Genomic DNA, 56,107 nt, shown 5'->3' on the forward strand with positions numbered 1-56,107 from the left:
CCGACCGGACGTTGTAATCTCATTCCTGACCAAGGTGAATGTTCAGACTCTTCTGGCCAGCGTTGGAACCGGGATTCCCGTTATCATTTCTGAACGCAACAATCCGCTGCGACAGGACGCACATCCCCTTTGGGCACCGCTTCAGGGGATTGCGGGGATAAAGGCAGCAAAGGTTGTCGGGCTGACACATCGCGGATTGGCGGATCTTCCCTTCACTTTGCGCAAGAAGGGGATGGTTATTCCGAACCCGATCCTCCCCTTTGAGCGAGTTGAATCCTCTGGCACGAGGCGGGGTGTGCAACTGGTCGCAGTTGGCCGCCTCGTTAGGCAAAAGGGGTTCGACATGCTGCTGCAGGCGATGCAGCGCATTCATTCCCAAGCTCCAGATACCAGGCTGATTATCTATGGTGAGGGCAGCGAGCGGGAAAATCTGCAGAAACTGCGCGATGATCTGGGGCTACAGTCGGTTGCTCGGCTGCCGGGCAATACGATCGAGGTCGGGGAATGGGCGCAGCGTGCGGACATTCTGGTAGCGACCTCGCGGTTCGAAGGGTTTCACAATGTCGTCGCTGAGGCGGCGGTCAGCGGGATACCGGTCGTGTCTTTCGATTGCGACTACGGTCCGTCAGAGTTTATTCAAAACGGACGGAACGGATATCTGGTTCCCGTCAACGATGTCAGTGGTTTGGAACAGGCAGTGCTGAAGCTGATCCATGAACCCGACCTCAGGGCGCAGATGTCCAAGGTGTCACCTACGCTAAAGGCCGATCTGTCCCCAGATCAGGTCTTTGCCCAATGGGACACGCTAATTCGCGACGTCACGAGCTGAGATTCAAAACGCTACTCCTGACAGCCGTTTTTTTTGACAGGCCCGGTTAGGGCAATCAGGTTTTTTGACCTTCAGTCTCTGCAGTTTCGTCTTCCGATTTTTCTGTTTCAGCACCTTTCAGCGACAAAGGCGGCTCTTTGGCCTGTTCTGCAATGGGGGCCGGGGCCTGAACGGTATCGGGACCAGGAACAGGTTGAGCAAGAGCAACGCCATCCTTCGTTTCGGTCGGGCCAGGTGTCGGGGCAACAGGCACATCAATTTCACGGCGAAATATCAGCACATTGCGCCAGTTCACGGTGCTGCCGGTCAGGCCGGAGCGTTCCTCGCTGGGCAACAACTCGGCGCGTTGATATTCCCAGCCATCCTGCCCCATCTGGTTTAGCACTTGTTCAATAGAAGCAGCGAAACGTCTCTCGGCTGACTTTTCACCCTTGGTCTTGGCAGACTTTTGGGGGGAAGGGACAACTTTGTATTCGTAGCGGGGCATCGGAATTCCTACCTGTAAGTTCCGGGTAATCTAGCAGGTTGATCACAATGGGAAAGTCATCATAGCGCGGCGGGCGAATTCCGGCACATCTGCTGGTGCGGGCCTGGTGCCACAAATGACAAGCGGCGGGACTTTGCGCAAAGGCTAAAGTCCCGCCGCCGAAATCAGTAAAATCGAAAGATCTACGATCCCAGTTTCTTGGCAATCAGCTCGTTGACGGCCTTGGGATTGGCCTTGCCACCAGTCGCCTTCATCACTTGACCAACGAACCAGCCGGCCAGTTTCGGGTTTACCTTGGCCTTCTCGACCTGTGCCGGATTGGCGGCGATGATCTCGTCCAAAGCGGCCTCGATCGCGCCCGTGTCCGTCACCTGCTTCATGCCGCGGTCTTCGACGATCTGCGCCGGATCTCCGCCTTCGGTATAGACGATTTCGAACAGGTCCTTGGCGATCTTGCCCGAGATCGCGTCCGAGGAAATCAGGTCGATGATGCCGCCAAGCTGTGCAGGTGAAACCGGCGAGTCGGTGATCTCGTGATCTTCCTTTTTCAGGCGGCCAAACAGTTCGTTAATGACCCAGTTTGCAGCCAGTTTGCCATTGCGACCCTGCGCGACCTCTTCGAAATAGGCAGCCGATTCAACATCAGCTGTCAGCACCGATGCGTCATAGTCCGTCAGTCCGAACGTGCTGATAAAACGCGCTTTTTTATCGTCAGGCAGCTCGGGCAGGTTGGCGGCGATGTCGTCAACCCAGGCCTGCTCGATCTCTAGCGGCAGCAGGTCAGGGTCAGGGAAGTAGCGATAGTCATGCGCTTCTTCCTTGGACCGCATCGAACGCGTCTCGCCCTTGTCCGGGTCATACAGGCGGGTTTCCTGATCGACCTTGCCACCACCTTCGACGATGGCGATCTGGCGGCGGGCCTCGACCTCAATGGCTTGCTGGATGAAGCGCATCGAGTTCATGTTCTTGATCTCACAACGGGTGCCCAGATGCGAGAAATCCTGTGTTTCCTGATACTTTTCATAGGCCCCCGGCAAACAGATCGAGACGTTCACGTCTGCCCGCAAATTGCCGTTCTGCATGTTGCCATCACAGGTGCCCAGATAGCGCAGGATCTGACGCAACTTGGCGATATAGGCGGCGGCCTCTTCCGGGCCGCGAATGTCGGGGCGGCTGACGATCTCCATCAGGCAAACACCGGTTCGGTTCAGGTCGACGAAGGACATATGCGGGTCCATGTCGTGGATCGACTTGCCCGCGTCCTGTTCCATGTGGATGCGTTCGATCCGCACCATGCGCGCGGTGCCGTCGCCCATCTCGACCAAAACTTCACCTTCGCCGACAATAGGCTGATAAAGCTGGGAAATCTGATAACCCTGCGGAAGGTCGGGGTAGAAATAATTCTTGCGGTCAAAAGCCGATTTCAGGTTGATATCGGCTTTCAGGCCCAACCCAGTGCGCACGGCCTGTTCGACGCAATATTCGTTGATCACCGGCAGCATCCCCGGCATTGCCGCGTCCACAAAGGCCACGTTCGAGTTCGGCTCGGCCCCGAATTGGGTCGACGCGCCAGAGAACAGCTTGGCATTGGACGAGACCTGCGCATGCACCTCCATCCCGATTACCAGTTCCCAATCGTGCTTGGCCCCGGCAATGGTTTTGGGCTTAGGCATTTCGTATGTCAGGTCGAGCATGGCGCGCCTCATTTCCGCAGAAGTCTAAGCCTGCGTATTAGGCCCGGCGCGCCAAAGGGGCAAGGGGGAATCAGTGTCCGGACAGGTGCAACCCTGTCGGAGTAAAGGTCACATCCATGCCGCTGCGCAGTTCCTCGCGAAACAGGTCGCCGATTGCCCGCAACGCATCGCGGTGCCCGCGGGCTGCAAACCGTTCGGGCGAGTTGATGCGGACCGAGTTATTGAACCCTTGTGCCGCATGGGCCCAGATCAGCGGATGCAGTTCGGTCAGGTGATCACGGATCAGCCAGTTGGCCGCGTCGTGGATCTGAGCGCGCACCGCGTCGGCCTTTTCATTCCCCCCAAGGCCGTTCTGGATGGTTATCGCACAATAGGCAGCCAGCATATTGACCATCTGCTGGTCGGGGCGGTTGCGCAGTATATCGTGCAAACCCTGCAGGAAGTATTCGATATCCAGCCGTGCGCAGGCTTCGTCGTCTAGGGCGATGGCATCAAACTGGACCCAAGTGTAGCCACCGGCGCCCCAAAGGTCATGGGTACGGGCTGCATTGCGCAGGGCCTGAACCTCAAGCTCTTCATAGCTGCCGAACCAGCGTGGCAGCAGATGAGTGCCCATTGCACGCATATGGCGTTGGTTATGCGGGTCCAACGTAATCAACTGTTCATACTGATCAGCCACGCGCAGATTGGACTTGCGCTGACCTGCCAGCAGAGCACAGCCAACAGCCGCAACCAGCGCATTGTTGGGCGCGGCTTCGCGGCATTTTGGCAGGATATCGGCCGCGCGGTCGAAATGGGCGGTGCAGCGAGACCGGTGCAAGGGGGGAAGAACTGCGTTTGTCGCAGTGCCGCGCCACGCCCAGGCCAGGTCAATATGCGCCATAGCCACAACAAGGGCGATCATCGGATCATCCTCATGCGCCCGCATTTCATCCTCTAGCTCAGAAATTCCGCCAAGAAGATCATAGTCTGACAATGCCCGATAATCGGACAGAGCGTGTTCGACCGCCAGCACTACATCGGACCGAGCGCCGAATGCCAGCAAATCCGCGATTGGCATCCCATCGGGCGCAGTTTCGCGCGCTTCATCGGCGGCACGCATCTTTGCAGAAAGGTCTGCCCACCGATCCTGGCGGGCCAGATCGCGGCCAAGTTCGATGACGTCCTGACCGATCAGTTCATTGGCCGAGACATTTGCGACGGGGATATTTACCGAACCCTGATCTGGCAAAGCAGCGGCCAGCACTGCATCGGCGGCGTCGAAATCTGACGCAACTTTCAAGGATGGATGTGGAACGCGGGCCTTTTGGGCCATCAGAAACCGGAACATGCTTACACTCGAAACAAAAAAAATCGTAACCTAGCTTTAAAGACTGGCCTCTATTTGGCTCAAATTCAAGCTACAACCGTCTTATTGTCGCTTTGTTCCGGTCAATGCGCCCTGAGGCTCGGGATCGTTTCAAAATGGGCCGAAATGATGCCGTTCAACCTTTAGACCAGCCTCTTTCAGGCGGGACTCGAGTTCCTTATGCGGAGGGGTCGACTCATCGGGCAGGCGAATCCGCTTTTCCGAGGTCAGCACCAGCGACATGCGCACCGAGAAATCCCAGCGTGTATCCAGACGCACATGGTCGATTTCGCTCAATCTTACGCCAGCCTCGCGCTGCCCCGAGAACCACCGCAGCCCATCCTGATCCAGCCGGAGCCCCGAACGGGTGTTTTGTGCAAAGTCCCATAATGCGGGCAGGGTGAACAGGGCCAGCAGGCCAATCAGCCACCAGACGGCATCAAAGGCGATGAACAACACCGCCAGCGCGGAATAGACCGACAGCAGAATGGCGATGACCTGCGGTGACCTGTTATGCCGTGTATAGGAATAGGGGGTCATGCGTTCAGGATGCGCGTCACCATTTCGGTCGTGTCCCGTGAAAGGTCTGGCGTTTCGGCGATGCGGGTCAGCTGGTTGCGGATAAGGGCTTGGCGATCTGCGTCATACCGCTTCCACGTCTGGAATGCCGAACACATCCGCGCCGTGGTCTGCGGATTGACCGGATCCAGTTTGATCAGCCAGTCCGCCAGCAGAGAATAACCAGCTCCATCAGCACGGTGGAAACCGGCGTGATTCGTCGCCAATGCCCCTAGAACAGCCCGGAAACGGTTCGGGTTCTTCCAGTTGAAATCCGGATGCCCGGTCAGGTGGCTTACGATATCTGCAGTCTCTGCCGGGGCTGACATCGCCACCTGCAGGCCGAACCATTTGTCCATCACCAGCCGGTCATCTTGCCACCGGTCATAAAACGCGTTCAGTTCCTGTTCCCCTTTGCCCGCACGCAACAGGCAGGACAAAGCCGAAAGCTGAAGGGTCATGTTATCGGCGCGCTGATAATCCTCGGCCGCTTTTGCACCCCCGTCCAGCCGTGAGGTCAACGCCAGTGCGGCCCCACCCAGAGCCCGCTGGCCGGCTTGTTCTGCGTCCGGGCTAAAGGCGGCTTCGATGCTGGTTTCGCTGTGCAGGCGGGGCAGCAGATCCTGAACGTGCTGGGCCGTTACCTGCCGCAGCGTTTCAACAGCGGTCCAAATGGCCACCGGGTCGGGCGTGACACCCTGTTCATGCATCATCGCAGCAAGTTCAGATTGGGACGGCAACCCCAGCATCAAGGCACGATAAGACGGGTCAAGATCGCTGTCGCGCAATACGGCGAGGATGCCATCGAGGTAATCCGTTTCCGGTGCCGCATCCGTCAAGATCATCTTGATCAGCGTGTCTTCGGCTAAAGATCGCCCCGCCTGCCAGCGGTTGAACGGGTCGCTGTCATGAGCCAGCAAAAAGGCCCGCTCAGCGCTGCTCTGGTCATGTTCCAGAATCACAGGGGCCGAGAAATCGCGCAGGATTGAGGCCGTGGGTTTGGGCGGATTGGCACCGGACACGCGTTCCGGTCCTTCGCAACCCTGCAAGCGCCAGCCTTCTACTGTGTATACGAAAGCAAAGCTTTGGGTTTCCTGCGTGAACTCCAGAATGGTTGTGGGCATGGTTTCATCCCCGTTCGCGCCGATCAGCCCGACCGCAACGGGGATAACCTGCGGCAGTTTTTCTGACTGTCCGGGGGTCGGGTCGGTGCGCTGTCTCAGCGTCAAGGTGTAGATGCCATCAGTCCATTCTTCGGTCACCGATACGCGCGGGGTGCCAGACTGGCTGTACCAGCGTTTGAACTGGGTCAGGTCGCGACCTGTGGTGTCTTCAAACACCTTGATCCAGTCCTCGATGGTGCAGGCCTGACCGTCATGCCGATCAAAATACAGCTCCAGCGCCTGCGCATAGGCCTCGTCACCTACCAGACGTTTCAGCATGCCGATCACCTCGGCGCCTTTTTCGTAGACCGTCGCGGTGTAGAAGTTGTTGATCTCCTGAAAGCTCTCTGGCCTTACCGGATGTGAAAGCGGGCCGTTATCCTCGGCGAATTGGCGCGCCCGCAGGTCGATGGCATCGTGGATACGTTTGACCGGGGCCGAGCGCATGTCCGAGGTGAACTGCGCATCGCGGTACACCGTCAGACCTTCTTTCAAGCACAGCTGAAACCAGTCGCGGCAGGTGATGCGGTTGCCAGTCCAGTTGTGGAAATACTCATGCGCGATGATCGCCTCGATCCGTTCGAAATTCATATCGGTGGATGTCTCAGGGCTGGCCAGCACGGCGGACGAGTTGAAAATGTTCAGACCCTTGTTTTCCATCGCCCCCATGTTGAAATCATCGACGGCGACGATGTTAAAGACATCCAGGTCATATTCGCGGCCATAGACGTCCTCGTCCCATTTCATCGACTTCTTCAGCGCCTCCATACCGAAGGCGCATTTTCCCTCATCGCCCGGGCGCACCCACAGGTTCAGTTCAACCTCGCGGCCCGATTTGGTTGTGAACTGACCGGGATGTGTAATCAGGTCGCCTGCGACAAGGGCGAACAGATAGGCGGGTTTGGGCCAGGGGTCATTCCATTCGGCCCAGCCATCCCCCTTGCCGGTCGGGTTGCCGTTCGACAGCAGAACCGGCAACGCGCCGTTAATGCGTACGGTGAAGATCGACATCACGTCGGGCCGGTCGGGATAGAAGGTGATCTTGCGAAACCCCTCGGCCTCGCATTGGGTGCAATACATGCCGTTCGACATGTAGAGCCCCTCAAGCGCAGTGTTGTTGCCTGGGTCGATTTCGACTTCGGCTTCCCAGACAAATGCCGCGTCGGGGACAACCGCTGTCAGGCCGGTCTCTGTGACGTCTGGAGTGATCTCAACCCCGTCAACAGTAGCACGGATCAGTTTCAGTTGCTCACCATGCAGGAAAAACTGACGGTCTAAGGCATCAGGATTGGGCCGGAAGGCGATGCGCGAAGTCACTCGGGTCGCATTTGGGGCCAGATCAAAGGTCAGATGTACGCTGTCCACCAGATAACCAAACGGTGTGTAGTCTTTCAGATAGATCGTCGTGGGGGCTGCGTCGCGCATCGGTGGCCTCGAATGGGTTGGTATCAGGCGCGACGTTATGGGTTGCTGCGATGGGCTGCAAGCGGTGCAAGTAAGCTTGCTCAATAGGCGATAAGCATCTGTCGATGTCGAAGTGGCCTGACGACCAAAGACCCAAACTGACCAAGACATGTTGCCTATCGGAAATATCCGCCCTAATTGGGGCCTGTATACAACGGCGTACATACGAGGGAATGTGGCATGAGCAGCAGACAGATGCGGAGCGGACTCAAGGTCGACGGGATTCTGACCGAATTCATAGAAGGGCATGCTCTGTTTGGAACAGGCGTTGCGGCTGACACCTTCTGGAACGGGCTTGCGCAAATGGTTCACGAGTTGGGTCCAAAGAACCGTACACTTTTGGCAAAGCGGGCCGATATCCAAGCGCGCATCGATGCCTGGCATCTGGAAAACAATGGCCAGCCGCATAATGCTGTCGCCTATCAGGATTTCCTGCGCGAGATCGGCTACTTGGTGGCTGAAGGCGGGGATTTTCAGATCGAAACCGACAATGTCGATCCCGAGATCGCGTTGATTCCCGGTCCTCAGCTGGTGGTTCCTATTACCAATGCGCGTTTTGCACTGAACGCTGCCAATGCGCGCTGGGGCAGCTTGTATGACGCGCTTTATGGCACCGATGCGATGGGCGATCTTCCCGTCGGTGGTAGTTATGATGATGCGCGCGGAGCACGTGTGATTGCTTGGGCCAAAGCGTTTCTGGACGATGCCGCCCCGCTGGCCAGCGGATCGTGGGCTGAAATGTCAGAACTGCGCGTTGAAAATGGGGTTCTGGTGCCTGCGCTGGCAGATGCAGCGCAGTTTGTGGGTTTTGGCGGTGCCGCTGAAAACCCGGACTTTGTTCTGCTGAAGAACAACGGTTTGCATGTCAAAATCGTGATTGACGCTTCCAGCACCATTGGCGCCACCGACCTGGCCGGTATTGCTGACGTGCATCTTGAATCGGCGCTGTCGACGATCATGGACTGCGAAGATTCAGTCGCCTGTGTGGATGCCGAGGACAAGGTGGTTGCCTATGGCAACTGGCTGGGCCTGATGAAGGGTGATCTGACCGAAGAGGTCAGCAAAGGCGGCACGACTTTTACACGCAAACTGTCCGATGACCTGACCTTTACCGCGGCGGACGGTGGCGCTGGTGTTCTTAAGGGCCGGTCGCTGATGCTGGTCCGCAATGTGGGGCACCTGATGACCAACCCCGCCGTTCTGGATGCCGAAGGGCGCGAGATCGGCGAAGGTCTGATGGACGCGCTGTGCACCACTCTGATTGCGATGCACGACCTGCAGCGCGATGGCGGCAACTCGGTCACTGGTTCGGTCTACGTGGTAAAGCCCAAGATGCACGGACCTGAAGAGGTTGCCTTTGCCGTCGAAATTTTCGATATGGTTGAGGACATCCTCGGCCTGCCGCGCAACACCGTTAAGCTCGGTATTATGGATGAAGAGCGCCGCACCTCGGCGAACCTTAAGGAATGTATCCGCGCCGCCAAATCGCGCGTGGCCTTCATCAACACCGGCTTTCTGGACCGGACCGGGGATGAGATCCACACCTCGATGGAGGCAGGACCAATGCTGCCCAAGGGCGACATCAAGAACACGCCGTGGATTGCGTCTTATGAAGATCGCAATGTTGATATCGGTCTGGCATGTGGCTTGAAGGGCAAGGCACAGATTGGCAAAGGCATGTGGGCGATGCCCGACCGTATGGGTGACATGCTGGACGCCAAGATCGGTCACCCGAAATCGGGTGCAACTTGCGCCTGGGTGCCGTCGCCGACTGCCGCGACACTGCACGCAACACATTATCATAAGGTCAACGTCCTAGAGCGCCAGGACGAATTGGCTGCCGGTGGCGCACGTGGTACGCTGGATGATCTGCTGACCGTGCCTTTGCTGGGCGGCCGAAACCTCAGCGATGATGAGATTGCGCGTGAGATCGAAAACAACGCGCAAGGCATCCTGGGCTATGTGGTTCGCTGGGTCGATCAAGGCGTTGGCTGTTCGAAAGTGCCGGACATCAATGATGTTGGCCTGATGGAAGACCGTGCCACCTGCCGGATTTCGTCTCAGGCCTTGGCCAACTGGCTGCATCATGGCACTGTCGATGAGGCGCAAGTCATGGCCGCGATGCGGAAAATGGCCGTAGTGGTCGATCGGCAGAATGATAGCGATCCGGCGTATCGCCCAATGGCTCCCGGTTTCGACGGGATCGCCTTCCAGGCGGCCTGTGATTTGGTTTTCAAAGGCCGTGTTCAGCCTTCGGGTTATACCGAACCTGTCCTGCACGCCCGCCGACTGGAGATGAAAGCCAGCCTTTAACCCAACAGAAATGACTGGATCGAATATGGTAATTTCTTTGCGCAAAGCCCGTACCCTTATCCGCAAAGCCCTTGAAAAAGGGCGCGAGTTGGGGCTGAAACCCCTCTCGGTCATCGTTCTTGATGCTGGTGGCCACGTCATCGCGTTTGAGCGTGAAGACGGTGCTGCCCCTGGTCGTTTTGCGATTGCGCAGGGCAAGGCCTACGGCTCGGTCATGCTGGGGATGGCGGGCACAGCCCAGATGCAACGCGCCGAGGCGCAGGCCTATTTCATGGCCGCCGTAAACGGTGTTTATGGCGGTCAGGTCGTGCCGGTTCCGGGCGGTGTTCTGCTGCGTGACCGAAAAGGTGCCGTAATCGGCGCAGTCGGTGTGACCGGCGACACGTCGGATAACGACGCCATCGCTGCCATGGCCGGGATCGAAGCGGCCGGGCTGACTGGCGAAGTTTGACCTTTGGTGAACTCGGAGAGCCGGCAAAGGCTCTCCGATCTTTACGAGGGACAAGCGGCGCGCAAAGCGAATAGGGCCTATTCGGCGGTGGTCCGATCAGGCCCCTTGTTGTGCAGGGGTGAACAGAGACTTGCGCTGACACACAGGCTATGTGCTATTGCGCGCCTGTGACCCTGTCGATACCTTTCCCAGAACGTGCGGAAAGAACTAGGAAAGAATAATGGCTCGACCTGTCGTCGGTATCATCGGCAATTCATATTTGATGAACGATCAATATCCGACTCATGCCGGCGGCACGATGAACTCGGACGCCGTGGCCAATGTCTCGGGTTGCTTGCCGATGCTGATCCCTGCCGACCCGCGGTATGTCTGTGTCGAGGAACTGCTTGAGGTCTGTGATGGTTTCCTGCTGACAGGGGGGCGTCCCAATGTTCACCCCGAGGAATATGGCGAACCCGCAACCGAAGCGCACGGTGATTTCGACCGGGCTCGCGATGCGATCACGTTACCCTTGGTGCGGGCCTGTGTCGAAAGAGGGCAGCCCTTTTTCGGCATCTGCCGCGGCTTTCAGGAGGTCAACGTGGCCATGGGCGGAACACTTTATCCAGAAATCCGGAATTTGCCGGGGCGAATGAACCACCGGATGCCACCCGACGGCACGTTGGAAGAAAAATTTGCCCTGCGCCATGTGGTCAGCCTGACCGAGGGCGGCGTGTTTCATCGGTTGATGGGCGCTGCCGAGGTGATGACCAACACGCTGCACGGGCAGGGGATCAAAACGGTTGGACATCGCATTGTGATTGACGGCGCTGCACCAGACGGCACGCCCGAGGCGATTTATGTGCAGGACGCGCCCGGTTTCACGCTGTCGGTGCAATGGCACCCGGAATGGGACGCGGTCAATGACCCTGTCTCGCGGCCGCTCTTTGAGGCGTTTGGCGATGCGGCACGCGACTGGTCCGCAGGAGTGCGATCGGGATTGGTTAAACAAACCGCCTGAGTCCCTGCGCCGGCCCTGATTGAAGGGACCGGCGCTTTGCTATCAAACCAGCAGATCGAATTGGTTGATCAACGGCAAGCTGCGGGCGCGCTTGCCGGTAAGGTCGAATAGGGCGTTGCCAAGTGCTGGCATCGACGGAGGCGTGCCCGGTTCACCCACACCACCCAGATGGCGATTGGTTTCCAGAATGCGGACCTCGGTCACCGGGGCATTATGCATCCGCAGTGCGTCATAGTCGGGGAAGTTAAATTGCTCGACCTCACCGTCGGCGAAGGTGATCTCACCCATCACGGCTGCTGACAGGCCATAGATCATGCCACCGAACATCTGCGCTTCGACCGTTCCCGGATCCAAAGCAAGACCCACATCACAGGCAATCCACGCTTTTGCGATGCGAATGGTGCCGTCCTCATCGACCACCTCGATCACTTGCGCTACCGGGGTGCCAAAGCTGTAGGACATTGCTACGCCACGACCAACACCGGCAGGCGTATCACCCGTCCAACCTGACATTTCCTTGACGGCTTGCAGGACAGCTGCCGAAGGCGCGTGCTCGTTTTGGGCCAACTCAAGACGGAACTTCAGCGGGTCGCGACCGGCGACCAGGGCCAGCTCGTCCATGAATGTCTCGTGGAAGAACCCGTTATGGCTATTGCCGACCGAGCGCCAGAACCCCACAGGTACATCCAGATCGGCGATGTGGCCGCTGACGCGGTAGTTCGGCACGGCATAGGGCTGGTTAAAAAGACCTTCGACCAGGGCCTTGTCGGGGCCAGCGCCGGGCAGGCCCGATATGCGTTCCACGGCCTGCTGTGTGCAGGATTGCGATGCAACCTTGGCGTCGATCAGAACTGCCTTGCCGTCTTTGACCGCGCCGCGCATCCGCGCCAGCGCGCCGGGGCGGTAGAAATCGTGGCGCATGTCCTCTTCACGGCTCCAGGTGGTCTGGACCGGAGTATTGGGCATGGCCATGGCGACCTTGGTTGCGATTTCGATGAAATCCAGCTCTCCGCGACGACCAAATCCGCCACCAAGATAGGTGGTGTGAATCTCGACCACTTCTTTATCCAGATTCGCCGTGTTTGCAGCGCGGGTCAGAAGGAAGGTCGGCGCCTGGTTGCCACACCACAGCTCGAGCTTGGAACCAGTGAACAGCGCGGTGGCGTTCATCGGTTCCATCGTGGAATGCGCCAGATAGGGCACCTGATATTCAGCGGTAATTTCGGTGGCCCCTTCGGGCAAGGTTTCAACATCGCCATCGTCGCGCATTGTCGAATTTGGCGAGTCGTCAAACGCCTCGGCAATTTTTGCGAATATACCGTCAGTATCCGGCGGGTAGGGAGCGTCGGCCCAATCGACGTCTATGGCCTCAACCGCTTGAATGGCCAGCCAGGTGTTATTGGCAATAACGGCCACGCCGTTGCCCAGATCGACCACCTTTTCCACGCCGGGCATGGATTCCGCGGTGCTGGCGTCAAAGCCGTTCATCGCACCGCCCAGTTTCGGGTTCATCCGAACAGAGGCGAATTTCAGTCCCTCGGGGCGCACGTCAATGCCGAACTCAGCCGTGCCCGTAGATTTTCCAACCATGTCGACTCGTGGCAGATTCTGTCCCAGCAAACGCCAGTCTGAGGGATCGCGCAGCTCGACCTGCATGGGTTCGATCTGCCCGGCGGCCTCAGCCAGTTCGGTATAGGGAATGCGCGTCCCGTCCGGCGCGATCACGGCGCCGTTTTCGGTCTTCAACTGGTCACGCTCCAGGCCCAGACGATCAGCCGCTGCTTGTTTCAGCGTTTCCCGGGCTGTGGCCCCGGCTTCGCGCAAGCGTTCGAACCCATCGCGCATCGAGGTCGAGCCGCCTGTGACCTGCAGACTGACAACCTTGCCCAGAACGCCCAACGACTGTGCCAGATTGTGCTGGAAATTCGAGATGTCATATCCCTTGTTCGGCAGGCTCTCACCCAAAATGGCCGAGTTGTAATAGGCGGCTGCCGCAGGCCCGTGAAGGACCCGGATATCGTCCAATTCGACGTCCAGTTCTTCGGCAATTAGGGCTGCCCAAGTGGTCATTACGCCCTGTCCCATCTCGGCACGTGGCGCGAACAGGGTTACGCCCTGCTGATCAATCAGGATGAACGGGCTAAGCGCGGTTTCCCCATCGCCAGGCTTCAGCGGGTTGGCTGCCGGGCGGCTGACATAATAGGCGCCAAACGCGACGCCGCCAACAATGGCGGCTGAGCCGATGAGAAACGTGCGGCGAAGAATTTTTCCTACGGAGGCCATCGCTTATGCCTCCTTCAGTCTGGAGGCTGCGTCATGGATCGCGGCACGGATACGGGGATAGGTGCCGCAGCGGCACAGATTGCCCTGCATCGCATCGTCTATGTCCTGATCCGTGGGGCTGGGGTTCTCGGCCAATAGCGCGGCGGCTTGCATGACCTGACCCGATTGGCAATAACCGCATTGCGCAACCTGATGGTCAATCCAGGCCTGCTGTATCTTGGCCATCGCGTCCGGGCTGCCCAGACCTTCGATTGTGGTGACGTCACCCCAGACATCGGACAAGGCAACCTGGCAAGAGCGCACGGCTTCTCCGTCTATATGAACAGTACAGGCGCCGCATGCCGCAACCCCGCAGCCAAACTTGGTGCCGGTCAGTCCGATCTCGTCGCGCAGAACCCATAAAAGGGGGACATCCTCGGGTAGATCGACCTCATATGACGTCCCATTTATCTTTAAGCTGGCCGTCATAGCTGCGTCTCCCTCTTGGCATTTAGTGACGTTCTGACATAAATGGGTGTGAGTGTCAGAGTGTCAACTGACAAATTGAGTGAAAAGTGTCAAAAGGTTCAGATGAGAGATTTCGTGCTAGACGCAAAGTGCCTTGCCATACTGGATTCGGCGCGTAAGGCATTCGCGGCTTACGGATTTAAAAAGACGTCGATGGATGAAATCGCAAAGGGCGTGGGGATCTCGCGCCCGGCATTGTATCTGTATTTCGACAACAAAGAGGCGATCCTGCGCAGACTCACCGAGTTGCACTATGAGGAGAAGATCGAAGCCGTTACGAAAGCCTTGCAGGCAGATGGCTCGGTTTCGCAGATCATCGGCCAGGCAATCCACGTGCAGACCGATGGTATGGCTCAGATCATGTCCTCTCCACACGGGATGGAACTGTTGGATGCAGGAAAGTCGCTGGCCTCGGATATCATCACGCAGGGCGAGGCCCGGCTGCAATCTTTATATACCGGGTGGCTACAGAAAGAAGCGTCGAATGATCGTGTCCGTTTGTTTGATGGCGCAAGAGAGACTGCGGAGACCATTGCCTCTGCGCTGCGGGGAAACAAAATCAGCGCGACGGATTTTCAAGAATTTGACCGGATGAACTCGAACCTTGCCGCCATGATTGGTGCAGCGTTGGAAATCAGGTAACCCGCTGTCTGACTTTGTATTCCGGTGCGTCCCATAACCGGTTGGTCATGATGTCGGCCAGAATGTCCACCGCGCCGTTTACATCCTGCTCGTCGATATAAAGCGGGGTGAACCCAAAGCGCATGATGTCCGGAGCGCGGAAATCACCGATCACGCCGCGCGCGATCAAGGCCTGCATTGCGGCATAGCCATCGGCGAAACGGAATGAAACCTGACTGCCACGCTGCGCAGGGTCGCGGGGGCTGGCCAGTTTCAGGTCAGGGCAGGTGGCCTCGACGCCCGAAATAAACAGCTCGGTCAGTTCGATTGACTTGGCGCGCACGTCCATGATGTTGGCCATGTCCCAGATGTCCATCGCCGCAGACAGCGCGGTCATCTGGATGATCGGAGGTGTGCCGACACGCATCCGCTCGATACCCTGTCCGGGGCGGTAATCCAGATCGAACGTGAACGGGGCTTCATGGCCCAGCCACCCGGATAATGCAGGGCGCACGCGATCCGCATGGCGGGGCGCCACATAGATGAACGCCGGCGCGCCGGGGCCTCCGTTCAGATACTTATAGCTGCAGCCAACGGCAAAATCCGCTTTGCAACTGGACAGCTCAACCGGGATCGCCCCTGCGGAATGGGCCAAATCCCAAACGGTTATTGTGCCGTTCGCATGAGCCTGTTCCGTCAGCGCCTTCATGTCATGGATCCGGCCAGACCGGTAATCGACCTCGGTCAGCATCAGAACCGCGACGTCTTTGGTGATGTTTTCGGCAACATCCTCGGGTGCGACCACCCGTAATTCGTATTCCGATCCGAGTGAACGCAGCAGACCGTCGACCATATAAAGGTCCGAAGGGAAATTGCCGCTATCAGACAGCACAACCTTGCGGTCGGGGCAAAGCTCCAGCGCCGAGGCAACAGCCTGATAGACCTTGATCGACAGGGTATCGCCGGTCACGATGGTACCCGGTTCCGCACCGATCAACCGTCCGATACGGTCGCCAAGCCCGGTCGGAAGCCCCATCCACCCGGCCTTGTTCCAACCGGTGATCAGCATTTGACCCCATTCGTGTGTCATCATTCCACTCACCCGCTCGGCGGCAGCACGTGGCAATGGGCCAAGCGAGTTGCCGTCCAGATAAATGGTTCCATTCGGCAGATCGAACATGGCTTTGGTTGCAGCGAAATCAGTCATGGAGGTCCTGTGCAGAATTCTGACAAATGTCTGACTAAAGGGCTATCTGATCAGTTCTGCCGTGTCTACGCGTTCGGCCGAAAATGCACAGATGCGACCAACTGTGGTTTTGCTTTCGTGGATGCAAAGCGGTACATACCCCGACAAATGCGACATCCATACCGCAGGATCAGAGGAACAAGCATGAAGCGCAAACTCGACATTCCGCCCGCTTGGTTGGTGGCCTTTGCTGTTCTCGCCTGGCTGCAGGCGAACTATGCGTCCTTCGGCCTGTCGCTGGCCAGCGGGTTTACCGACCTGCTCAGCGGCCTTCTGATCGGGGGCGGCGTCGTTCTTGTCGTGCTGGCGATTGCCGAGTTTCGTCGACATCGAACAACTGTCCTGCCGCATGAAACTCCATCGAGTCTGGTTCAAACAGGTATCTTCAAGCGCAGCCGCAATCCGATCTACGTTGGCGATGTACTTATTCTGGCCGGCTTGATTCTGCGTTTCGACGCGGTGCTGTCCTTGGTGTTGATGCCTGTTTTTGTCTGGATTTTGGAACGCAGGTTTATTGTGCCGGAAGAAAACCGTATGCGCCGTGCCTTTCGCACGGATTTCGCCAGATATGAAAGGCAAACCCGCCGCTGGATCTGATGTGGACGGGATTTTACACGACGTAACAATGCTGCGCTTGCGAAATAATCTTGCGCAGTTAAAACTGGTTCTTCAGATAGAATGCCAACTATCCTTGCGAACTGACCGAAAATTAGGGGGACGCGCCGTTGAAGATTGGAACGCCAAAGGAAACATTTGACGGTGAGAACCGGGTCGCGATGACTCCGGATTCAGCCCGTCAACTGCAAAAGCTCGGGTATGAGTGCCTGATCGAGAAAGGGGCCGGCGCTGCGGCCGGGTTCTCGGACGCCACATATAAAGAGGCGGGTGTCGAGGTTATCGGAACCGCGGCGGCGCTGTGGAAAGCCGCCGACATCGTCGCCAAGGTACGTCAGCCAAATGAAACCGAGCTGAAGCGTCTTGCCAAGGGCAAGACATTGATCTCGTTCTTCAACCCCGCAGGGAATGAAAAGGGCATGGAGGCCGCCAAGTCCAAGGGCGCCAACGTGATCGCCATGGAAATGGTGCCGCGTATCAGTCGTGCCCAGAAGATGGACGCTCTGTCGTCGATGGCCAACATAGCGGGCTACCGCGCGGTGATCGAAGCGGGTAACAACTTTGGCCGGTTCTTCACCGGTCAGGTGACGGCTGCTGGTAAAGTACCGCCTGCCAAGGTTCTGATCGTAGGTGCCGGTGTGGCCGGTCTGGCCGCCATTGGCACCTCGACCTCTCTGGGTGCGATCACCTATGCGTTCGACGTACGCCCCGAAGTGGCGGAGCAGGTTGAATCCATGGGCGCCGAATTCGTCTATCTGGACTTCGAAGAAGACCAGCAGGACGGCGCGGCAACCGGCGGTTACGCGAGTGTTCAGTCCGATGAATTCCGCGAGGCACAGCTGGCCAAGTTCCGCGAGCTTGCTCCGGAAATGGACATCGTGATCACCACCGCGTTGATCCCCAACCGCGAAGCGCCCGAGCTTTGGACCAAGGACATGGTCGAAGCGATGAAACCGGGTTCGGTGATCGTGGACCTTGCGGCGGAAAAAGGCGGCAACTGCAAGCTGACCGTTGCTGACGAGAAGATCGTGACCGATAATGGCGTGACCATCATCGGCTATACCGATTTCCCAAGCCGGATGGCGGCACAGTCTTCGTCGCTTTACGCAACCAACATCCGTCACATGATGACAGACCTGACGCCTGAAAAGGACGGTCAGATCAACCATGACATGGAAGACGACGTGATCCGCGGCGCAACCGTGACGCATGAAGGTGAAATCACCTTCCCGCCACCGCCGCCGAAAGTTCAGGCGATTGCCGCTCAGAAAAAGCCTGAGGTCAGGGAGCTGACCCCGGAGGAGAAAAAGGCGCAGGAAGTTGCGGCCTTCAAGGCGCAAACCAAACAGCAGTTCACCTTGCTGGGTATCGGCGGTGCGCTAATGCTGTTGATCGGTCTGATTGCTCCGGCCAGCTTCATGCAGCACTTCATCGTCTTTGCGCTGGCGATCTTCGTGGGATTCCAGGTGATCTGGGGCGTCGCGCACAGCCTGCACACACCGCTTATGGCGATTACCAACGCGATCTCGTCGATCATCATCGTTGGCGCAGTGATGCAGATCGGATCCGGGTCGTTCCTGGTTATTCTGCTGGCGGCTCTGTCCGTTTTCATGGCCGGGATCAACATCTTCGGTGGCTTCCTCGTAACTCGGCGCATGCTTGCCATGTTCCAGAAATCTTAAGGAGGCCGGGCACATGGATTATGGCTTCACCACTGCCGCCTACGTTGTTGCGGCTGTTCTGTTCATCCTCTCGCTTGGCGGCCTGTCGAACCAGGAAAGCGCCAAGCGCGCTGTCTGGTATGGCATCGTCGGTATGGCGCTGGCGGTTTTCGCTACGCTGGTCGGCCCCGGTTCGGGCTTGTGGCTGCTGTCATTGCTGCTGATCATAGGTGGTGGTCTGATCGGTCAATATGTGGCGCAGCGCGTCCAGATGACCGAGATGCCACAGCTTGTGGCTGCGATGCATTCGCTGGTTGGTTTGGCGGCTGTGTTCGTGGGTTTCAACGCGCATTTTGAAATCAAGAATGTCGCCGAAGTTTTTGCGGTTGTTGATGCCGCCAAAGACGTCGACCTTTCCGACCTGGGCGCGTTTGCCAAGCTGATCGCCAAGAAGACAGCGGCAGAGCTGGCAATCCTGCACGTGGAACTGTTCCTGGGCATCTTCATCGGCGCGATCACCTTTACCGGTTCGGTCGTGGCTTATGGCAAGCTGGCTGGCAAGGTTACATCGACGGCAACCAAACTGCCCGGTGGTCACGCGCTGAATGCGTCTGCGGCGGGGCTCTCGCTGATCTGTCTGGTTTGGTACACGTCCACGGGCGGATTCCTGCCCCTGTTCCTGATGACGCTGGCCGCCTTGTTTATTGGTTATCACCTGATCATGGGCATCGGCGGTGCCGACATGCCGGTGGTTGTGTCGATGCTGAACAGCTATTCAGGCTGGGCGGCTGCGGCCATCGGCTTTTCGCTGGGCAACGACCTGCTGATCGTGGTCGGTGCGCTTGTGGGCTCGTCCGGTGCGATCCTCTCCTACATCATGTGTAAGGCGATGAACCGGCACTTTGTCAGTGTGATCCTGGGTGGCTTTGGTGGTCCGCAAGGTGAGCAGATGGCTGTCGAAGGCGAGCAGATTGCAATCGAGGCCGACGGTGTTGCCGCAGCCCTGAATGACGCCGACAGCGTGGTGATCATTCCGGGCTATGGCATGGCGGTGGCGCAGGCGCAGCAATCGGTTTCCGAGCTGGTGCGCAAGCTGCGCGCGCAAGGCAAGAACGTACGCTTTGCGATCCACCCCGTTGCCGGTCGTCTGCCGGGTCATATGAACGTGCTGCTGGCGGAAGCCAAAGTGCCCTATGACATCGTTCTGGAAATGGATGAGATCAACGACGACTTCCCGGATACGGATGTTGCCATTGTGATCGGCTCCAACGACATCGTGAACCCTGCGGCGCAAGAAGATCCCAACAGCCCCATTGCCGGCATGCCGGTTCTGGAATGCTGGAAGGCCAAGCAGGTGTTTGTATCCAAGCGTGGTCAGGGCACCGGCTATTCGGGCATCGAAAACCCGCTGTTCTTCAAAGAGAACACCCGCATGTTCTATGGCGACGCGAAACAATCGCTGGACAAGCTGCTGCCAATGATCGATTGATCTAAAGCCTTAACCAAAATGCAAAGGGCGCCTTCGGGCGCCCTTTTCTTGTTTGTCATGTTGGGGGCTTTGCCTCCAAGCCCCCAAGATTTTTCTGGCCAGATGAGGCGGGCGGAATGTGGTATCCTTGGGCTATTATAGAGAGACAAGGAGGTGCCCTATGGAAAAGGTCAACGGCATAGGTGGTGTGTTTTTTCGCGCCAGAGATCCGGAAGCGCAGCGGCATTGGTACGAGACCCATCTTGGCGTTCATCATTACGATCCCGTCCCCTGGAAACAGCGCGAAGGCTATACGGTCTTTGCCCCGTTTGCGCAGGACACCGATTATTTTGGCCGCGCCGAGCAGCAGTGGATGATCAATTTTCGGGTTGATGATCTGTCTGCCATGACGACCCAGTTGCAAGCCGCAGGCATTGCCGTCGAGACCAATCCGGAATGGGATAGCGAGGTTGGAAAATTCGCACGTATTCACGACCCTGAGGGCAACCCAATCGAACTGTGGCAGCCAAATCAATGACATAAGGGGTTTGTATACCGTAGTATCCATGTAAGCTATTGAAATAAAAAGATAATTGATGTATTTTTGAACTGTCGTATAGTGCGCCGGACAACGCCGGAGCATTCAATGACGCCGATCGACGATCATCCATTGCGCTATTCGCTGGCCAACGAGCTGCATGCGCGCCCGTTTCCCGTGGCCTCGACGCCATGCACCGTTGCGTTTTTGGCCATCAAGAAACCCGTGGCGGCGGTTGCGCGGGACCGGAGCGAAGACATTGCCCATCTGGTCAATCTTCTGGACCGTCACGGTGCGCAGCACCCGCAGCCGGACGCGACGCATTACGCGGGTCAGATCGGGCGTCACTGGCTCAAGTGGGAGCAGCACACGGAATTTGTGACCTATACGGCGATCACCCGGAATGTCAGTGACCGGGCCTTCAACCCCGCTGATTTTGAGGCTTTCCCACCTGATTGGCTGATGGCCAGCCCGGGCCAGAGGATAACCTCGGCCATGGTTCGGGTGACCGAAAGACCAGATGATGAGGCGGTAAAAGCCGCGCTGGCCGAATGGTTCGAACCCGAAAGCCTTGCGGTTGCGCGCGTGCTGGATGATGCTGCGATTTGTGCCAGTGACTTTCGGATTGATCCGGCTGGGCATATGCGGTTCGCGCTCTTCGTGACCAAGGGAACAGGACAGCGCCGAACCGGACGCATCATCCAGCGCCTGTGCGAGATCGAAACCTACAAGGCCATGTCCATGTTGGGCTTTGCTCGCATCAAGCAACTGATGCCGAAAATCGGAGAGCTGGATGGAAAGCTGACCCGGCTTATGGGGCAGATGACAGATAACTCGGCGCATCCTGACGAACTACTGCCGGATCTGCTGTCTACATCCATCGAATTGGAAACGCTTTCTGCCCGATGCGCATTTCGCTTTGGGGCTACCGGGGCCTATGAGGCCATCGTGAACCAACGGATCGAGGTATTGCGCGAGGAAAGGTTCGAGGGCCGTCAGTCCTTTGCCGATTTCATGATGCGCAGGTATGAGCCCGCAATTCGGACTGTGAAAGCCACGGAAAGTCGGCTGCAGACCTTGTCCGACCGGGCGATCCGGGGGGGTGAGTTGCTGCGGACCCGGGTAGATGTGGAACGCAGCGCCCAGAATCAGGCATTGCTGGAAAGTATGGACCGCCGTGCTGATCTGGCCCTGAGGTTGCAGCACACAGTCGAGGGGCTTTCCGTGGTGGCGATTAGCTATTATGCGGTCTCACTGGCCAGCTATCTGTTGTACCCGTTGACCGCCACCGGGATCAGCAAGGGGATGCTGACCGCGGCGGCAACCTTGCCGGTTGTCCTGTGTGTCTGGCTGGGTATCAGGCATATACGAAAGCGGTTGGCCTAATCCGCGTTTGCTAAACCTTCCCAAGGCTGTAGAACTGACAGGGGCGGGCGCGGAGCAAAGGAAAATACGTGATCGGAATTATGGCCGCTTGGCGGGCCGTGGCGGCCATGTTCATTTTGAACGGCGCTTTGTTCGGGATCTGGGCCTCGCGTATTCCCGCAGTCAGGGATCACCTGGACCTGTCGCACGAAGCGCTTGGCTACGGCTTGCTGTTCATGGCGGCTGGGGCTGTGTGTTCGTTCCCGGTTACCGGACGTCTGACAGATCGGTTCGGGGCTGTGGTGATCACACGGATCATCGCCATTCTTTATACCGCATCCCTTATCTTGCTGGCCTTTGCCGGAAGCTTTTGGGCGCTGGCGTTTTTCCTGTTCGTATTCGGGGCCTTCCACGGCTCGATGGATGTGGCGATGAACGCCTGGGCCGCCGAGGTTGAGCGCGCCTATGACAGGCCCGTCATGTCGTCGTTCCACGCCATGTGGAGCTTGGGGGCGGGTTTGGGCGCGTTGAGCGGATTTGGCGCGGTGCAAGCGGACCTGACGGTGATGCAGCACTTTTTGCTGGCCGGTGGCCTCGTGGTTGGGCTGACATTGGCCCTGTCCCGGGTGCAGTGGAATTCGCGCCGTGTTGCGCCCTCGGGCGGGGCGGTTTTTGCCCTCCCGTCGGGTGGGTTGATACTTGTCGGGTTCTTTGCCCTGTGCGGGGCGTTGGGTGAAGGGGCCGTCGCAGATTGGAGCGCGATCTTCCTGCGGGATGTGACCGGTGCGCCCGAAAGTGTCGCGGCGCTGGGATTTGCGGTGTTTTCGGTCACGATGGTCGCCTTCCGTCTTGCAGGCGGCGTCGTGATCGCGCGGTTCGGACCAACCGCAACGGCCCGTTTCGGAGGGGTATGCGCCGCCTTGGGGGTGCTGGCTGTGGTCTCGGCCGATGGCCCCGGGATTGCTCTGGTTGGGTTTGGACTGATGGGGCTTGGATATGCAGTGATCATGCCGGTTGCGTTCAGCAGGGCGGCAAATGATCCGCATGTCCCGCCTGGTCAAGCCATCGCCAGCGTGGCCACATTAGGGTATGGCGGGTTGTTGATTGGCCCGCCCCTTATTGGGTTTCTGGCAGAGATGCTTACATTGCGTGTTGCATTCATGGCCTTGCTGCCGCTGGCTGTTTTCATTGTCCTGTTGTCAGGCGCGTTGCGTCCCGGTGACAGCGACGAACGATGATTTTGGGAGATACACATGCCGATCAAAAACCGGTTCGCAGAACTGCAGAGTGAAATCACGGAATGGCGGCGTGATATCCACCAAAATCCAGAGATCCTGTTTGAAACCCATCGCACCAGTGCGCTGGTGGCGGAAAAGCTGAAAGAGTTCGGTTGCGATGAGGTGGTCACCGGAATTGGCCGAACGGGCGTGGTGGGTATGATCAAGGGCAAGGCGGACACGGGCGGCAAGGTTATCGGTTTGCGTGCCGATATGGATGCGCTGCCGATCCATGAGGCGACCGGATTGGACTATGCCTCGAATACCGATGGGGCGATGCACGCCTGTGGCCATGATGGTCATACTGCGATGTTGTTGGGGGCGGCGAAATACCTTTCGGAAACGCGGAATTTTGACGGGACAGTGGTGGTCATTTTCCAACCTGCCGAAGAAGGTGGCGGCGGTGGTCGTGAGATGTGTGAAGACGGGATGATGGATCGCTGGGGCATTCAGGAAGTATACGGAATGCATAACTGGCCCGGCCGTCCGGTGGGCAGTTTCGCCATCCGTCCTGGCGCATTTTTCGCAGCTACTGATCAGTTCGACATCGTTTTTGAAGGCAAAGGCGGCCACGCAGCCAAGCCGCATGAAACCGTGGATACAACGGTGATGGCGGCGCAGGCGGTTCTGGCGCTCCAGACCATCGCGGCGCGAAACGCTGACCCGGTGGATCAGGTGGTTGTTTCGGTGACCTCGTTCGAAACCTCTTCAACCGCATTCAACGTGATCCCTCAGACTGTAAAGCTGCGCGGTACGGTCCGTACAATGAGCCGGGACATGCGAGACATGGCTGAAAAGCGCGTGACCGAGATCTGCACCGGAGTGGCCGCCACATTCGGAGGAGCTGTTGAGGTGACCTATTACCGGGGATATCCGGTAATGGTGAACAGCGATGATCAAACCGATTTCGCAGCCCAGGTGGCGCGGTCTGTCTCGGGCGATTGTGACCAGGCTCCGCTGATCATGGGCGGCGAGGATTTCGCCTTTATGCTCGAAGAACGCCCCGGCGCTTATATTCTGGTGGGCAATGGGGACACCGCTGCAGTGCATCACCCTGAATACAACTTCAATGATGAGGCCATCCCTGCAGGATGCAGTTGGTGGGCCGAAATCGTTGAACAAAGGATGCCAGCGGCGTGATCCCAAGGGGCAGGCAGATGCTCTGCCCCTAAACGCCGGTGGTCTTCAGATTTAGCCGGTCGCACAGGGTCTCGACAATGGAATCGAGCGCGGATTTCTGCGTGTTGACGCAGGATTTTGCGGCATCGCGCGCAGTATCCAGCGCGTCCTGATCGCTGAGCCAAACCGTGACCGCGTCTGCCAGCGCCTGCGCCGAGTTCACCTCAATCGCGCCGCCGGCCTCGATGAGCGGCGCAAAGGTTTCGGCAAAGTTGAAGTATCCGGGACCGGTTATTACTGCCGCCCCGGCCTGAGCGGGTTCGAACGGGTTATGTCCGCCGATCTCATGCAGCGAACCGCCCAGAAATACGATCGGGCAAAGCGCGTACCACGTGCCAGTCTCGCCCAGTGTGTCGGCAACATAGACCTGTGTTTCGGTGTCGATACGCCCTTCGGATGTTCGGAATACGGCAGTTTGAACAGCCTGTTTCAACAGCGCAGCCACATCCTGCCTGCGTTCGGGGTGGCGCGGGATCAACAGCAGCAGAAGGTTGGGCCAGCGCTCCAACAATTTCGCATGGGCGGCCAGAACAATCTCTTCTTCTCCGGCATGGGTCGAGCTGGCGATCCACACAGGACGCCCTGCAATCTGGGTCTGAATATCTTCCAACACAAAATTATCGACCGGAAGCGGATCGGACATCGCTTTGAGGTTGGTTCCCGGTTGCACGCGGTCCGCCACAGCCCCCATGTCCACCAGATTAGCGGCGGTTTTGCCATTCTGGGTCAGGAACAGGCTGAAATTGTCCAAAATGAATCGTGCGGTTTGTGGACGTTTTTTCCAACCTTCGACGGATTTCTCTGACAGGCGCGCATTCAACAGGGCCAGAGGGATTCCCCGTCCAGCCGCGTCAACGATCAGGCGTGGCCAGATTTCGCTTTCGACAAATACTCCGGCTTCGGGGCGCCAGTGATCCAGAAATCGCCTGACCGGCCCTGCGGTGTCCAGCGGCGGATACTGGTGTCGCGTACGGGGTGGCATCCGTTTTTCGATCAGCGCCGCCGAAGTTGGGGTGCCCGAGGTCACCAGGAACTGGGCATCCGGCAGGCGTTCACCCAGCCGTTTGATCAGGCTGATGACCGACAGGGTTTCCCCCACACTTGCAGCGTGGAACCAGATCAATCGGCCCTTGGGGCGTGGTAGGCTGGCATGGCCGAGCCTTTCATGCTGGCGAATTGTCGGGACATCTGCCGCCAGGAGTTTCTTGCGCACGGTGCGCCAAGCCAAAGGTGCAGCAACGGCGGTCAGGCTGCAATACAAACGGTAAAGCAGCGTCGGCTGGCCAGAGGGGGCGGTCATGTCAGCCGCCCGTATGGCTCATGTGGCGGCTCATCTTGCCGTCGACCGCCTGGCGGGAATAGTCGAAGTCGTGGCCTTTGGGCTTAAGATTTATCGCCGCGCGGATGGCCTGTTCCAGCGGCGCCTCGGTATCGAGATGATCTCGCAGGGGGGCACGTAGATCGGCCATGTCTTCTTGGCCCAGACACATGTACAATTCACCCGTACAGGTCAGGCGGACGCGATTGCAGCTTTCGCAGAAATTATGCGACAGCGGTGTGATAAAGCCGATCTTCTGGCCCGTTTCTTCAAGCCGCGCATATCGCGCCGGGCCACCGGTGCGTTCTGCCAGATCGGAGACGGTATAGTGGCTTTCATATTCCTTGCGGACATCCTTGAGCGACCAGTACTGACCCAGACGGTTCTCGTTCCCGATATCGCCCATCGGCATCACCTCGATCCAGGTCAGATCCATGTCGCGCTCAGCACACCATTGGGTGATTGTTGGAAGTTCGGCCTCGTTGAAACCCTTCAGGGCCACAGCGTTGATCTTGACCCGCAGGCCAGCCTTTTGGGCAGTATCAATTCCGTTCAGAACCTGTTTCAACCGGCCCCAACGGGTGATCTGGCTGAATTTCTCATCATCCAACGTGTCCAGCGACACATTCACCCGGCGCACGCCCGCCGCATAGAGATCGTCAGCAAAGCGGTGCAGTTGCGAGCCATTGGTTGTCAGCGTCAGCTCTTTCAACGCGCCGCTGTCCAGATGCCGGGTCATGGCATTGAAGAATGACATGATGTTTCGGCGGACCAGCGGCTCGCCCCCGGTGATGCGCAGCTTTTCCACGCCCATCTTCACGAAGGTCGTGCACATACGGTCCAGCTCTTCCAGCGTCAGCAGGTCCTTTTTCGGCAGGAACTTCATGTCTTCGGACATGCAGTAAACACAGCGAAAATCACAGCGATCCGTAACGGAGACGCGGAGATAGGTGATGGCACGTGCGAACGGGTCGATAAGCGGAGCTGTCATGAGTCATACGTAAAGCGGCGACTGGCCTGCGACAAGCCTGAACTGTGCTTTGTGCTGGCACAGCCCTGTGAGGGGGGCTAAGTTCAGGCCATGAAATACACTCTGCTGACCATTTGTATCCTTGTTGCGGGCTGTGACACTGTCCGTTCGACAACTGATCGGGTTTTCGGTCGCGACAAACTTGCGGCTGAACCAGAGGTCGCCGCGGAAGCTGACGTCACCGAATCCGTTCCGGTCCCCGCAACCGCCGCTGGTTGGGTTGGCGCCAAGACCACCATTGCCAGCTTGGGTGATCCGACAACGCCGGGACGCTGGATGGAAACGCCTTTGGTCGAGACAGAGTTCACAGGACGTGTTGTTGTGCCCAGAACAGGGGCGCAGGCCTATATCACGCTGGTCCCGGCCCGTGGGCCCGAAAGCGGCGGCAGCAGGCTGTCGCTGGATGCAATGCGGGCGCTGCTTTTGCCTTATGACGAACTTGTCGAGCTGGAAGTTTATTCCAACTGACCTTTCAGATATTTGCCAGCTTCACGCCGGGCAAAGGGCTTCATGGCCGCACTATGGTCGCGCAGAAAGTTAACCACTCGGTCCGCGTCATGTTTCGACAGCTCGCGCAGCCACCATGCGATTGCTTTCTGGATGAACCAGTCACGGTCGGGCACATAGCCCGCTGCCCAGCCAAGAATACGGTCGCGCCGGTTTAGGTCTTCTGGCTTGGGGTGGTTCTGCTTGGTCCAGGGCAGGGTGGCGACCAGCGCGGCGCGCCGTGTCCACATATGGTCTGATGCTGTCCAGCTTTCGACCTGTTCCAACCGCGCCGGGTCCGCAGACAAGCGTTTCTGCATCGCCATACAGGCGTGATCTGCCACCGCCCAGGCATCGAAATCTGGCAACCAGCTTTGCAGCAGGTCCCAAGCAGCCTCATCGGGGCGGATACGGGCTTGGGTCAGCAACTTGGCTGCGGCAAGACGGCCCTCGTGGATATCGGTCTGCCAGAGGGCGTCAGCCAGATCCACCCGCGCAGCAACGTCCAGTTCCTGTCGCCATAGTTTGGTCAGGTCGTTCAGAACCGGATTTGCAACGCCCAGATAGAGGCGTTCGACCTTGTGATAAGCCGCCACCTGCACGGCGCGCTCGGGGTCGGCATGGGCCCGGATCTGGTCAAGATAGGTGACGGGGGTCATTGGTCCGCAGCGCGTGTTGGCTTGCCGTCGATCGTCTGATGGTTCCGCTCAACCCAATAATCTCGGATATCGTCATCGGACTTACCGTCGACCCATTTCTGCATCGTGTCCCGTTCGGACTGGTATTCCATGAACGGTACGGCATACCCGCAAGAGGTCTGAACCATGTCAATCGCAAGGTCATAGATCTGGCGGGCGCTGCGGTGGTCGGGAAACAGCCCGGCCAATGCGTCCCAGCCCTCGTCCCCGGCATGCAATGTACGCGCGGTGCCATAGGTCCGCAGGATCAGCGGGCGTGTGGTGAAGGAACACCACATCAGGGTCATGCGATTGACCTCAAGCAAATGCCCGGCGGTTTCGTTGCCACTGCCGGTCAGGTTCATCCAGATAATCCGATTGGGCCCCAGTACCCGCAGCGAGTCCATCCCTTTGGGAGAGATGTTGACCCGTCCTTCAGGTCCGGCGGTGCCGACGAAGAACAGATGCTGATCCTCGATAAACTTGCGATGGGCGTTATCCAGCGCCGGAAATTGCTTGGACATGCGTCACTCCACCGTTACGGATTTCGCCAGATTGCGCGGCTGGTCCACATCCGTGCCCTTGGCCACCGCCGTATGATAGGCCAGCAACTGAGCGGGCACCGAATAGAGGATCGGCGCAAGGCTGGGGTGCACATGCGGCATGCGGATCGTGCTCCAGACCCCGTCTTCCGCCTCGGCGATGCCGTCATCATCGGACACCAGGATGACTTTACCCTTGCGTGCCATGACCTCTTGCATATTCGACACGGTTTTGTCGAACACCGTGTCTCGCGGGGCCAGAACCACCACGGGCATGTGTTTGTCGATCAGGGCAATGGGGCCGTGCTTTAGCTCACCCGAAGCATAACCTTCGGCATGGATATAGCTGATTTCCTTGAGTTTCAGCGCCCCTTCCATCGCCAGCGGGTACATCAGGCCGCGTCCCAGAAACAGAACATCGCGCGCCTCGGACAAGCGCTGGGCGGATTTCCTGATGGCCCGGTTCTGATCCAACGCGGTGTTCAGCACCGAAGGCAGCCCGCGCAACGCGGCGGCGTGATCGGCAAGTTCCTCGTCGCTCAACGTGCCACGGTCCGCGGCAGCCTTGAGCGCCAGCATCAGCAACACGCTCAGCTGACAGGTGAAGGCTTTGGTCGAGGCGACGCCAATCTCGACCCCGGCATGGATCGGCAGGGCGATGTCACTTTCACGTGCGATCGAGCTTTCTGGAACATTGACGACTGAGACGACCTTGTCCGCTTTGCCGTCGCAATACCGCAGGGCGGCCAGCGTGTCGGCGGTTTCACCCGATTGGCTGACAAACAGCGCCATAGTGCGTTCCGGGATCGGAGGTTCACGATAGCGAAATTCGCTGGCGATATCGACTTCAACCGGTATTCTGGCAAGTTGCTCGAACCAGTATTTGGCGGTCAAACAGGCGTAGAAAGCAGTCCCGCAAGCGACCATCGTCAGACGGTCCAGCTTGGTGAAATCCAGATCCCCCGGCAGTACGACCTGATCCCCGGCAGAGGGCAGGTAGGACCGGATCGCCTCGGCAACCACAGTCGGCTGTTCCGCGATTTCCTTGGCCATGAAATGCTTGTGCCCGGCCTTGTCGGCGCGGCTGTGATCCACTTTGATCTTGCGGGTTTCGCGATTGGCAAGCTCACCTGCTTCGTTGCGGATTTCCAGCGATGTGCGGGTCACAACCGCACGGTCACCTTCTTCCAGATAGGTGATGCGATCCGTCAGCGGCGCTAGCGCGATGGCGTCCGAGCCGACAAACATCTCTCCGTCCCCGTGCCCGATTGCCAGTGGCGAGCCTTTGCGCGCGGCCACGATCAGGTCATCTTCGCCGTCAAACAGAAAGGCCAAGGCAAATGCGCCGACCAGCCGGTCGATGGTTTTATAGGCGGCTTCAACCGGGGGCAGCCCTGATTTGAGGTAATGTTCAGCCATCAAGGCGACGGTTTCCGTATCGGTTTCGGTTTCGAACCCGATCCCGTGTTCCGCCAGCTCTGTCCGCAGCTCTCGATAGTTTTCAACGATGCCGTTGTGAACAACGGCAACCGGCCCGGCCCGGTGGGGATGCGCATTCGAAACTGTCGGCGCGCCATGGGTGGCCCAGCGGGTATGGCCGATACCGGATTTACCGGGAAGCGGGTCATGCACCAGCAGGTCGCTGAGGTTTACCAGCTTGCCTACAGCCCGACGCCGACCCAGGGATCCGCCATTGACCGTAGCAATGCCTGCACTGTCATACCCCCTGTATTCCAGCCGTTTTAGGGCCTCGACCAGGATGGGGGCAGCTTCGTGCTTGCCCAATACGCCTACAATCCCACACATCTGTCAGGCTCCTTTGTCGCGACGAGCCTTCTTCGCCGTCAACATGTCAAACAATTTACGCGCATAACCGGGCTTGTTGTCCTGCTTGGCGCGCGCAACGGCCAAAGCATCCGCTTCCACATCGCGCGTCACCACGGTTCCGGTGGCCGTCATCGCGCCGTCACCAATGGTGACAGGTGCCACCAACATGGTGTTCGATCCGACAAAGACGTTCTGGCCGATGGTTGTTTGGTGCTTCATTACGCCATCGTAATTGCAAGTGATCGTACCCGCGCCGATATTCGTCGCCGCCCCAACCGTTGCGTCCCCGATATAGCTGAGATGGTTGACCTTCGCGCCTTCGGCGATCTCAGCATTCTTGATCTCGACAAAATTGCCGACGCGGGTGTTTTCTGCCAGCTCAGCGCCGGGGCGCAGGCGGGCATAGGGGCCGACGATGGCGCCGCGGCTGACATGGCAGCCCTCAAGATGAGAAAATGCCCGGATCGTCGCGCCGCTTTCCACCGTGACACCGGGGCCAAAGACCACATTGGGTTCTATCACCGTGTCGCGGCCAATGACGGTGTCGGCGGCCAGATAAACGGTTTCCGGCGCCATCAGCGTGACCCCCAGATCCAGCAGATCGGCGCGGGCACGGGCCTGAAAAACCGCATCCGCAGCGGCCAGGTCAACGCGTGAGTTCACACCCAGCGTCTGTGCCTCGTCACAGGCGACTGCGGTGACATTCAGGCCACGGGATCGGGCGATTGCCACGACATCCGGCAGGTAATATTCACCGGCGGCATTGTCATTTCCCACGCTGTCGATCAGCGAAAACAGCAATTTTGCGTCACAGGCCAAAAGACCAGAATTACAAAGTGTTATATCGCGCTCTTTATCCGAGGCGTCTTTGTATTCGACGATGCGTTCAAGGGTCTGTCCGTTCATGACCAACCGGCCATAGCGTGCAGGATCTGCGGCCTCAAAACCCAGAATGACCAGATCGTTCTTGGCCCGTGCTTCGATCATACGTTCCAACGTCTCGGGTTGCAAAAAGGGCGTGTCCCCGTACAGAACAACCACGTCGCCGTTGAAACCCTGCAGCGCTTCGCGCGCCTGTGCGACAGCATGGGCGGTGCCCAGCTGTTCGGCCTGAATGGCGATTTGTGCGGTCTCGTCCTCGGCCAGGGTTGCCTTGGCAACGGCTTCGGACCCGTGCCCGGTGACAATGACGGTCCGCTCGGGCGACAGAACAGCACCAGCGCGCATGGCATGGACCAGCATAGGCGCCTGAGCAATCGGGTGCAGGACTTTCGGGATATCCGAATTCATCCTGGTGCCTTTACCGGCAGCAAGGATGACAAGGGCGATACTCATGAAATCGTTTTCTCTTTGTGTTTTGTTGCAGTCCGTTTTATCCGCTGAGGGTAAAGTCGCAAGCGGTTCAGCCATCAAACTAGATTGCCGTTTGCAACAAGACGTGGCGAAAACCCGCCGAGGCAGGAGGCGTAATGCGAACAGTCATCTTTGATCTGGACGGGACACTGGCGGATACTTCCGGGGATTTGCTGGAGGCCGCAAACCATTGTTTTCGCGATATGGGGCACGGCGATGTGCTGGTCCACGGGCAGGATGCTGGTATCGCTTTGCGTGGTGGGCGGATGATGCTGACCCACGGTTTGAAGCGGGTTGGGGCCTATGACGAACAGGCTGTTCACGCTTATTACCCTATGCTTTTAGAGGCGTACTCGGAGGCGATTGACACCCATACCCGGTTTTACCCAGGCGCGCTGGACGCGGTTGGAAAGTTGAAAGAGGCCGGCTATGGCGTTGGTATCTGCACCAATAAACCCGAGGCTCTGGCACATCAGTTGCTGACCCAAATGGGTGTGCGCGACCGGTTCGGCTCACTCGTCGGTGCGGATACTTTGCCGGTTCGCAAACCCGATCCGGAGCCCCTGCGTGAAGCTGCCCGCCGGGCAGGTGGGCACCCGGATCTGTGCGTTCTGATCGGGGATTCCGACACCGACCGGAATACGGCGCGTGCTGCAGGTGTACCTTCGGTGCTTGTAACATTCGGGCCATCTGGCGACGACATGGCTGCGCTGAAACCCGAAGCGCTGTTACATCATTTTGATGACCTGCCGAAACTTGTTTTTGATTTGGTCGGAGCTGCAGCCTGACCCCTTGACCCCGGCCCATCGCGGCCTCAAGAGCGAAAAGATGACTGAGAAGTTTACTGGCAATTTCACCCAGCAGGAACCAATCCCGGATGAGGCGATCGAGGCGGCTCTGGCCGTTTTGCGTCATGGCCGGTTGCACAGATATAACGTGTCGCCCGGCGAACTGGCCGAGACCGCCCTGTTAGAACAGGAATTTGCCGCGCAGACCGGTGCAAAATACTGTCTGGCGGTCTCCTCGGGCGGCTATGCACTGGCGACAGCATTGCGCGCGATAGGGGTGCAGCCCGGAGATACGGTTCTGACCAACGCTTTCACCCTGGCGCCGGTGCCGGGGGCGATTGCCTCGATCGGAGCCAAGCCGGTATTTGTCGGTGTGACCGAAGCGCTGACGATTGATCTGGATGATCTCGAAAGCAAACTGGATCAGTCTGATGTGCTGATGCTCAGCCATATGCGCGGGCATCTGTGCGACATGGATCGGTTGATGCAAATCTGCGATGCCGCCGGTGTGGCCGTGATCGAAGATTGCGCGCACACGATGGGCGCCGCATGGCGCGGGCAAAAATCCGGACGGCAGGGCGTTATCGGGTGTTATTCCTGCCAGACCTACAAGCACATAAATTCCGGTGAAGGCGGGTTGTTGATTACCGATGACGAGGAACTGGCTGCCAAGGCGACGGTCCTTTCAGGATCCTACATGCTGTATGAGCGCCACCTTGCAGCGCCGGGCCCAGAGGTGTTCGAGCGGATCAAGTACACCACGCCCAATGTCTCAGGGCGCATGGACAATTTGAGGGCCGCGATCCTCAGGCCGCAGCTTCGCAATCTGGAACAACAGATTGACCGGTGGAATGAGCGCTATGTCGAGATCGAAAAAGGGCTGCGCGGCACGCCGGGACTTACCATTGTCGAACGGCCCGAGGCGGAAACTTATGTGGGCTCGTCGATTCAGTTCTTGCTGCTGGACTGGTCACCCGAACGGATTGCTCTTGTGATGCAGCGCTGCGCGGCGCGTGGTGTGGATCTGAAATGGTTCGGCGGAGCAGAGCCCACCGGGTTTACTTCGCGCTATGACAGTTGGCGATATGTGGAAAGCGCGCCTCTGCCTGCGAGTGACCGCATTTTGAGCGGGATCATGGATATGCGGGTGCCATTGACTTTTTCACTGGATGATTGCCGGTTGATCGCACGGATCATTCGCTCCGAGGTCGGCGCGGTGTTCCAATCCTGATCACATTACCTGTGATTCGAGCGGGGATTTTTGGTTCTTCCGCAGCCGCTCGACCAGTCGTTTTTGCAGCCGATTTTCAGGGATCGGATAAGACGGCACTGTATTCTGGGCTTCCAGCAGATTTGGAAGGATCATTTGGATTTCTTCGCGGGCCTGCGCCGTAACGGATGCCAGCGACGTGTCGGTCAGCAACAGGCTTTCGCTCGGGGCGCCATTTGCAAAAACGATTTCGTGATTGTCGAACAGCAGGTGGTAATACACAACCTGATCAAGGCTGTTGTCTATCTCGATTCCCGGCAATTCCGACAGCTTGATGGCCGCGACCAGCACATCCGGCGATCCGAACATGCGCTGCGCCACCGCCGAAGAGATTTGCATTCTGTGCTGCCGGGAAACCAGAAGATCCTGTTTCGGCAAACCGTCCCCTAATGCGGATTTCGCGATTCGAACCGGTTTCAGGTTTGGATTGATTGCCAGATCGGTTGCCGAAAGATGCCGCTGTCCGATCCATCTGACAGGTTTCAGCCCCGATCGGGTCAGCACAAGATCACCTTCACGCAAGGTTTCAACGGGACGTTCCCCGAGTTCCGTCTCGATCAGGGTGCCCTGACAAAAACACACCAGTAACTCGATGTTATCGACAATGGCGCCAAGGCTATCATTAAGGCCAAGTTCGGTAAGGCGCAGGGTATAGTCACCGGCGGAAGGGAAATCGACCTGCATGGTGAATGTGGAAAAGCTGTTCGCAGTCGGCAGAACGGTCATCGAGGCGATAACGACGCCGTTGCTGTCCAGAATCTCGACTGTAAATCCTTCGCTGCCTGCATTTGAGTTAGATGCCGTCCTAAGTGCGGAATCCAGGCTAAGCTCGCCGGATTTGGGGTCATCCAGCGTAAACGTTTGCTCCATCACCGTGACTTGGCTTGCGTTGCCATCCATTTCGGCCACACGATTCGATGAACCATTCCCGAGATAGGCACCCTCAGTGTGGTCAGCTTCGATATCCGTACCAGACCAATTTGCGGAACCGCTATTAAAAGTACCATTTACGATGACATTGGTTGGGGCCATTCGCAGAATCCTTGAAGCAAAAAAACTTAACGGCTTAGGCGATCTAATCGTCGAGTATGGTGAATTTGTGACGCTCCGGATCGGCTCGCGGGTGAACCTTTTTCGGTCAGCGCTTGACCCGGGTTCATGGTCATGGCAGATTATTTGAACAATCGTTCATTTACTGGGAGAGTTCGATGTTCACGGCGGCCATGCAATTCGATCTGGGTGAAGATGTGAACGCACTGCGTGAAATGGTGCATCGCTGGGCGCAAGAGCGGGTGAAGCCGATGGCCGCGAAGGTCGATGCCTCGAACGCGTTTCCCAATGAACTTTGGCGCGAGATGGGTGAGTTGGGCCTGCTAGGAATTACAGTGCCCGAGGAATATGGTGGCGCGGCCATGTCCTATCTGGCCCATACCGTCGCGGTTGAAGAAGTGGCGCGGGCCTCTGCCTCAATCTCATTGTCATACGGGGCGCATTCAAACCTGTGCGTCAATCAGATCAAGCTGAACGGCAGCCCCGAGCAAAAGGCGAAATATCTGCCTCGGTTGATTTCCGGCGAACATGTGGGCGCGCTGGCCATGTCTGAGGCGTCCGCCGGATCAGACGTCGTTTCGATGAAGCTGAAGGCGGAAAAGCGCAATGATCACTACCGGCTGAACGGAAGCAAATACTGGATCACGAACGGGCCGGACGCGGATACTCTGGTCGTTTACGCCAAGACGGATCCTGATGCTGGATCCAAAGGGATCACCGCCTTTCTGGTCGAAAAAGAGATGACGGGCTTTTCGACCTCGCCCCATTTCGACAAGCTGGGCATGCGCGGATCAAACACGGCGGAATTGATTTTTGATGACGTCGAGGTGCCCTTTGAAAATGTTCTGGGCGAAGAGGGTAAGGGTGTCGCGGTTCTGATGTCAGGGCTGGATTACGAACGCGTTGTGCTCGCCGGGATCGGAACTGGAATCATGGCCGCCTGTCTGGACGAAGTCATGCCGTATTTGGCCGAGCGCAAGCAGTTCGGCAAACCGATTGGCAGCTTTCAGCTGATGCAAGGCAAGATTGCTGACATGTACACGGCCATGAATTCAGCCCGGGCTTATGTCTACGAGGTCGCCAAGGCCTGTGACCGCGGGGATGTGACCCGGCGGGATGCGGCAGCGTGCTGTCTGTATGCTTCGGAACAGGCCATGACGCAGGCCCATCAGGCAGTTCAGGCAATGGGCGGCGCGGGGTTCCTGTCGGATTCGCCGGTCAGCCGCATATTCCGTGACGCCAAGCTGATGGAAATCGGCGCCGGCACCAGCGAAATCCGCCGGATGCTGATCGGACGGGAACTGATGAACGAAATGCTCTGAGCAAAAAAACGCCCCGCCGACGAGGTAACGGCAGGGCGTTCTGTGTAAAGGATCAGAAGCGGTGAACGTAGGATACGCCGACCAGCCAAGGATCGATTTCAGCGGTGCCGATATCGGCACCGTTCAGTGTGACATCCGAGTCGATATCGAACCAGCGAACGTTCAGACGAACAGCGCCTTTTTCGGTGACCATATAGTCCAGACCGGCCTGCAGTGCGAGGCCGACCGAGTTGTCGAGCTCGAGATCACCCAGGGCCGATTTTTCGTCGAAGAAGATGGTATAGTTGATGCCCGCGCCGACATAGGGTTTCCAGACCGAGTTGGTCGGGAAGTGATAGTTCAGCGACAATGTGGGCGGCAGGTGTTTGACGGTCCCTGCGTCGAGGCTGCCACCCAGTGTGACCTCATGGCTGAACGGTGTGGCGGCCAGCAGCTCGATACCCAGATTATCCCGAACGAAATACTCGGCAGTAAAGATCGGGCGTGTGTCGGAATCGACATCTGCATCCAGCCCGGCGAGGGATCCATTGTCGGACTTCGGGTCGAGATAGCCGACACCGACACCAACGGTCCAGTCGCCCTGATTTTGGGCGAAAACGGGCGCAGCAAACGCGACGAGCGCGGTCGAAAGGGTCAAAGCGGCGAGTTTCTTGGTCATTTTACGGCCTTTGGATTTGTTGATGACCGGGTTTTGTATGAAGCAGAGCCCGCCGACTCTGATCTGCATCAAATTCCCGTGACCGTCTTTGGTGGCTCGATTCAGAAAAGACCTAGAAAAACAAAGGGTTTCGGCAATGTGTCCCGCTGAAGGCATACCTGGTTTGCATCAGGGTGGGGGCTGGGACCTGCCGGACCGGTTGAACATGGCGCGGCAATGCTTGGAACAGCCCCCAGAGCAGACGGCGATCATCGATCTGACCGGGGGTGAGGGCAAGGTCGTCACGTTTGCACAACTCGGACGCTTGGCCGATGACATCGCACTCGCCTTGCTCGATCGGGTGCGGCCTGGGGATCGCGTTGGAGTACTGCTCAGCCAGTCACCCGGCTGCGCGGCGGCGCATCTTGCGATCTGGAAGATCGGCGCGATTTCGGTGCCTTTGTTTAAATTGTTCAAACATGACGCGCTGGCCTCGCGTGTCGCGGATGCAGGGGCGCAACTGGTGTTGACAGACGCAGAGGGTGCTGCACTGCTGGGGGATCTTGCCGTACCGGTTCTGGTCGATCAGATAGCTCCGTCTGATGATCCGGTGCCCTTTGCGGATACCGGCCCCGAGGATCCGGCAGTTCTGATCTATACTTCCGGCACAACCGGCAGCCCCAAAGGCGCGCTGCATGGGCATCGGGTTTTGACCGGCCATTTGCCGGGGGTCTCGATCAGCCACAGCCATCTGCGCGAAGTTGACTGTCTGTGGACGCCCGCCGACTGGGCATGGATTGGCGGGTTGTTCGATGTGTTGATGCCAGGGCTGGCGCTGGGCATTCCGGTGGTCGCGGCCCGGCTCGAGAAATTCACCCCCGAGGCCTGTGCGGATGTGATCGCGCGCGGCGGGGTACGGAACGTGTTCTTTCCGCCTACCGCATTGCGGATGCTCAAGGCCACGGATCAGGCGATCCCCGGTCTGCGCTCGGTCGCTTCCGGAGGGGAGCCGCTAGGTGCCGAGATGTTGGAATGGGGGAAGCAGGCGTTCGGCCTGACGATCAACGAATTCTACGGCCAGACCGAATGCAACATGGTGGTGTCTTCCTGCGCTCAGGATTTTCCCGTGCGCCCGGGTTGCATCGGTAAACCGGTTCCGGGGCATGAAGTTGCAGTGATCGACCAGGATGGCCAGCCCACAGATCAAGAGGGCGACGTGGCCATCCGCCGAGGCTCGGCCTCGATGCTGCTGGAATACTGGAATCGACCTGAGGCCACGGCCGAGAAGTTCCGAGGCGACTGGCTGATCACTGGGGATCGCGGCGTGTGGGAGGGGGATTATCTGCGCTTCGTCGGTCGCGACGATGACGTGATCACCTCGGCCGGTTACCGCATCGGTCCGGCCGAGATCGAAGATTGCCTACTGACCCACCCGGCGGTGGCGACAGTGGGCGTGGTCGGCAAGCCCGATCCGTTGCGGACCGAGATCGTGAAGGCGTATGTGGTGTTGAAACCGGGAGCCACGGTTGCGGAGCGAGAGTTGCAGGATTGGGTCAAAGACCGTCTGGCGCAGTATTCCTATCCGCGCGAGGTGGCGTTTCTGGAGGAACTGCCGATGACTGTGACGGGGAAAGTGATCCGGAAGGAATTGAAGGCGCGGGCGGCGGGGGAAACTGAAACGCAGAAGAGGCCGAAATCATGAGTAAGATGTTTTGGCCGGGGTTGGTTGCACTGCTAATTTCCGCGGCGGCCCTAGAGGCGGACGAAAGCATGGGGCAAGCTTCGGAGCCGGTCATAGGTGTCGAAAACTGGTTGGATGGGTGTACGCAACTTAGCAAAACGACGGTGATGTCTGTTCCAAAAATGACGTTGGATATGGATTGTGTTGCATCTGCCTTGGACTATTGCACAAATAATCAGGAAAACTCCTACCAGGACATTTGTCACGAGATTTTAATTGAGCACATTCGTCTCAGAAGTGCAGAAATTTCGGGGAATTTACCAGCGAACCCAAACCTCAAGGGTTTCAGGCGCTCCTTTTATGCGAATGCGCGGCGGCGAACTTCCGAAGATTTTCAAACGAAATGCGAAGCCGACATGTCTGAAAATGAATGCCTATTGTTAGATGCTACTATGAAGTGGCTGAACTTGCGATTGGCCGAACGGCTTTTGGAGGGTAAACACCAATGAAACTCAATTCCAAAGCCATACCCACCTCTGAGGGTTTCAAGGCAAACCGCGCGGCTCATCTCGACGCGCTGGCGCAAATCTCTGCCGCTGCGGAAGCGGCCCGTCTGGGCGGGGGTGAAAAATCCCGCGCGCGGCATGAATCCCGTGGCAAGATGCTCCCCCGGCGCCGGGTTGCGAACCTGCTGGACCCAGGGTCTCCGTTTCTGGAAATCGGCGCGACGGCGGCGCATGGGATGTATGGTGATGCAGCGCCAAGCGCTGGTGTGATTGCGGGCATTGGCCGGGTGCAGGGGCGCGAGGTCATGGTGGTTTGCAACGACGCCACCGTGAAGGGCGGCACTTATTATCCGATGTCGGTCAAGAAACACCTGCGCGCGCAGGAGATTGCCGAGGAAAGCCAACTCCCCTGTATCTATCTGGTTGACAGCGGCGGGGCGAACCTGCCCAACCAGGACGAGGTCTTTCCCGACCGCGACCACTTTGGCCGCATCTTCTATAATCAGGCCCGAATGAGTGCCAAAGGAATCCCTCAGATCGCGGTGGTCATGGGTTCGTGTACGGCGGGCGGGGCCTATGTGCCCGCGATGTCGGATGTGACGATCATCGTCAAAGATCAGGGCACGATCTTTCTGGCCGGGCCGCCCCTGGTCAAGGCCGCAACCGGAGAGGTCGTCAGCGCCGAGGATTTGGGCGGTGGCGACGTCCATACCCGTCTGTCCGGCGTGGCCGATTACCTGGCTGAGGACGACGCTCACGCGCTGGCCTTAGCGCGGCAAGCGGTGGGTTCTCTGAATCTGCGCAAACCGCAGACCGTGGATTGGGCCAGCCCCGAAGATCCGGCTTATGACCCCGAGGAAATTCTGGGCGTTGTTCCCGCCGACCTGCGCACGCCCTATGATATCCGAGAGGTGATCGCTCGGCTCGTCGATGGCTCGCGATTTGATGAATTCAAACCGCGCTTTGGTGAGACGCTTGTGACTGGGTTTGCCCATGTCAAAGGCTGCCCGGTTGGGATCATCGCCAACAACGGCGTGCTGTTTTCCGAGGCCGCCCAAAAGGGCGCGCATTTTGTTGAGCTGTGTTCGCAACGCAAAATCCCGCTGGTCTTCCTGCAAAATATCACCGGCTTTATGGTGGGCCGCAAATACGAAAACGAAGGCATTGCGCGGCACGGGGCAAAGATGGTGACAGCCGTTGCTACGACTTCGGTACCCAAGATCACCATGCTTGTCGGGGGCTCGTTCGGGGCCGGGAACTATGGCATGGCGGGGCGGGCCTATCAGCCCAGGTTCCTGTGGACTTGGCCGAACTCGCGTATTTCCGTAATGGGGGGCGAGCAAGCGGCGGGCGTGCTGGCCACCGTCAAACGAGACGGGATCGAGCGGCAGGGTGGCAGCTGGTCGGCTGAGGAAGAGATCGAATTCAAGCGCCCAACATTGGATATGTTCGAGGAACAATCTCACCCACTCTATGCCTCGGCGCGCCTATGGGATGATGGCATCATCGACCCGCGCAAAAGTCGCGATGTTCTGGCCTTGTCGCTGAGTGCCGCCCTGAATGCCCCGATTGAGGAGACACGTTTCGGCGTGTTCAGGATGTAAGATGAACGTTTCTTTGAATGATGTCATGGCCCGCTATCCGGGTGCTCAGACTTTCAAGTTTGGTGACAACGCAACGTTGAGCGCAGAACTTTTGGCCTTAGTGCGTGCAGGAAGGAAAACAGCGACCTGCGGTGCTTTGCGAGACTATCCCGAAGGCAGTGCGGATACTCCGGTCGTTGGGCGGCGCGATATCGCTTTGGACTGGGATGGTCGTCCCGCGCTGGTGATCGAAACGAATGAGGTAACGACCTGCCGATATTGCGATGTGACCGAGGATTTCGCGCTGGCCGAGGGCGAGAATGAGGCGCTTGAAGGATGGCGCGAAGATCACCGCCGGTATTTCGAGCGAAACGGCGGGTTTGATCCCGAAATGGAATTGCTCTGCGAGCGGTTCCGACTTGTCGAAGATCTCGGGGTTGAGGGATAAGCCATGTTCAATAAAATCCTGATTGCTAACCGAGGCGAGATTGCCTGTCGGGTGATGGAAACGGCTCAGAAAATGGGTGTATCCTGTGTTGCAGTGTACTCGGACGCGGACGCCTCGGCCAAGCATGTGCAAATGGCGGATGAGGCGGTGCATATCGGTGGCGCGGCCCCGGCGGACAGCTATTTAAAGGGTGATGTGATCATTCAGGCAGCGCTGGATACGGGCGCGCAGGCGATTCATCCGGGCTATGGGTTTCTGTCTGAAAACCCCGGTTTCGTTGACGCGGTTGCGGCTGCGGGTCTGATCTTTATCGGGCCCTCGGCGGATGCGATCCGCAAGATGGGCCTCAAAGACGCGGCAAAAGTGTTGATGGAGCTGGCGGGCGTGCCCGTGGTTCCGGGTTATCACGGCGATAACCAAGACCCTGATCATCTGGCGGGCGCGGCCCAGACCATCGGATATCCAGTGCTGATCAAGGCCGTTGCGGGGGGCGGCGGCAAGGGGATGCGGCTGGTAGAGCACCCCGAAGACTTTACTGAGGCTCTAGACAGTGCGCGGGGAGAGGCGAAAACCGCCTTTGGCAACGATGCCGTTCTGGTCGAAAAATTCGTTTCCAAGCCCCGGCATATCGAGGTGCAGGTGTTCGGCGATGGCACCCAGGCGGTGCATCTGTTCGAACGCGATTGTTCGCTGCAGCGGCGGCACCAGAAGGTGATCGAAGAAGCTCCGGCGCCCGGAATGACGGTTGAAATGCGTGAGGCCATGGGGCAGGCGGGCGTGCGCGCCGCCGAGGCGATTGGCTACAAAGGCGCAGGTACGGTTGAGTTCATCGTTGATGCATCGGACGGGCTGCGCTCGGATCGGTTCTGGTTCATGGAGATGAACACGCGCTTGCAGGTGGAACACCCCGTGACCGAGGCGATTACCGGCGTTGATCTGGTCGAATGGCAGTTGCGAGTCGCCTCGGGTGAGGCGTTGCCAAAAACGCAGGATGACCTGACGATCAACGGGCATGCGTTCGAAGCCCGGCTTTACGCCGAGGACGTGCCCAAAGGGTTTTTGCCCGCAACAGGTACGCTGACACATCTGCGCTTTCCTGCGGAATGCCGCGCCGATAGCGGAGTGCGGTCCGGCGATACAATCAGCCCCTGGTACGATCCGATGATTGCCAAGGTCGTGGTGCATGGCCCGACGCGTGCAGTGGCGCTGGAAAACCTGCACCGGGTTCTTCGGCGGACCGAGGTTGCCGGGACGGTCACGAATCTCTCGTTTCTTGGCGCGCTGACCCGGCACCCCGGATTTGTGGCGGGCGATGTCGATACCGGGCTGATCGGTCGGGATATCGACGGGCTGGTCCGAACTTCTGATGCGCGCGCGGGCTTGATTGTTGCAGCAGCCATGACGGCGCTTGATCTGGTCGAGACCGGGCCCGACACGGGTTTCAGCCTGTGGGCGCCGCTGCACCGGGCCGTCCAGTTGAAGTACGATAGCGAGCTCATTGATCTAGACGTACAGGTCGAAGGACCTGACCGGCAGGTCTGGCAGATCAAGGACACAACGGTTCTGGCGCAACGGCGCAATGGAGGCTGGTACATTGATGACCGCCCGATGCCGCCCGTGGCACTGGCTGGTGCGACAATCACAGTATTCGATGACTATGGGCAAGTGTTTGAGCATGTCGATCCGCTGGATCGCGATGCAAGCGCCTTGGGCGATACCAATGTGGTCGAGGCGCCGATGCCCGGTCTGGTCAAGGCCATGTTCGCCACCGTAGGGCAAGCCGTTTCAGAAGGTGATCGACTGGCCATTCTGGAAGCGATGAAAATGGAACATTCCTTGCTGGCTGCCCGTGATGGCGTGATCGCCGAGGTGCTGGCCGAAACGGGCGCTCAGGTCGAGGCCGGCGCGGCGCTGGTCCGGCTGGAGGAGGAATGATCTGTCCCGCTGCGCCGCAACGTGGCACAGTCGGGACAACACGGCATAACGGGAGGCGAAAGCTATGGGTGAACGGGTCGACATTTTTGAAGTAGGGCCACGTGATGGGCTGCAGAACGAACAGCGGGAAATTCCTGTTGCCGAGAAGGTCGCTCTGATCGATTGCCTGAGCAAGGCGGGCTTCAATCGGATCGAAGTTGCCAGTTTTGTGTCTCCGAAATGGGTGCCCCAGATGGCTGGCAGTGCCGATGTTCTGGCCGGGATCCAGCGGGTTGGTAAGGTGCGCTATGCGGCGCTGACGCCAAATATGCGCGGGTACGAGGACGCCTTGTCTGCCAAAGCGGATGAGATTGCCGTATTCGCATCTGCCTCGGAAGGGTTCTCGAAGGCCAATCTCAACGCGACCATCGCCGAATCCATTGAGAGGTTCAAACCGATCCTAGAGGCTGCGCGCCATATTGACCTGCCAGTGCGCGGTTACGTGTCCTGCGCGACCGACTGCCCCTATGATGGTCCAACCCCACCCGAGAAGGTGGCCGAGATTGCGGACACACTATTTGCGTTGGGTTGCTATGAGGTGTCGCTGGGAGATACGATCGGGCAAGGAACACCGGACACTATCGCCCATATGCTTCTGGCGGTGCGTGAGACGGTGCCTGTTACCCGCTTGGCGGGACATTTCCACGACACCAATGGTCGGGCCATCGACAATATCGACGCTGCATTGGCGCTGGGCGTGCGGACATTTGACTCAGCAGTCGGGGGGCTGGGCGGTTGCCCCTACGCACCTGGCGCAGCAGGGAACGTGGCCACCGAAGCCGTGGTCGCGCATCTAGAGCGTCTTGGATACGAAACGGGGCTTGATCTGGGGATCGTGGAACAAGCGGCACAAATGGCACTGGCCATGAGGGCGGAGTAGGCGATGTTTGAAACGATCTCGGTCACGGTTGATCCACGTGGCGTTGCAACCCTGACGCTGAACCGCCCGGAGAAGCATAATGCGATGTCCGCGCAGATGATCCGGGAACTGACACAAGCGGCGGTGCAGTTGGGCGGCGATGGCACTGTGCGCGTCGTCGTTCTGACCGGAGCAGGCAAAAGCTTTTGTGCCGGTGGGGATCTGGGCTGGATGCAGGACCAGATGGCAGCGGATCCTCAGACACGCTTTGTCGAAGCACGCAAACTGGCCGAGATGTTGCAGGCGTTGAATGTGATGCTCAAACCGCTGATCGGAGCGTTACAGGGCAACGCCTTTGGTGGCGGCGTGGGCCTTGCCGCCGTCTGCGACGTGGCAATAGGTGTCGAGACCCTGAAAATGGGCCTGACCGAGACGCGACTGGGTCTGATCCCGGCCACCATCGGCCCCTATGTTGTCGCTCGGATGGGGGCGGCACGTGCGCGGCGGGTCTTTATGTCGGCCCGATTGTTTGACGCGGCCGAGGCCGTCGATTTGGGCCTATTGGCCAAAACGGTCTCAGCAGAAGATCTGGCGGACGCTGTCGAGGCCGAGGTTGAACCCTATCTGTCATGTGCGCCTGGTGCGGTGGCCTCGGCCAAGGCCTTGGTTCATGGTTTGGGGCCGCGTGTTGACGATCCCGTTATCGACCAAACGATCCGGGCGCTTGTTGCGCGCTGGGAAACCGACGAGGCGCATGAGGGAATCAGCGCATTCTTCGACAAGCGAAAACCTGTATGGAATAGTTAGGTTTACGTTCTGTCGGTCTGGGCGTTTCACGGATCGAAGTTCGGCTGGAATGAAACGGAATATTAGGGTGCCATGCGGTTGTGTTTGGTTGACCCTCTGACCCCGCGCGGATAGAGAATGTCCAGTCAACACGCTAATTGACGGCGCTCCCCTACGGGGCACGCGCAGGAAAGGAGCTATTCGTGGAAGACCTGCTGCGGGAGTACCTCCCGATCCTGGTGTTTCTGGTCGTCGCTGCGGGCCTTGGAATCGTCCTGATTCTTGCCGCTGTGGTGCTGGCCGTCCGCAATCCCGACCCTGAAAAGGTCAGCGCTTATGAATGCGGCTTCAACGCCTTCGACGATGCGCGGATGAAATTCGACGTCCGGTTTTACCTGGTTTCGATTCTCTTCATCATCTTCGATCTGGAAATCGCGTTCCTGTTTCCCTGGGCCGTCGGTTTCAAGGACATCAGCGATGTGGGCTTTTGGTCCATGATAGTATTCCTGGGCGTTCTGACCATCGGCTTTGCCTATGAATGGAAGAAAGGGGCCCTGGAATGGGAGTGATGACGGGTGCAGACACCGCCGGCGTCGACAAAGAAGTCGCCACCCAGGCCCTGAATGCCGAGCTGCAGGACAAAGGCTTTCTGTTGACCTCGACGGAGGACATCATCAACTGGGCCCGAACCGGGTCGTTACACTGGATGACCTTCGGGCTGGCCTGTTGCGCAGTTGAGATGATGCACACCTCGATGCCGCGTTATGATGCAGAACGGTTCGGTATCGCGCCACGCGCGTCCCCACGTCAGTCAGACGTTATGATTGTGGCCGGAACGCTGACCAACAAAATGGCGCCTGCGCTGCGTAAGGTCTATGACCAGATGCCCGAGCCGCGCTATGTGATCTCGATGGGATCCTGCGCCAACGGCGGCGGGTATTACCATTATTCCTATTCTGTTGTGCGCGGCTGTGACCGCATTGTGCCGGTCGATATCTACGTGCCCGGTTGCCCTCCGACGGCTGAGGCGCTGTTGTATGGTCTGATGCAGCTGCAGCGCAAAATCCGCCGCACTGGCACCATTGTACGCTGAGGAGAGGGCAATGAACGAAGCACTCAAAGAACTCGGCGCGCAGCTGGAACTCAAACGGACCGATTGCGTTCTGTCCTGGGATGTCACCCATGATGAGTTGAACGTGGACGTGGCCCCGTCGAACCTTGTGGAATTTATCGAATTTCTGAAGGGCGATGCCAGTTGCAAGTTCTCGACCCTGGTGGACATCACAGCCGTTGACTATCCCGAGCGGGCCAAGCGGTTCGATGTGGTCTATCACTTCCTGTCGATGTACCAGAACCAGCGTATCCGCCTGCGCGTGTCGATCCGTGAGGATGACATGGTGCCGTCGATTGTCGACGTTCACCCCTCGGCCAACTGGTTCGAGCGCGAGGTGTTCGATATGTTCGGCATCCTTTTCTCGGGCCATCCTGATCTGCGGCGAATCCTGACCGACTATGGCTTTCGTGGCTATCCGCTGCGCAAGGATTTCCCGACCACCGGCTATACCGAGGTCCGTTATGACGAGGCGCAAAAGCGTGTGGTCTATGAGCCGGTCAATCTGGTGCAGGAATACCGTCAGTTTGATTTCATGTCTCCGTGGGAGGGTGCGAATTACATCCTGCCCGGCGATGAGAAACAGGAGAGCGAATAATGGGTGGCATTTGGTGGCTGATCCTATCTGCACTGACCATCATCCCGATGGTGAAGATTTTGCCGTTCTTCGGGATTAACAAATACTGGTGCCTGCTCTGTCTGATCCCCTTTGGCACGATCGCGTTGTTGTGGTGGGTCGGGCTGAAACTGCAAGAGCTGGAGCGCCGCTGAGATGATGATGCTGGGGGAACTGATCGTGCTGGGTGCGCTGGGGGTCCTTCTGGCGGGGGCTGCAGCCAAGGCGGCCGAGGCCGAAAAGGTCCGGGTTCGGGCCGAAGCGAAAAAGAATAGGCGGGGGCGTTGATGGACGGCTCAAGATATGATGACGGCAGCACGGACGCGCTGAGCGGAGAACAGAAGATCCGCAATTTCAACATTAACTTTGGCCCGCAACACCCTGCGGCGCACGGGGTTTTACGGCTTGTGCTTGAGCTGGATGGCGAGATTGTTGAGCGTTGCGACCCGCATATCGGTTTGTTGCACCGTGGCACCGAAAAGCTGATGGAAAGCCGGACGTATCTGCAGAACCTGCCGTATTTCGATCGTCTCGACTACGTTGCGCCGATGAACCAGGAACATGCCTGGTGTCTGGCCATTGAAAAGCTGACCGGAGTTGAGGTGCCGCGCCGAGGTTCTCTGATCCGGGTGCTGTATTCCGAGATCGGGCGCATCCTGAACCACTTGCTGAACGTGACCACGCAGGCGATGGATGTGGGGGCGCTGACCCCGCCGCTCTGGGGGTTTGAAGAGCGCGAAAAGCTGATGGTGTTCTATGAACGCGCCTGTGGTGCCCGCCTGCACGCGGCCTATTTCCGCCCCGGCGGCGTACATCAGGACCTGCCGCCGGAACTGCTGGACGATATCGAGACGTGGAGCCACGAATTCCCCACCATCCTCGACGACATTGATGGTCTGCTGACCGAAAACCGCATCTTCAAACAGCGCAACGCCGATATTGGCGTGGTGACCGAGGACGACATCCAGAAATACGGTTTTTCGGGTGTGATGGTGCGCGGATCGGGTCTGGCATGGGACCTGCGTCGCGCGCAGCCCTATGAATGCTATGATGAATTCGAGTTCCAGATCCCCGTCGGCAAGAACGGCGACTGCTATGACCGTTATCTCTGCCGCATGGAAGAGATGCGTCAATCACTGCACATCATCCGTCAGGCCATCGCCAAAATCCGGGAATGCCCCGGAGACGTTCTGGCCCGTGGCAAGATCACCCCGCCCAAACGCTCGGACATGAAGACCTCGATGGAAAGCCTGATCCATCACTTCAAACTGTACACCGAAGGGTTCCACGTGCCCTCGGGTGAGGTTTACGCCGCCGTTGAGGCCCCTAAGGGTGAGTTCGGCGTTTATCTGGTCGCTGACGGCACCAACAAACCCTACCGCGCCAAACTGCGCGCCCCGGGCTTCCTGCACCTGCAAGCTATGGACCACATCGCCGGAGGCCACCAACTGGCCGACGTCGCCGCCATCATCGGCACCATGGATGTCGTATTTGGAGAGATTGACCGCTAATGCTCCGCCGTCTTCATCCCGAACAACCCGAAAGCTTCGCCTTTACCGCTGCCAACCGGCAATGGGCCGAAGCGCAGATCACCAAATACCCCGAAGGCCGTCAGGCCAGCGCGGTGATCCCTCTGCTGTGGCGCGCGCAAGAACAAGAGGGCTGGCTGAGCCGCCCGGCGATTGAATCCGTCGCTGACATGCTGGGCATGGCCTATATCCGCGTGCTCGAAGTCGCCTCGTTCTATTTCATGTTCCAGCTGCAGCCGGTTGGCTCGGTTGCGCATATTCAGGTGTGCGGCACCACATCCTGCATGATCTGCGGGGCCGAGGATTTGATCGCGGTCTGCAAGGACAAGATCGCCGCCAAGCCGCATGCGTTGTCCGCCGATGGCAAGCTCAGCTGGGAAGAGGTCGAATGCCTGGGCTCTTGCACCAACGCGCCGATGGCGCAGATCGGCAAGGACTATTACGAAGACCTGACCGCCGAGGGTTTTGGCAAGATCATCGACGATCTGGCCGCTGGCAAAGTGCCGACACCGGGCCCTCAGAACGGGCGCTATGCTGCAGAGCCTCTGAAGGGGCTGACCAGCCTGTCCGAATATGACAGTGGCCGAACCCAGTATAACGCCAGCGTTCAGTTGGCGCGTGATCAGGGGGATACCGTCAAGCGCATCGACGGGACCGAGGTTCCGATCCTGACGCCATGGCAGGGCAAGGATGGCAAGGCGGCGGCGACAAAGGCTGCTCCGAATCCTCCCAAGGCCCCCGCACCGGCCAAACCCGCGGTGAAACAAGCGGCTGAGGCGAAGGCGGTCAAAGAAGACCAGCCCGATACGCTTTCGGCTGCGCGGGACGGCAAGTCGGACGATCTGAAGCTGCTTAAAGGTGTCGGGCCTAAGCTTGAGAAGACGCTGAACGAGTTGGGCTTCTATCATTATGATCAGATCGCCAAATGGACGCCTGAGCAGGTTGCCTGGGTTGATGCGCGGCTGAAGTTCAAAGGCCGGATCGAGAGAGACGGCTGGATTGATCAGGCCACCAAGCTGGCGGCGGGTGAAGAAACCGAGTTCGCCAAGCGGGCCAAGGACGACGGTACATACGAAGACTAGGATGTGTGCCCGCTCTGGGCATTTAGGACAAGATGGACAAGGACAAGGAACAGGCCATGGCCCGCAAGGGTCGACATATCGGAGTGGTCATCGCCGTGACCATGCTGATCTGGCTTGCCATGACCATGTTCATTGGCCCCGCGATGGAACTGCCGGGACGCTATGCGCTGCTGTTTGATTTTGCCGCGCTGGCCGGGTTCATCTATGCGGGCGTCAACATTTTTCAACTCTGGCGCATGCGTCAGGACAGCTGAAGGTAACACATGATGCTGAAGGATCAGGACAGGATCTTTACCAACATCTACGGGATGCATGAGCGTACATTGCGCGGTGCACAGGCCCGGGGGCATTGGGACGGCACCGCTGGCCTGATCGGCAACGGGCGCGACTGGATCATCCAGACGATGAAGGATTCAGGGCTGCGCGGCCGGGGCGGGGCGGGTTTTCCAACCGGTCTGAAGTGGTCCTTCATGCCCAAGGAAAGTGACGGTCGCCCGTCCTATCTGGTGGTGAACGCGGATGAATCCGAGCCTGGCACCTGCAAAGACCGTGAAATCATGCGCCACGATCCGCATACGCTGATCGAAGGCTGCCTGATAGCCTCTTTCGCGATGAATGCGCATACTTGCTATATCTACCTGCGCGGGGAATACATCCGCGAGCGTGAGGCGCTGCAGGCCGCGATTGACGAAGGCTATGACGCCGGTTTGTTGGGCAAGAACGCCGCTGGGTCAGGCTGGGATTTCGACTTGTTTCTGCATCACGGGGCGGGCGCCTATATCTGTGGTGAAGAAACTGCCCTGATCGAAAGCCTTGAGGGCAAAAAGGGCATGCCGCGGATGAAGCCACCGTTCCCGGCGGGCGCAGGTCTGTATGGGTGCCCGACCACGGTGAACAATGTGGAATCCATTGCGGTAGTGCCGACGATCTTGCGTCGCGGGGCCGACTGGTTCGCAGGTTTTGGCCGTCAGAACAATGCAGGCACCAAGCTGTTTGCGATCTCGGGCCATGTGAACAACCCCTGTGTGGTCGAAGAGTCAATGTCGATCCCGTTTGAACAGCTGATCGAAACCCATTGCGGCGGCATTCGCGGCGGCTGGGACAATTTGCTGGCGGTTATTCCGGGTGGTTCGTCGGTGCCCTGTGTGCGCGGTGAGAATATGCGCGACGCGATCATGGACTTTGACCACCTGCGCAACGATCTGGGCTCGGGCCTGGGTACGGCTGCCGTGATCGTGATGGATAAATCCACCGATATAATCAAAGCGATCTGGCGATTGTCGAAGTTTTACAAACATGAAAGCTGCGGTCAGTGCACGCCGTGTCGCGAAGGCACCGGATGGATGATGCGCGTCATGGACCGCCTTGTGCGCGGTGAGGCCGAGTTGGAAGAGATCGACATGCTGTTTGACGTAACCAAACAGGTGGAAGGCCACACGATCTGTGCCCTCGGTGATGCGGCAGCCTGGCCAATCCAGGGCCTGATCCGCAATTTCCGGGAAGAAATCGAAGACCGCATCAAGGCCCAGAAATCGGGCCGCACGGGTGCGATGGCAGCGGAGTGATTCAAATGGAAGTATTCTCGGACTATGGCCATGCACTTGCATCGGTGATGATCTTCACCCTCGTCGTCCTGTTCCTAGCCCCATTTTCGGCAATGGCCAAACAGGGTAAGGGGCTGGCGCCAGGCGCCACGCCCGAGCAAGATTATTCAGACAGGGCCTATCGGTTGAACCGTGCCTATCTGAACGGCACTGAAACGCTTCCTGCTTTTGCGGCGGTGACGATCGCGGCAATTTTGTTGGGGGTCAGCCCGTTTTGGGTAAACTTGCTCGCCTCGGTGGCACTGGTTTCGCGTCTGGCAATGCTGTTTGTTCATCTGCGTGGACTGGGTAAGCCGAACTCTGGCTTGCGCTCGGTTCTTTACGTGGTTGCCTGGCTTTGCATGTTCGTGATGGGGATCATGGCATTGGTGGCGGCGTTTTAATGATTGAACGAACTGTTGATCTTGTGACCAGAACCAAGAATGTTTCCCTCATCGGCGCAGTTTTACTGCTGGTGGCGGTTTCGGCCTGCGGGCTGATTAAGCCTTCGGAAGATCGTATTCTATTCGATGGCAAGTCGTTCAGAGCCAAAGCAAAGCACATCAACAAAAAAGCGTCTCCTTCGGATTTCACCGTTGTGATCAAAGGAGTATCTGCCTCATTGGATGGTGCACGCGAGGCCGGCCGTTATGAGGGCACCAAGTTTTGCATCGCGAATTTCGGATCCTCCAGGATCGACTGGAAGGTCGGGCCGGATACCGAACCACAAAACCTTCAGATCAACGATGACAGACTAACCTTTGCCGGGAGCTGCCGCCGTCCATGAAGCGGTTTTTTGCATATCACGCCGTGACAGGCCCATTGCTATTGCATAGCAATGCTGGCCTCCGTCGTCTTGGTCTTTCCAAGACGAAAGGATTTGTCATGTCTGGTATCAAAATGCTTGCCGTTGCAACGGCGCTGACACTGCCTGCGGTTGCTTTGGCTAAACCTCCCTTGCGCGAAGTCAAAGAGATCGACAACGAACTCTATTACATCGCTATCGCGAACGAAATTTCGGAATACTGCCCCTCCATCAGCGGGCGGCGTATGAAGGCGATTGGTGTGATGTGGGGCTTGCGGTCGAAGGCGAACCAGTTGGGCTATTCCGACAGTGAAATCCGCTCCTATGTCGATTCGGATGCAGAAAAAGACCGAATGCGCGCCAAGGGCGAGGCCTATCTGGCCCAAAATGGCGTGTCGTATGACCGGCCGAATTCCTTCTGTACGCTTGGTCGCGCGGAAATTGAAAGAAACAGCGCCATCGGCGTGTATTTGAGGGCGAATTGAGTATGGGTTTCAGAGCTTTGATGACGGGCTTTGCTGGTGTTTTGCTTTTGGTCTTAGCTGGATGCGAGTCAACATCCAGCCAAGCTTTGGACGCTGACACATCTCGCGCTCAGTTTCGTACACAGGTTCCGCAGAGCCTCTATGATGTGGCCTTTGCCAACGCTATGGCAGAGCAGATTGCAGGCGGTTGTCCGAATTTGTCGCTCAATCGATCGCAGATCAGGCAAAGCATGAAAACGGTAGCTGACGACCTAGAAGCCAAGGGGTATCGGGAAAGTGATTTTGTCTATCTCGAAAGAAATTTGCCGCGGAAGCGGATACAGGACGACGCTATTCGCTATATCCAAGGAAACGGCATCGTGATTGGCGTTCCAGATACGATGTGCTCGGCAGGGCGAAGCGAAATCGCCAAAAAATCTGCTATCGGCACATTCCTGAAAGGGTAGTTTAAATCATGTCTGACCTCCGCAAAGTTAACATCGACGGACAGGAAATCGAAGTCGATGGTGCGATGACCCTGATTCAGGCCTGCGAACAGGCCGGGGTCGAAGTGCCGCGCTTTTGCTATCACGAGCGTCTGTCGATTGCCGGGAACTGCCGGATGTGTCTGGTCGAAGTTGTTGGGGGGCCGCCTAAACCTGCGGCCTCTTGTGCCATGCAGGTGCGCGATCTTCGTCCGGGGCCGGAAGGGCAAGCACCGGTGGTCAAAACCAACTCGCCCATGGTCAAGAAGGCCCGCGAAGGAGTGATGGAGTTCTTGCTGATCAACCATCCACTGGATTGCCCGATCTGCGATCAGGGTGGCGAGTGCGATCTGCAGGATCAGGCGATGGCTTATGGCATGTCGGGCACGCGGTTTAAGGAAGCCAAGCGCGCGGTCGATGATCTGGATCTGGGTCCGCTGGTTGGTACCGCGATGACCCGCTGCATCAGTTGCACCCGCTGCGTGCGCTTTACAACCGAAGTGGCCGGGATCACTCAGATGGGTCAAACCGGACGGGGCGAAGACGCCGAGATCACGTCATATCTGAACCAGACGCTGGATTCGAATCTGCAAGGTAATATCATCGACTTGTGCCCCGTCGGGGCGCTGACCTCGAAACCCTATGCTTTTACCGCGCGCCCTTGGGAACTGATCAAGACCGAAAGCATCGACGTGATGGATGCATTGGGTTCGAACATTCGTGTGGATACCAAAGGGCGCGAAGTCATGCGCTTTTTGCCGCGCAATCATGATGGCGTGAACGAAGAATGGATCAGTGATAAGACGCGGTTTGTGTGGGACGGCCTGCGTCGTCAGCGGCTGGACAAGCCATACTTGCGTGAAAACGGTAAGCTGCGCCCGGCGACGTGGCCCGAGGCGTTGACCAAAGCGGCCGAGGCGTTGAAAGGGGCTGAAAAGCCCGCCGGTATCGTGGGCGACTTGGCCCCGGTCGAGGCTACGTTTGCTCTGAAGCAGATGATTGAAGGGCAGGGCGGGGTTGTCGAAAGCCGTACCGATGGCGCCAAGTTGCCAACGGGCAACCGCGCGGCCTATGCCGGGACCGCTGCGATCGAAGATATCGACAGCGCCGAGCGCATTCTGCTGATCGGAACCAACCCGCGTGATGAGGCGCCGGTGCTGAACGCGCGCATTCGCAAAGCCTGGGCGCATGGGGCCGAGATTGCTGTGGTCGGCCCGGCAGTCGATCTGACCTATGACTACCACCATGTCGGCGATGATCGTGCGGCATTGCAGCAGGTGGTGGATATGGGCGGAGATGATGAGGTCAAGGGCAAACGCTCGTTGGTCATCATTGGTCAGGGTGCATTGCAGGAAGCGGATGGCGCTGCGGTTTTGGCCGCTGCGCAAACCATTGCGGCGAATACCGAAAGCGGTTTGATTGTCCTGCACACAGCCGCCTCACGTGTTGGTTCTATGGATGTCGATGCCACCAACGAAGGTGGCATGGATACAATCAGCGCGGCGGATGTGATCTATAATCTCGGTGCCGATGAAGTTGAAATCGGCGACGGCGCCTTTGTCATCTATCAGGGCAGCCATGGCGATCGAGGTGCGCACCGCGCCGACGTGATCCTGCCGGGCGCAGCCTATACCGAGGAAAACGGCCTGTTCGTGAACACCGAAGGCCGCCCGCAACTGGCGATGCGTGCCGGGTTTGCACCAGGTGAGGCTAAGGAAAACTGGGCGATCCTGCGCGCTTTGTCTGCCGAACTGGGTGCGACGCTGCCTTATGACTCGCTGGCGCAACTGCGCACCGCGCTGATCGAGGCGGTGCCGCATCTGGCCCGTATCGACGAGGTGATCGAAAACGAGGTTCAGGCGCTGAAGCTCGGCCCTCTGGGCAAGGCGAGCTTCCGTCACACCGTCAAGGATTTCTACCTGAGCAACCCGATTGCACGGGCCTCGCAGTTGATGGCTGAGCTATCGGCGCAGACGCAGGCACGCAAAGGCGAAAAGATCGCGGCGGAATGAACCGAAACTCTGTCATATCGCATTTCGACCCTGTGCTGGTCGGACAGGGGCTCGCCCCTGTTTTGCCTATGAAACGGAATAAAAAGGGTGGCGTAGAGGCTGCAGATGCTGTTTACACCAACGCGCCGACCCAGACGCACTTTACGCAGGCACATGGCCTTAGCATTTCGTGCGGAAAACGGAATACCCACGGTGTGAGGACCAATGGCTGAATTCTTTAACACCCCAGGCGGAATAGCCCTCATCATTTTGGCACAAGTGCTTGCCGTTGTGGCCTTTGTGATGATCTCGCTGTTGTTCCTTGTCTATGGAGACCGGAAGATCTGGGCGGCGGTTCAGATGCGCCGTGGCCCCAACGTGGTGGGCGTCTATGGCCTGCTGCAATCGGTGGCCGACGCGCTGAAATATGTTGTTAAAGAGGTGGTTATCCCAGCGGGTGCAGACCGCACCGTCTTTATCCTCGCGCCGTTGACCTCATTTGTTCTGGCGATGATCGCCTGGGCCGTGATTCCGTTCAACGACGGCTGGGTGCTGTCGGATATAAATGTCGCCATCCTGTATGTCTTCGCCGTGTCCTCGTTGGAGGTTTATGGCGTGATCATGGGGGGGTGGGCGTCGAACTCAAAGTACCCTTTCCTTGGCTCATTGCGCTCTGCCGCTCAGATGATTTCCTACGAGGTCTCGATTGGTCTGATCATCATCGGTGTGATCCTGTCGACCGGGTCGATGAACTTCGGTGACATCGTGCATGCGCAAGACGGGCGCTTTGGGTTCTTCAGCTGGTACTGGTTGCCGCATTTCCCAATGGTCTTCCTGTTCTTCATCTCGGCGCTGGCCGAAACCAACCGCCCACCGTTTGACCTGCCAGAGGCGGAATCCGAACTGGTCGCGGGCTATCAGGTCGAATACTCGGCCACGCCTTTCCTGTTGTTCATGGCTGGCGAATATATCGCCATTTTCCTGATGTGCGCGCTGACCACGCTGCTGTTTTTCGGCGGCTGGCTGTCCCCGATCCCGGGCCTGCCCGACGGCGTGTTGTGGATGGTCGCGAAGATGGCGTTCTTCTTCTTCCTCTTCGCAATGGTCAAGGCGATCACGCCGCGCTACCGCTATGACCAGCTGATGCGGCTGGGTTGGAAAGTCTTCCTGCCCTTCTCGCTGGCTTGGGTAGTCTTCGTGGCCTTTGCGGCGAAATTCGACTGGTTCTGGGGGGCATTCGCCCGTTGGAGCGTAGGAGGCTGACATGACCCAAATCGACTACACCCGCGCCGCCAAGTACTTCCTGCTACAGGACTTCTGGGTCGGCATGAAGCTGGGACTGAAGTACTTCTTCGCACCGAAGGCCACCCTGAACTACCCGCATGAAAAGGGTCCTCTGTCTCCGCGTTTTCGCGGTGAACACGCCCTGCGTCGCTATCCCAACGGTGAAGAACGCTGTATTGCCTGCAAACTCTGCGAGGCGATCTGCCCTGCACAGGCCATTACAATCGACGCCGAACCGCGCGAAGATGGCAGCCGCCGTACCACGCGCTATGACATCGACATGACCAAGTGCATCTATTGCGGTTTCTGCCAAGAGGCCTGCCCGGTCGATGCCATCGTCGAAGGTCCTAATTTCGAATTCGCCACGGAAACCCGCGAAGAGTTGTTCTACGACAAGGAAAAACTGCTCGACAACGGCGAGCGCTGGGAAGCCGAGATCGCCCGCAATCTGGAAATGGACGTGCCGTACCGATGACTGACGCCCCGACAAATCCGTTTGAGCTGATGATGAAGCAGGCGCAGGACATGGCCAAGGCGATGAACCCTGCGATGGAGAGTTTCTCGCCCAAAGGGTTCGAAACTCTATGGCCGACCATGCCGAAAGAAGTCATGGAGATGATGTTCGGCAACACCGTCAACAAAGACGGGTTGGATGCCAAAACGCGCCTGTTGCTGACACTGGCCGGGCTGACCTGTCAGGGCGCGCAGGCGGATGCGGCGGTGCGTCAGACCGTGCGCCACGCTGTGGAAGCCGGTGCCAAGAAACAAGAGATCGTGGAAACGATCGGTCAGATGTCGGTCTTTGCCGGCATCCCGGCCATGACCCGCGCGCTGGAATTGGCGCAAGAGGTCATGGGCGATAACGAGGATGAGGATCAATGACCGTCTTTGCCTTCTATCTGTTCGCCATCAGCGCCATCACCGGCGGGCTGTTCACGGTGATCAGCCGCCAG

Annotated in this window: 57 protein-coding genes (2 of these 57 running past the window's edge); 41 read left to right on the forward strand and 16 right to left on the reverse strand. The window is 58.3% G+C overall.

Features of this window, described 5'->3' with window-relative positions; genetic code table 11:
- On the forward strand, positions 1 to 829 hold the 3' portion of the coding sequence (locus AC2FFF_RS08450) for a glycosyltransferase family 4 protein (RefSeq protein ID WP_496882915.1). Its footprint begins 116 nt before the window's first position; only the last 829 of its 945 coding nucleotides appear in the window; its start codon lies beyond the left edge, outside the window; the stop codon is at positions 827 to 829.
- Between the two features lie 55 nt (positions 830 to 884).
- Here the strand turns inward: AC2FFF_RS08450 and AC2FFF_RS08455 are convergent, their stop codons facing one another.
- The 5 genes from AC2FFF_RS08455 to pepN all read right to left on the reverse strand — a co-directional run bounded on the left by AC2FFF_RS08455 (position 885) and on the right by pepN (position 7,504).
- Positions 885 to 1,316, reverse strand: coding sequence for a DUF4177 domain-containing protein (locus AC2FFF_RS08455; protein ID WP_271950245.1), 432 nt, complete (start codon positions 1,314 to 1,316; stop codon positions 885 to 887).
- A 182-nt stretch (positions 1,317 to 1,498) separates the two neighbouring features.
- Complete coding sequence (gene gatB / locus AC2FFF_RS08460; protein ID WP_271950243.1) at positions 1,499 to 3,010, reverse strand: Asp-tRNA(Asn)/Glu-tRNA(Gln) amidotransferase subunit GatB; 1,512 nt, start codon at positions 3,008 to 3,010, stop codon at positions 1,499 to 1,501.
- Positions 3,011 to 3,080: 70 nt separating this feature from the next.
- Positions 3,081 to 4,292 carry a hypothetical protein gene (locus AC2FFF_RS08465; RefSeq protein ID WP_281972786.1) on the reverse strand — a complete coding sequence of 404 codons (1,212 nt, stop codon included), beginning with the start codon at positions 4,290 to 4,292 and terminating at the stop codon, positions 3,081 to 3,083.
- A 177-nt stretch (positions 4,293 to 4,469) separates the two neighbouring features.
- Positions 4,470 to 4,898 carry a hypothetical protein gene (locus AC2FFF_RS08470; protein ID WP_496882916.1) on the reverse strand — a complete coding sequence of 143 codons (429 nt, stop codon included), beginning with the start codon at positions 4,896 to 4,898 and terminating at the stop codon, positions 4,470 to 4,472.
- A complete protein-coding gene (gene pepN, locus AC2FFF_RS08475) occupies positions 4,895 to 7,504 on the reverse strand; it encodes an aminopeptidase N (protein WP_496750670.1) in 2,610 nt (869 codons plus the stop codon). The genes AC2FFF_RS08470 and pepN overlap by 4 nt, the downstream gene beginning before the upstream one ends.
- 219 nt (positions 7,505 to 7,723) lie before the next feature.
- On the opposite strand from pepN, the gene AC2FFF_RS08480 reads away from it, so the two are divergent.
- The 3 genes from AC2FFF_RS08480 (at position 7,724) to AC2FFF_RS08490 (ending at position 11,307) form a co-directional block, all read left to right on the forward strand.
- Complete coding sequence (locus tag AC2FFF_RS08480; protein ID WP_281972788.1) at positions 7,724 to 9,856, forward strand: malate synthase G; 2,133 nt, start codon at positions 7,724 to 7,726, stop codon at positions 9,854 to 9,856.
- 25 nt (positions 9,857 to 9,881) lie between these two features.
- Positions 9,882 to 10,307 carry a GlcG/HbpS family heme-binding protein gene (locus AC2FFF_RS08485; RefSeq protein WP_271950308.1) on the forward strand — a complete coding sequence of 142 codons (426 nt, stop codon included), beginning with the start codon at positions 9,882 to 9,884 and terminating at the stop codon, positions 10,305 to 10,307.
- Positions 10,308 to 10,527: 220 nt separating this feature from the next.
- Positions 10,528 to 11,307, forward strand: coding sequence for a gamma-glutamyl-gamma-aminobutyrate hydrolase family protein (locus AC2FFF_RS08490; protein ID WP_281972789.1), 780 nt, complete (start codon positions 10,528 to 10,530; stop codon positions 11,305 to 11,307).
- Between the two features lie 42 nt (positions 11,308 to 11,349).
- Here the strand turns inward: AC2FFF_RS08490 and AC2FFF_RS08495 are convergent, their stop codons facing one another.
- Both AC2FFF_RS08495 and AC2FFF_RS08500 read right to left on the reverse strand, forming a co-directional pair.
- Positions 11,350 to 13,590 (reverse strand): xanthine dehydrogenase family protein molybdopterin-binding subunit, encoded by a 2,241-nt coding sequence (locus AC2FFF_RS08495; RefSeq protein ID WP_281972790.1) that lies wholly within the window; start codon positions 13,588 to 13,590, stop codon positions 11,350 to 11,352.
- A gap of 3 nt (positions 13,591 to 13,593) precedes the next feature.
- On the reverse strand, positions 13,594 to 14,058 hold the full coding sequence (locus AC2FFF_RS08500; protein WP_282021435.1) for a (2Fe-2S)-binding protein: 465 nt from the start codon (positions 14,056 to 14,058) through the stop codon (positions 13,594 to 13,596).
- 102 nt (positions 14,059 to 14,160) lie between these two features.
- Here AC2FFF_RS08500 and AC2FFF_RS08505 point away from each other — a divergent pair, with 102 nt between their 5' ends.
- A complete protein-coding gene (locus AC2FFF_RS08505; RefSeq protein WP_496677534.1) occupies positions 14,161 to 14,739 on the forward strand; it encodes a TetR/AcrR family transcriptional regulator in 579 nt (192 codons plus the stop codon).
- Here the strand turns inward: AC2FFF_RS08505 and kynU are convergent.
- Positions 14,732 to 15,925: a kynureninase gene (gene kynU / locus AC2FFF_RS08510; RefSeq protein WP_281972793.1), complete on the reverse strand. Its 1,194-nt coding sequence runs from the start codon at positions 15,923 to 15,925 to the stop codon at positions 14,732 to 14,734. The two genes, AC2FFF_RS08505 and kynU, sit on opposite strands and share 8 nt — an antisense overlap.
- Positions 15,926 to 16,108: 183 nt before the next feature.
- Here kynU and AC2FFF_RS08515 point away from each other — a divergent pair, with 183 nt between their 5' ends.
- The 7 genes from AC2FFF_RS08515 (at position 16,109) to AC2FFF_RS08545 (ending at position 24,028) form a co-directional block, all read left to right on the forward strand.
- A complete protein-coding gene (locus tag AC2FFF_RS08515) occupies positions 16,109 to 16,561 on the forward strand; it encodes a methyltransferase family protein (protein WP_142634949.1) in 453 nt (150 codons plus the stop codon).
- A gap of 128 nt (positions 16,562 to 16,689) precedes the next feature.
- Positions 16,690 to 18,261 (forward strand): Re/Si-specific NAD(P)(+) transhydrogenase subunit alpha, encoded by a 1,572-nt coding sequence (locus AC2FFF_RS08520; RefSeq protein ID WP_496882917.1) that lies wholly within the window; start codon positions 16,690 to 16,692, stop codon positions 18,259 to 18,261.
- Between the two features lie 13 nt (positions 18,262 to 18,274).
- Positions 18,275 to 19,729 carry an NAD(P)(+) transhydrogenase (Re/Si-specific) subunit beta gene (locus AC2FFF_RS08525; RefSeq protein WP_271950227.1) on the forward strand — a complete coding sequence of 485 codons (1,455 nt, stop codon included), beginning with the start codon at positions 18,275 to 18,277 and terminating at the stop codon, positions 19,727 to 19,729.
- A gap of 160 nt (positions 19,730 to 19,889) precedes the next feature.
- The gene (locus AC2FFF_RS08530; RefSeq protein WP_271950225.1) at positions 19,890 to 20,246 is read left to right on the forward strand and encodes a VOC family protein; all 357 of its coding nucleotides are present in this window, start codon (positions 19,890 to 19,892) and stop codon (positions 20,244 to 20,246) included.
- A gap of 108 nt (positions 20,247 to 20,354) precedes the next feature.
- On the forward strand, positions 20,355 to 21,632 hold the full coding sequence (locus AC2FFF_RS08535) for a DUF3422 family protein (protein WP_142634941.1): 1,278 nt from the start codon (positions 20,355 to 20,357) through the stop codon (positions 21,630 to 21,632).
- Positions 21,633 to 21,700: 68 nt separating this feature from the next.
- Entirely contained in the window at positions 21,701 to 22,849 is a 1,149-nt protein-coding gene (locus tag AC2FFF_RS08540; protein ID WP_281972794.1) for an MFS transporter, read from the forward strand.
- Between the two features lie 15 nt (positions 22,850 to 22,864).
- Positions 22,865 to 24,028: a M20 aminoacylase family protein gene (locus AC2FFF_RS08545; RefSeq protein WP_281972795.1), complete on the forward strand. Its 1,164-nt coding sequence runs from the start codon at positions 22,865 to 22,867 to the stop codon at positions 24,026 to 24,028.
- Positions 24,029 to 24,056: 28 nt separating this feature from the next.
- Here the strand turns inward: AC2FFF_RS08545 and AC2FFF_RS08550 are convergent, their stop codons facing one another.
- Positions 24,057 to 25,367 (reverse strand): 3-deoxy-D-manno-octulosonic acid transferase, encoded by a 1,311-nt coding sequence (locus AC2FFF_RS08550; RefSeq protein WP_281972796.1) that lies wholly within the window; start codon positions 25,365 to 25,367, stop codon positions 24,057 to 24,059.
- 1 nt (position 25,368) lies between these two features.
- Positions 25,369 to 26,376 (reverse strand): GTP 3',8-cyclase MoaA, encoded by a 1,008-nt coding sequence (gene moaA / locus AC2FFF_RS08555; protein ID WP_281972797.1) that lies wholly within the window; start codon positions 26,374 to 26,376, stop codon positions 25,369 to 25,371.
- Positions 26,377 to 26,466: 90 nt separating this feature from the next.
- Between moaA and AC2FFF_RS08560 the strand changes: the two genes are divergently transcribed.
- Complete coding sequence (locus tag AC2FFF_RS08560) at positions 26,467 to 26,883, forward strand: hypothetical protein (RefSeq protein WP_281972798.1); 417 nt, start codon at positions 26,467 to 26,469, stop codon at positions 26,881 to 26,883.
- Here the strand turns inward: AC2FFF_RS08560 and AC2FFF_RS08565 are convergent.
- Genes AC2FFF_RS08565 through glmU form a run of 4 tightly spaced genes read right to left on the reverse strand, consistent with a single transcriptional unit; the run spans position 26,871 to position 31,282 of the window.
- Positions 26,871 to 27,560, reverse strand: a complete 690-nt coding sequence (locus AC2FFF_RS08565; RefSeq protein WP_281972799.1) for a DNA alkylation repair protein — start codon at positions 27,558 to 27,560, stop codon at positions 26,871 to 26,873. The two genes, AC2FFF_RS08560 and AC2FFF_RS08565, sit on opposite strands and share 13 nt — an antisense overlap.
- Positions 27,557 to 28,102 (reverse strand): pyridoxamine 5'-phosphate oxidase family protein, encoded by a 546-nt coding sequence (locus AC2FFF_RS08570; RefSeq protein WP_281994884.1) that lies wholly within the window; start codon positions 28,100 to 28,102, stop codon positions 27,557 to 27,559. Before AC2FFF_RS08570 ends, AC2FFF_RS08565 begins: the two co-directional genes overlap by 4 nt.
- A gap of 3 nt (positions 28,103 to 28,105) precedes the next feature.
- Complete coding sequence (glmS, locus tag AC2FFF_RS08575) at positions 28,106 to 29,926, reverse strand: glutamine--fructose-6-phosphate transaminase (isomerizing) (RefSeq protein WP_496882918.1); 1,821 nt, start codon at positions 29,924 to 29,926, stop codon at positions 28,106 to 28,108.
- A gap of 3 nt (positions 29,927 to 29,929) precedes the next feature.
- A complete protein-coding gene (glmU, locus tag AC2FFF_RS08580) occupies positions 29,930 to 31,282 on the reverse strand; it encodes a bifunctional UDP-N-acetylglucosamine diphosphorylase/glucosamine-1-phosphate N-acetyltransferase GlmU (RefSeq protein ID WP_281972801.1) in 1,353 nt (450 codons plus the stop codon).
- A 134-nt stretch (positions 31,283 to 31,416) separates the two neighbouring features.
- Between glmU and AC2FFF_RS08585 the strand changes: the two genes are divergently transcribed.
- Positions 31,417 to 32,088, forward strand: coding sequence for an HAD-IA family hydrolase (locus AC2FFF_RS08585; RefSeq protein WP_142634920.1), 672 nt, complete (start codon positions 31,417 to 31,419; stop codon positions 32,086 to 32,088).
- 40 nt (positions 32,089 to 32,128) lie between these two features.
- On the forward strand, positions 32,129 to 33,319 hold the full coding sequence (locus tag AC2FFF_RS08590; protein ID WP_281972802.1) for a DegT/DnrJ/EryC1/StrS family aminotransferase: 1,191 nt from the start codon (positions 32,129 to 32,131) through the stop codon (positions 33,317 to 33,319).
- On the opposite strand, the gene AC2FFF_RS08595 is transcribed toward AC2FFF_RS08590, so the two are convergent.
- Entirely contained in the window at positions 33,320 to 34,390 is a 1,071-nt protein-coding gene (locus AC2FFF_RS08595; RefSeq protein ID WP_281972803.1) for a Hint domain-containing protein, read from the reverse strand. It abuts the gene before it with no gap.
- A 176-nt stretch (positions 34,391 to 34,566) separates the two neighbouring features.
- On the opposite strand from AC2FFF_RS08595, the gene AC2FFF_RS08600 reads away from it, so the two are divergent.
- Positions 34,567 to 35,730: an isovaleryl-CoA dehydrogenase gene (locus AC2FFF_RS08600; RefSeq protein WP_142634916.1), complete on the forward strand. Its 1,164-nt coding sequence runs from the start codon at positions 34,567 to 34,569 to the stop codon at positions 35,728 to 35,730.
- A 52-nt stretch (positions 35,731 to 35,782) separates the two neighbouring features.
- Here the strand turns inward: AC2FFF_RS08600 and AC2FFF_RS08605 are convergent, their stop codons facing one another.
- Positions 35,783 to 36,388, reverse strand: a complete 606-nt coding sequence (locus AC2FFF_RS08605) for an OmpW/AlkL family protein (RefSeq protein ID WP_142635181.1) — start codon at positions 36,386 to 36,388, stop codon at positions 35,783 to 35,785.
- A gap of 136 nt (positions 36,389 to 36,524) precedes the next feature.
- Between AC2FFF_RS08605 and AC2FFF_RS08610 the strand changes: the two genes are divergently transcribed.
- The 25 genes from AC2FFF_RS08610 to AC2FFF_RS08730 form a co-directional block, all read left to right on the forward strand.
- Complete coding sequence (locus tag AC2FFF_RS08610) at positions 36,525 to 38,069, forward strand: AMP-binding protein (protein WP_496750663.1); 1,545 nt, start codon at positions 36,525 to 36,527, stop codon at positions 38,067 to 38,069.
- Entirely contained in the window at positions 38,066 to 38,557 is a 492-nt protein-coding gene (locus AC2FFF_RS08615; RefSeq protein WP_282021426.1) for a hypothetical protein, read from the forward strand. Before AC2FFF_RS08610 ends, AC2FFF_RS08615 begins: the two co-directional genes overlap by 4 nt.
- Positions 38,554 to 40,158, forward strand: coding sequence for a carboxyl transferase domain-containing protein (locus AC2FFF_RS08620; RefSeq protein ID WP_496750660.1), 1,605 nt, complete (start codon positions 38,554 to 38,556; stop codon positions 40,156 to 40,158). The genes AC2FFF_RS08615 and AC2FFF_RS08620 overlap by 4 nt, the downstream gene beginning before the upstream one ends.
- Position 40,159: 1 nt before the next feature.
- Positions 40,160 to 40,585: an ASCH domain-containing protein gene (locus AC2FFF_RS08625; RefSeq protein ID WP_142634907.1), complete on the forward strand. Its 426-nt coding sequence runs from the start codon at positions 40,160 to 40,162 to the stop codon at positions 40,583 to 40,585.
- Between the two features lie 3 nt (positions 40,586 to 40,588).
- A complete protein-coding gene (locus AC2FFF_RS08630) occupies positions 40,589 to 42,520 on the forward strand; it encodes an acetyl/propionyl/methylcrotonyl-CoA carboxylase subunit alpha (protein ID WP_281972805.1) in 1,932 nt (643 codons plus the stop codon).
- A 64-nt stretch (positions 42,521 to 42,584) separates the two neighbouring features.
- A complete protein-coding gene (locus tag AC2FFF_RS08635) occupies positions 42,585 to 43,439 on the forward strand; it encodes a hydroxymethylglutaryl-CoA lyase (protein ID WP_281972806.1) in 855 nt (284 codons plus the stop codon).
- 3 nt (positions 43,440 to 43,442) lie between these two features.
- Positions 43,443 to 44,225, forward strand: coding sequence for a crotonase/enoyl-CoA hydratase family protein (locus AC2FFF_RS08640; protein WP_281972807.1), 783 nt, complete (start codon positions 43,443 to 43,445; stop codon positions 44,223 to 44,225).
- 182 nt (positions 44,226 to 44,407) lie between these two features.
- The gene (locus AC2FFF_RS08645; RefSeq protein WP_142634899.1) at positions 44,408 to 44,773 is read left to right on the forward strand and encodes an NADH-quinone oxidoreductase subunit A; all 366 of its coding nucleotides are present in this window, start codon (positions 44,408 to 44,410) and stop codon (positions 44,771 to 44,773) included.
- Positions 44,764 to 45,297 (forward strand): NuoB/complex I 20 kDa subunit family protein, encoded by a 534-nt coding sequence (locus AC2FFF_RS08650; protein ID WP_281972808.1) that lies wholly within the window; start codon positions 44,764 to 44,766, stop codon positions 45,295 to 45,297. Before AC2FFF_RS08645 ends, AC2FFF_RS08650 begins: the two co-directional genes overlap by 10 nt.
- Positions 45,298 to 45,307: 10 nt before the next feature.
- A complete protein-coding gene (locus AC2FFF_RS08655) occupies positions 45,308 to 45,913 on the forward strand; it encodes an NADH-quinone oxidoreductase subunit C (protein ID WP_281972809.1) in 606 nt (201 codons plus the stop codon).
- Positions 45,913 to 46,086 (forward strand): hypothetical protein, encoded by a 174-nt coding sequence (locus tag AC2FFF_RS08660; RefSeq protein ID WP_170433422.1) that lies wholly within the window; start codon positions 45,913 to 45,915, stop codon positions 46,084 to 46,086. The genes AC2FFF_RS08655 and AC2FFF_RS08660 overlap by 1 nt, the downstream gene beginning before the upstream one ends.
- A gap of 1 nt (position 46,087) precedes the next feature.
- Entirely contained in the window at positions 46,088 to 46,219 is a 132-nt protein-coding gene (locus tag AC2FFF_RS08665; RefSeq protein WP_281972810.1) for a hypothetical protein, read from the forward strand.
- Entirely contained in the window at positions 46,219 to 47,442 is a 1,224-nt protein-coding gene (locus tag AC2FFF_RS08670) for an NADH-quinone oxidoreductase subunit D (protein ID WP_281972811.1), read from the forward strand. The genes AC2FFF_RS08665 and AC2FFF_RS08670 overlap by 1 nt, the downstream gene beginning before the upstream one ends.
- A complete protein-coding gene (nuoE, locus tag AC2FFF_RS08675) occupies positions 47,442 to 48,542 on the forward strand; it encodes an NADH-quinone oxidoreductase subunit NuoE (protein WP_281972812.1) in 1,101 nt (366 codons plus the stop codon). Before AC2FFF_RS08670 ends, nuoE begins: the two co-directional genes overlap by 1 nt.
- Before the next feature lie 32 nt (positions 48,543 to 48,574).
- On the forward strand, positions 48,575 to 48,796 hold the full coding sequence (locus AC2FFF_RS08680) for a DUF5337 domain-containing protein (RefSeq protein ID WP_271950193.1): 222 nt from the start codon (positions 48,575 to 48,577) through the stop codon (positions 48,794 to 48,796).
- Between the two features lie 12 nt (positions 48,797 to 48,808).
- Positions 48,809 to 50,107, forward strand: a complete 1,299-nt coding sequence (nuoF, locus tag AC2FFF_RS08685) for an NADH-quinone oxidoreductase subunit NuoF (protein WP_281972838.1) — start codon at positions 48,809 to 48,811, stop codon at positions 50,105 to 50,107.
- A 5-nt stretch (positions 50,108 to 50,112) separates the two neighbouring features.
- Positions 50,113 to 50,529 (forward strand): MAPEG family protein, encoded by a 417-nt coding sequence (locus AC2FFF_RS08690; protein ID WP_142634887.1) that lies wholly within the window; start codon positions 50,113 to 50,115, stop codon positions 50,527 to 50,529.
- On the forward strand, positions 50,529 to 50,912 hold the full coding sequence (locus tag AC2FFF_RS08695) for a hypothetical protein (protein ID WP_142634885.1): 384 nt from the start codon (positions 50,529 to 50,531) through the stop codon (positions 50,910 to 50,912). The genes AC2FFF_RS08690 and AC2FFF_RS08695 overlap by 1 nt, the downstream gene beginning before the upstream one ends.
- Before the next feature lie 98 nt (positions 50,913 to 51,010).
- Complete coding sequence (locus tag AC2FFF_RS08700; RefSeq protein ID WP_271950189.1) at positions 51,011 to 51,415, forward strand: DUF5333 domain-containing protein; 405 nt, start codon at positions 51,011 to 51,013, stop codon at positions 51,413 to 51,415.
- 20 nt (positions 51,416 to 51,435) lie between these two features.
- The gene (locus AC2FFF_RS08705; RefSeq protein WP_271950187.1) at positions 51,436 to 51,861 is read left to right on the forward strand and encodes a DUF5333 family protein; all 426 of its coding nucleotides are present in this window, start codon (positions 51,436 to 51,438) and stop codon (positions 51,859 to 51,861) included.
- Positions 51,862 to 51,869: 8 nt separating this feature from the next.
- The gene (gene nuoG, locus AC2FFF_RS08710; protein WP_281972813.1) at positions 51,870 to 53,891 is read left to right on the forward strand and encodes an NADH-quinone oxidoreductase subunit NuoG; all 2,022 of its coding nucleotides are present in this window, start codon (positions 51,870 to 51,872) and stop codon (positions 53,889 to 53,891) included.
- Positions 53,892 to 54,095: 204 nt separating this feature from the next.
- Positions 54,096 to 55,133, forward strand: coding sequence for an NADH-quinone oxidoreductase subunit NuoH (gene nuoH / locus AC2FFF_RS08715; protein ID WP_142634879.1), 1,038 nt, complete (start codon positions 54,096 to 54,098; stop codon positions 55,131 to 55,133).
- 1 nt (position 55,134) lies between these two features.
- Positions 55,135 to 55,629: an NADH-quinone oxidoreductase subunit NuoI gene (nuoI, locus tag AC2FFF_RS08720; protein WP_281972814.1), complete on the forward strand. Its 495-nt coding sequence runs from the start codon at positions 55,135 to 55,137 to the stop codon at positions 55,627 to 55,629.
- Positions 55,626 to 56,036, forward strand: coding sequence for a carboxymuconolactone decarboxylase family protein (locus AC2FFF_RS08725; protein ID WP_142634878.1), 411 nt, complete (start codon positions 55,626 to 55,628; stop codon positions 56,034 to 56,036). Before nuoI ends, AC2FFF_RS08725 begins: the two co-directional genes overlap by 4 nt.
- Positions 56,033 to 56,107, forward strand: the start of a protein-coding gene (locus tag AC2FFF_RS08730) for an NADH-quinone oxidoreductase subunit J (protein WP_281972815.1). Its footprint extends 528 nt past the window's final position; the window shows 75 of its 603 coding nt (coding positions 1–75); the start codon lies at positions 56,033 to 56,035; its stop codon lies beyond the right edge, outside the window. The genes AC2FFF_RS08725 and AC2FFF_RS08730 overlap by 4 nt, the downstream gene beginning before the upstream one ends.

It is taken from the genome of Ruegeria sp. YTSA226, from assembly GCF_059609905.1.

Bases quoted from the DNA above. Each gene is read 5' to 3' on its own strand.
- AC2FFF_RS08455 (WP_271950245.1), bottom strand. From the start codon at position 1,316: ATGCCCCGCTACGAATACAAAGTTGTCCCTTCCCCCCAAAAGTCTGCC.
- gatB (WP_271950243.1), bottom strand. From the start codon at position 3,010: ATGCTCGACCTGACATACGAAATGCCTAAGCCCAAAACCATTGCCGGG.
- AC2FFF_RS08470 (WP_496882916.1), bottom strand. From the start codon at position 4,898: ATGACCCCCTATTCCTATACACGGCATAACAGGTCACCGCAGGTCATC.
- pepN (WP_496750670.1), bottom strand. From the start codon at position 7,504: ATGCGCGACGCAGCCCCCACGACGATCTATCTGAAAGACTACACACCG.
- AC2FFF_RS08480 (WP_281972788.1), top strand. From the start codon at position 7,724: ATGAGCAGCAGACAGATGCGGAGCGGACTCAAGGTCGACGGGATTCTG.
- AC2FFF_RS08485 (WP_271950308.1), top strand. From the start codon at position 9,882: ATGGTAATTTCTTTGCGCAAAGCCCGTACCCTTATCCGCAAAGCCCTT.
- AC2FFF_RS08490 (WP_281972789.1), top strand. From the start codon at position 10,528: ATGGCTCGACCTGTCGTCGGTATCATCGGCAATTCATATTTGATGAAC.
- AC2FFF_RS08495 (WP_281972790.1), bottom strand. From the start codon at position 13,590: ATGGCCTCCGTAGGAAAAATTCTTCGCCGCACGTTTCTCATCGGCTCA.
- AC2FFF_RS08500 (WP_282021435.1), bottom strand. From the start codon at position 14,058: ATGACGGCCAGCTTAAAGATAAATGGGACGTCATATGAGGTCGATCTA.
- AC2FFF_RS08505 (WP_496677534.1), top strand. From the start codon at position 14,161: ATGAGAGATTTCGTGCTAGACGCAAAGTGCCTTGCCATACTGGATTCG.
- kynU (WP_281972793.1), bottom strand. From the start codon at position 15,925: ATGACTGATTTCGCTGCAACCAAAGCCATGTTCGATCTGCCGAATGGA.
- AC2FFF_RS08515 (WP_142634949.1), top strand. From the start codon at position 16,109: ATGAAGCGCAAACTCGACATTCCGCCCGCTTGGTTGGTGGCCTTTGCT.
- AC2FFF_RS08525 (WP_271950227.1), top strand. From the start codon at position 18,275: ATGGATTATGGCTTCACCACTGCCGCCTACGTTGTTGCGGCTGTTCTG.
- AC2FFF_RS08530 (WP_271950225.1), top strand. From the start codon at position 19,890: ATGGAAAAGGTCAACGGCATAGGTGGTGTGTTTTTTCGCGCCAGAGAT.
- AC2FFF_RS08535 (WP_142634941.1), top strand. From the start codon at position 20,355: ATGACGCCGATCGACGATCATCCATTGCGCTATTCGCTGGCCAACGAG.
- AC2FFF_RS08545 (WP_281972795.1), top strand. From the start codon at position 22,865: ATGCCGATCAAAAACCGGTTCGCAGAACTGCAGAGTGAAATCACGGAA.
- AC2FFF_RS08550 (WP_281972796.1), bottom strand. From the start codon at position 25,367: ATGACCGCCCCCTCTGGCCAGCCGACGCTGCTTTACCGTTTGTATTGC.
- moaA (WP_281972797.1), bottom strand. From the start codon at position 26,376: ATGACAGCTCCGCTTATCGACCCGTTCGCACGTGCCATCACCTATCTC.
- AC2FFF_RS08560 (WP_281972798.1), top strand. From the start codon at position 26,467: ATGAAATACACTCTGCTGACCATTTGTATCCTTGTTGCGGGCTGTGAC.
- AC2FFF_RS08565 (WP_281972799.1), bottom strand. From the start codon at position 27,560: ATGACCCCCGTCACCTATCTTGACCAGATCCGGGCCCATGCCGACCCC.
- AC2FFF_RS08570 (WP_281994884.1), bottom strand. From the start codon at position 28,102: ATGTCCAAGCAATTTCCGGCGCTGGATAACGCCCATCGCAAGTTTATC.
- glmS (WP_496882918.1), bottom strand. From the start codon at position 29,926: ATGTGTGGGATTGTAGGCGTATTGGGCAAGCACGAAGCTGCCCCCATC.
- glmU (WP_281972801.1), bottom strand. From the start codon at position 31,282: ATGAGTATCGCCCTTGTCATCCTTGCTGCCGGTAAAGGCACCAGGATG.
- AC2FFF_RS08585 (WP_142634920.1), top strand. From the start codon at position 31,417: ATGCGAACAGTCATCTTTGATCTGGACGGGACACTGGCGGATACTTCC.
- AC2FFF_RS08590 (WP_281972802.1), top strand. From the start codon at position 32,129: ATGACTGAGAAGTTTACTGGCAATTTCACCCAGCAGGAACCAATCCCG.
- AC2FFF_RS08595 (WP_281972803.1), bottom strand. From the start codon at position 34,390: ATGGCCCCAACCAATGTCATCGTAAATGGTACTTTTAATAGCGGTTCC.
- AC2FFF_RS08600 (WP_142634916.1), top strand. From the start codon at position 34,567: ATGTTCACGGCGGCCATGCAATTCGATCTGGGTGAAGATGTGAACGCA.
- AC2FFF_RS08605 (WP_142635181.1), bottom strand. From the start codon at position 36,388: ATGACCAAGAAACTCGCCGCTTTGACCCTTTCGACCGCGCTCGTCGCG.
- AC2FFF_RS08610 (WP_496750663.1), top strand. From the start codon at position 36,525: ATGTGTCCCGCTGAAGGCATACCTGGTTTGCATCAGGGTGGGGGCTGG.
- AC2FFF_RS08615 (WP_282021426.1), top strand. From the start codon at position 38,066: ATGAGTAAGATGTTTTGGCCGGGGTTGGTTGCACTGCTAATTTCCGCG.
- AC2FFF_RS08620 (WP_496750660.1), top strand. From the start codon at position 38,554: ATGAAACTCAATTCCAAAGCCATACCCACCTCTGAGGGTTTCAAGGCA.
- AC2FFF_RS08625 (WP_142634907.1), top strand. From the start codon at position 40,160: ATGAACGTTTCTTTGAATGATGTCATGGCCCGCTATCCGGGTGCTCAG.
- AC2FFF_RS08630 (WP_281972805.1), top strand. From the start codon at position 40,589: ATGTTCAATAAAATCCTGATTGCTAACCGAGGCGAGATTGCCTGTCGG.
- AC2FFF_RS08635 (WP_281972806.1), top strand. From the start codon at position 42,585: ATGGGTGAACGGGTCGACATTTTTGAAGTAGGGCCACGTGATGGGCTG.
- AC2FFF_RS08640 (WP_281972807.1), top strand. From the start codon at position 43,443: ATGTTTGAAACGATCTCGGTCACGGTTGATCCACGTGGCGTTGCAACC.
- AC2FFF_RS08650 (WP_281972808.1), top strand. From the start codon at position 44,764: ATGGGAGTGATGACGGGTGCAGACACCGCCGGCGTCGACAAAGAAGTC.
- AC2FFF_RS08655 (WP_281972809.1), top strand. From the start codon at position 45,308: ATGAACGAAGCACTCAAAGAACTCGGCGCGCAGCTGGAACTCAAACGG.
- AC2FFF_RS08660 (WP_170433422.1), top strand. From the start codon at position 45,913: ATGGGTGGCATTTGGTGGCTGATCCTATCTGCACTGACCATCATCCCG.
- AC2FFF_RS08665 (WP_281972810.1), top strand. From the start codon at position 46,088: ATGATGATGCTGGGGGAACTGATCGTGCTGGGTGCGCTGGGGGTCCTT.
- AC2FFF_RS08670 (WP_281972811.1), top strand. From the start codon at position 46,219: ATGGACGGCTCAAGATATGATGACGGCAGCACGGACGCGCTGAGCGGA.
- nuoE (WP_281972812.1), top strand. From the start codon at position 47,442: ATGCTCCGCCGTCTTCATCCCGAACAACCCGAAAGCTTCGCCTTTACC.
- AC2FFF_RS08680 (WP_271950193.1), top strand. From the start codon at position 48,575: ATGGACAAGGACAAGGAACAGGCCATGGCCCGCAAGGGTCGACATATC.
- nuoF (WP_281972838.1), top strand. From the start codon at position 48,809: ATGCTGAAGGATCAGGACAGGATCTTTACCAACATCTACGGGATGCAT.
- AC2FFF_RS08690 (WP_142634887.1), top strand. From the start codon at position 50,113: ATGGAAGTATTCTCGGACTATGGCCATGCACTTGCATCGGTGATGATC.
- AC2FFF_RS08695 (WP_142634885.1), top strand. From the start codon at position 50,529: ATGATTGAACGAACTGTTGATCTTGTGACCAGAACCAAGAATGTTTCC.
- AC2FFF_RS08700 (WP_271950189.1), top strand. From the start codon at position 51,011: ATGTCTGGTATCAAAATGCTTGCCGTTGCAACGGCGCTGACACTGCCT.
- AC2FFF_RS08705 (WP_271950187.1), top strand. From the start codon at position 51,436: ATGACGGGCTTTGCTGGTGTTTTGCTTTTGGTCTTAGCTGGATGCGAG.
- nuoG (WP_281972813.1), top strand. From the start codon at position 51,870: ATGTCTGACCTCCGCAAAGTTAACATCGACGGACAGGAAATCGAAGTC.
- nuoH (WP_142634879.1), top strand. From the start codon at position 54,096: ATGGCTGAATTCTTTAACACCCCAGGCGGAATAGCCCTCATCATTTTG.
- nuoI (WP_281972814.1), top strand. From the start codon at position 55,135: ATGACCCAAATCGACTACACCCGCGCCGCCAAGTACTTCCTGCTACAG.
- AC2FFF_RS08725 (WP_142634878.1), top strand. From the start codon at position 55,626: ATGACTGACGCCCCGACAAATCCGTTTGAGCTGATGATGAAGCAGGCG.